The 57,671-nt window shown below is 71.3% G+C and carries 42 protein-coding genes and 4 pseudogenes (2 of these 46 cut by a window edge); 21 read left to right on the forward strand and 25 right to left on the reverse strand.

Features of this window, described 5'->3' with window-relative positions; translation table 11 throughout:
* Together E4N62_RS01780 and E4N62_RS01785 are read right to left on the reverse strand one after the other, a co-directional pair.
* Window positions 1–1,191 carry the 5' portion of a sugar ABC transporter ATP-binding protein gene (locus E4N62_RS01780; protein ID WP_230211628.1) on the reverse strand. 339 nt of this gene lie to the left of the window's left edge, so the window shows 1,191 of its 1,530 coding nt (coding positions 1–1,191); it begins with the start codon at window positions 1,189–1,191; its stop codon lies beyond the left edge, outside the window.
* Window positions 1,188–2,204 (reverse strand): LacI family DNA-binding transcriptional regulator, encoded by a 1,017-nt coding sequence (locus E4N62_RS01785; protein ID WP_230211629.1) that lies wholly within the window; start codon window positions 2,202–2,204, stop codon window positions 1,188–1,190. Before E4N62_RS01785 ends, E4N62_RS01780 begins: the two co-directional genes overlap by 4 nt.
* A 216-nt stretch (window positions 2,205–2,420) precedes the next feature.
* Here E4N62_RS01785 and E4N62_RS01790 point away from each other — a divergent pair, with 216 nt between their 5' ends.
* The 4 genes and pseudogenes from E4N62_RS01790 (at window position 2,421) to E4N62_RS01805 (ending at window position 4,061) form a co-directional block, all read left to right on the forward strand.
* Complete coding sequence (locus E4N62_RS01790; protein ID WP_230211630.1) at window positions 2,421–2,699, forward strand: hypothetical protein; 279 nt, start codon at window positions 2,421–2,423, stop codon at window positions 2,697–2,699.
* Window positions 2,696–3,088: a type II toxin-antitoxin system VapC family toxin gene (locus E4N62_RS01795; RefSeq protein WP_230211631.1), complete on the forward strand. Its 393-nt coding sequence runs from the start codon at window positions 2,696–2,698 to the stop codon at window positions 3,086–3,088. The genes E4N62_RS01790 and E4N62_RS01795 overlap by 4 nt, the downstream gene beginning before the upstream one ends.
* 398 nt (window positions 3,089–3,486) lie before the next feature.
* Window positions 3,487–3,807, forward strand: a pseudogene (locus E4N62_RS01800) (Scr1 family TA system antitoxin-like transcriptional regulator); the annotation flags it as partial.
* Between the two features lie 8 nt (window positions 3,808–3,815).
* Window positions 3,816–4,061 carry a DUF397 domain-containing protein gene (locus E4N62_RS01805; protein ID WP_230212370.1) on the forward strand — a complete coding sequence of 82 codons (246 nt, stop codon included), beginning with the start codon at window positions 3,816–3,818 and terminating at the stop codon, window positions 4,059–4,061.
* Between the two features lie 152 nt (window positions 4,062–4,213).
* On the opposite strand, the gene E4N62_RS01810 is transcribed toward E4N62_RS01805, so the two are convergent.
* From E4N62_RS01810 to E4N62_RS01825, 4 genes and pseudogenes are all read right to left on the reverse strand, one after another.
* Entirely contained in the window at window positions 4,214–4,849 is a 636-nt protein-coding gene (locus E4N62_RS01810; RefSeq protein ID WP_230212487.1) for a hypothetical protein, read from the reverse strand.
* Between the two features lie 150 nt (window positions 4,850–4,999).
* A pseudogene (locus E4N62_RS01815) lies at window positions 5,000–5,110 on the reverse strand (LacI family transcriptional regulator); the annotation flags it as partial.
* A gap of 205 nt (window positions 5,111–5,315) precedes the next feature.
* A complete protein-coding gene (locus E4N62_RS01820; protein ID WP_230211632.1) occupies window positions 5,316–11,630 on the reverse strand; it encodes a DNRLRE domain-containing protein in 6,315 nt (2,104 codons plus the stop codon).
* 178 nt (window positions 11,631–11,808) lie between these two features.
* The gene (locus E4N62_RS01825; RefSeq protein WP_230211633.1) at window positions 11,809–12,369 is read right to left on the reverse strand and encodes a hypothetical protein; all 561 of its coding nucleotides are present in this window, start codon (window positions 12,367–12,369) and stop codon (window positions 11,809–11,811) included.
* A gap of 128 nt (window positions 12,370–12,497) precedes the next feature.
* Here E4N62_RS01825 and E4N62_RS01830 point away from each other — a divergent pair, with 128 nt between their 5' ends.
* A complete protein-coding gene (locus tag E4N62_RS01830) occupies window positions 12,498–14,756 on the forward strand; it encodes an ATP-dependent RecD-like DNA helicase (RefSeq protein ID WP_184893907.1) in 2,259 nt (752 codons plus the stop codon).
* A 259-nt stretch (window positions 14,757–15,015) separates the two neighbouring features.
* Complete coding sequence (locus E4N62_RS01835; RefSeq protein ID WP_184893910.1) at window positions 15,016–16,305, forward strand: citrate synthase; 1,290 nt, start codon at window positions 15,016–15,018, stop codon at window positions 16,303–16,305.
* Between the two features lie 748 nt (window positions 16,306–17,053).
* Here the strand turns inward: E4N62_RS01835 and E4N62_RS01840 are convergent.
* From E4N62_RS01840 to E4N62_RS01850, 3 genes are all read right to left on the reverse strand, one after another.
* On the reverse strand, window positions 17,054–19,327 hold the full coding sequence (locus E4N62_RS01840; RefSeq protein WP_230211634.1) for a cation-translocating P-type ATPase: 2,274 nt from the start codon (window positions 19,325–19,327) through the stop codon (window positions 17,054–17,056).
* Window positions 19,328–19,361: 34 nt separating this feature from the next.
* On the reverse strand, window positions 19,362–19,601 hold the full coding sequence (locus E4N62_RS01845; RefSeq protein WP_184893914.1) for a heavy-metal-associated domain-containing protein: 240 nt from the start codon (window positions 19,599–19,601) through the stop codon (window positions 19,362–19,364).
* A gap of 75 nt (window positions 19,602–19,676) precedes the next feature.
* Window positions 19,677–20,309: a TetR/AcrR family transcriptional regulator gene (locus E4N62_RS01850; protein WP_230212373.1), complete on the reverse strand. Its 633-nt coding sequence runs from the start codon at window positions 20,307–20,309 to the stop codon at window positions 19,677–19,679.
* A 302-nt stretch (window positions 20,310–20,611) separates the two neighbouring features.
* On the opposite strand from E4N62_RS01850, the gene E4N62_RS01855 reads away from it, so the two are divergent.
* Both E4N62_RS01855 and E4N62_RS01860 read left to right on the forward strand, forming a co-directional pair.
* A complete protein-coding gene (locus E4N62_RS01855; protein ID WP_230211635.1) occupies window positions 20,612–22,900 on the forward strand; it encodes an MMPL family transporter in 2,289 nt (762 codons plus the stop codon).
* 62 nt (window positions 22,901–22,962) lie between these two features.
* Window positions 22,963–24,005, forward strand: a pseudogene (locus E4N62_RS01860) (zinc-dependent alcohol dehydrogenase family protein).
* On the opposite strand, the gene E4N62_RS01865 reads toward E4N62_RS01860, so the two are convergent.
* The 3 genes from E4N62_RS01865 to E4N62_RS01875 all read right to left on the reverse strand — a co-directional run bounded on the left by E4N62_RS01865 (window position 23,986) and on the right by E4N62_RS01875 (window position 26,114).
* Entirely contained in the window at window positions 23,986–24,576 is a 591-nt protein-coding gene (locus tag E4N62_RS01865) for a GNAT family N-acetyltransferase (RefSeq protein WP_230211636.1), read from the reverse strand. The pseudogene E4N62_RS01860 and the gene E4N62_RS01865 overlap by 20 nt on opposite strands.
* A 61-nt stretch (window positions 24,577–24,637) precedes the next feature.
* Complete coding sequence (locus E4N62_RS01870) at window positions 24,638–24,841, reverse strand: AlpA family transcriptional regulator (RefSeq protein WP_215455564.1); 204 nt, start codon at window positions 24,839–24,841, stop codon at window positions 24,638–24,640.
* Window positions 24,842–25,187: 346 nt separating this feature from the next.
* Window positions 25,188–26,114 carry a sugar phosphate isomerase/epimerase gene (locus E4N62_RS01875; protein WP_230211637.1) on the reverse strand — a complete coding sequence of 309 codons (927 nt, stop codon included), beginning with the start codon at window positions 26,112–26,114 and terminating at the stop codon, window positions 25,188–25,190.
* Between the two features lie 125 nt (window positions 26,115–26,239).
* On the opposite strand from E4N62_RS01875, the gene iolC reads away from it, so the two are divergent.
* The 9 genes from iolC (at window position 26,240) to E4N62_RS01920 (ending at window position 40,168) form a co-directional block, all read left to right on the forward strand.
* A complete protein-coding gene (iolC, locus tag E4N62_RS01880; protein WP_230211638.1) occupies window positions 26,240–27,190 on the forward strand; it encodes a 5-dehydro-2-deoxygluconokinase in 951 nt (316 codons plus the stop codon).
* 31 nt (window positions 27,191–27,221) lie between these two features.
* Window positions 27,222–28,100: a deoxyribose-phosphate aldolase gene (locus E4N62_RS01885; protein ID WP_230212375.1), complete on the forward strand. Its 879-nt coding sequence runs from the start codon at window positions 27,222–27,224 to the stop codon at window positions 28,098–28,100.
* Window positions 28,101–28,107: 7 nt separating this feature from the next.
* Complete coding sequence (iolB, locus tag E4N62_RS01890) at window positions 28,108–28,965, forward strand: 5-deoxy-glucuronate isomerase (protein ID WP_230211639.1); 858 nt, start codon at window positions 28,108–28,110, stop codon at window positions 28,963–28,965.
* Window positions 28,962–30,923 carry a 3D-(3,5/4)-trihydroxycyclohexane-1,2-dione acylhydrolase (decyclizing) gene (gene iolD, locus E4N62_RS01895; RefSeq protein ID WP_230211640.1) on the forward strand — a complete coding sequence of 654 codons (1,962 nt, stop codon included), beginning with the start codon at window positions 28,962–28,964 and terminating at the stop codon, window positions 30,921–30,923. The genes iolB and iolD overlap by 4 nt, the downstream gene beginning before the upstream one ends.
* A 16-nt stretch (window positions 30,924–30,939) precedes the next feature.
* On the forward strand, window positions 30,940–32,442 hold the full coding sequence (gene mmsA, locus E4N62_RS01900) for a CoA-acylating methylmalonate-semialdehyde dehydrogenase (RefSeq protein ID WP_230211641.1): 1,503 nt from the start codon (window positions 30,940–30,942) through the stop codon (window positions 32,440–32,442).
* 336 nt (window positions 32,443–32,778) lie between these two features.
* Window positions 32,779–35,436 carry an alpha/beta fold hydrolase gene (locus E4N62_RS01905; protein WP_230211642.1) on the forward strand — a complete coding sequence of 886 codons (2,658 nt, stop codon included), beginning with the start codon at window positions 32,779–32,781 and terminating at the stop codon, window positions 35,434–35,436.
* Window positions 35,433–36,329: an ABC transporter permease gene (locus E4N62_RS01910; RefSeq protein ID WP_230211643.1), complete on the forward strand. Its 897-nt coding sequence runs from the start codon at window positions 35,433–35,435 to the stop codon at window positions 36,327–36,329. The genes E4N62_RS01905 and E4N62_RS01910 overlap by 4 nt, the downstream gene beginning before the upstream one ends.
* A gap of 159 nt (window positions 36,330–36,488) precedes the next feature.
* Entirely contained in the window at window positions 36,489–38,108 is a 1,620-nt protein-coding gene (locus E4N62_RS01915; protein ID WP_230211644.1) for a VWA domain-containing protein, read from the forward strand.
* Between the two features lie 134 nt (window positions 38,109–38,242).
* Window positions 38,243–40,168 carry a long-chain fatty acid--CoA ligase gene (locus tag E4N62_RS01920; protein ID WP_230211645.1) on the forward strand — a complete coding sequence of 642 codons (1,926 nt, stop codon included), beginning with the start codon at window positions 38,243–38,245 and terminating at the stop codon, window positions 40,166–40,168.
* A 90-nt stretch (window positions 40,169–40,258) separates the two neighbouring features.
* Here E4N62_RS01920 and E4N62_RS01925 read toward each other — a convergent pair whose 3' ends face one another.
* Together E4N62_RS01925 and E4N62_RS01930 are read right to left on the reverse strand one after the other, a co-directional pair.
* Entirely contained in the window at window positions 40,259–40,654 is a 396-nt protein-coding gene (locus E4N62_RS01925) for a rodlin (RefSeq protein WP_230211646.1), read from the reverse strand.
* Between the two features lie 134 nt (window positions 40,655–40,788).
* Window positions 40,789–41,190, reverse strand: a complete 402-nt coding sequence (locus tag E4N62_RS01930; protein WP_230211647.1) for a rodlin — start codon at window positions 41,188–41,190, stop codon at window positions 40,789–40,791.
* 251 nt (window positions 41,191–41,441) lie between these two features.
* Here E4N62_RS01930 and E4N62_RS01935 point away from each other — a divergent pair, with 251 nt between their 5' ends.
* The 3 genes from E4N62_RS01935 (at window position 41,442) to E4N62_RS48485 (ending at window position 43,406) form a co-directional block, all read left to right on the forward strand.
* The gene (locus E4N62_RS01935; protein WP_230211648.1) at window positions 41,442–41,849 is read left to right on the forward strand and encodes a rodlin; all 408 of its coding nucleotides are present in this window, start codon (window positions 41,442–41,444) and stop codon (window positions 41,847–41,849) included.
* A gap of 247 nt (window positions 41,850–42,096) precedes the next feature.
* A complete protein-coding gene (locus tag E4N62_RS01940) occupies window positions 42,097–42,354 on the forward strand; it encodes a chaplin (RefSeq protein ID WP_230211649.1) in 258 nt (85 codons plus the stop codon).
* Between the two features lie 110 nt (window positions 42,355–42,464).
* Complete coding sequence (locus E4N62_RS48485) at window positions 42,465–43,406, forward strand: chaplin (protein WP_230211650.1); 942 nt, start codon at window positions 42,465–42,467, stop codon at window positions 43,404–43,406.
* Between the two features lie 60 nt (window positions 43,407–43,466).
* On the opposite strand, the gene E4N62_RS01950 is transcribed toward E4N62_RS48485, so the two are convergent.
* Together E4N62_RS01950 and E4N62_RS01955 are read right to left on the reverse strand one after the other, a co-directional pair.
* Complete coding sequence (locus tag E4N62_RS01950) at window positions 43,467–44,723, reverse strand: NAD(P)-binding domain-containing protein (protein ID WP_230212378.1); 1,257 nt, start codon at window positions 44,721–44,723, stop codon at window positions 43,467–43,469.
* A gap of 75 nt (window positions 44,724–44,798) precedes the next feature.
* Window positions 44,799–46,022 (reverse strand): annotated as a pseudogene (locus E4N62_RS01955) (ATP-grasp domain-containing protein); the annotation flags it as partial.
* Window positions 46,023–46,201: 179 nt separating this feature from the next.
* On the opposite strand from E4N62_RS01955, the gene E4N62_RS01960 reads away from it, so the two are divergent.
* Window positions 46,202–47,560, forward strand: a complete 1,359-nt coding sequence (locus tag E4N62_RS01960; protein WP_230211651.1) for a glycoside hydrolase family 26 protein — start codon at window positions 46,202–46,204, stop codon at window positions 47,558–47,560.
* A 22-nt stretch (window positions 47,561–47,582) separates the two neighbouring features.
* Here the strand turns inward: E4N62_RS01960 and E4N62_RS01965 are convergent, their stop codons facing one another.
* The 9 genes from E4N62_RS01965 to E4N62_RS02005 form a co-directional block, all read right to left on the reverse strand.
* The gene (locus E4N62_RS01965) at window positions 47,583–48,743 is read right to left on the reverse strand and encodes a GNAT family N-acetyltransferase (protein ID WP_230212380.1); all 1,161 of its coding nucleotides are present in this window, start codon (window positions 48,741–48,743) and stop codon (window positions 47,583–47,585) included.
* 14 nt (window positions 48,744–48,757) lie between these two features.
* Window positions 48,758–49,426: a lipopolysaccharide biosynthesis protein gene (locus E4N62_RS01970; RefSeq protein WP_230211652.1), complete on the reverse strand. Its 669-nt coding sequence runs from the start codon at window positions 49,424–49,426 to the stop codon at window positions 48,758–48,760.
* Window positions 49,423–50,571: a glycosyltransferase gene (locus tag E4N62_RS01975; protein WP_230211653.1), complete on the reverse strand. Its 1,149-nt coding sequence runs from the start codon at window positions 50,569–50,571 to the stop codon at window positions 49,423–49,425. The genes E4N62_RS01970 and E4N62_RS01975 overlap by 4 nt, the downstream gene beginning before the upstream one ends.
* Window positions 50,572–50,578: 7 nt before the next feature.
* A complete protein-coding gene (locus tag E4N62_RS01980; RefSeq protein ID WP_230212383.1) occupies window positions 50,579–51,271 on the reverse strand; it encodes a polysaccharide deacetylase family protein in 693 nt (230 codons plus the stop codon).
* Window positions 51,272–51,437: 166 nt separating this feature from the next.
* Entirely contained in the window at window positions 51,438–53,144 is a 1,707-nt protein-coding gene (locus E4N62_RS01985) for a lipid II flippase MurJ (protein WP_374116906.1), read from the reverse strand.
* Between the two features lie 349 nt (window positions 53,145–53,493).
* Window positions 53,494–54,873, reverse strand: a complete 1,380-nt coding sequence (locus tag E4N62_RS01990) for an O-antigen ligase (protein ID WP_230211654.1) — start codon at window positions 54,871–54,873, stop codon at window positions 53,494–53,496.
* Window positions 54,874–54,875: 2 nt separating this feature from the next.
* The gene (locus E4N62_RS01995; protein ID WP_230211655.1) at window positions 54,876–56,330 is read right to left on the reverse strand and encodes an exopolysaccharide biosynthesis polyprenyl glycosylphosphotransferase; all 1,455 of its coding nucleotides are present in this window, start codon (window positions 56,328–56,330) and stop codon (window positions 54,876–54,878) included.
* Window positions 56,327–57,499: a glycosyltransferase gene (locus E4N62_RS02000; protein ID WP_230211656.1), complete on the reverse strand. Its 1,173-nt coding sequence runs from the start codon at window positions 57,497–57,499 to the stop codon at window positions 56,327–56,329. The genes E4N62_RS01995 and E4N62_RS02000 overlap by 4 nt, the downstream gene beginning before the upstream one ends.
* 39 nt (window positions 57,500–57,538) lie before the next feature.
* Window positions 57,539–57,671 carry the final stretch of a DUF3344 domain-containing protein gene (locus E4N62_RS02005; RefSeq protein WP_230211657.1) on the reverse strand. The gene runs 1,031 nt beyond the window's last position, so only the last 133 of its 1,164 coding nucleotides appear in the window; its start codon lies off the right edge, out of view; the stop codon is at window positions 57,539–57,541.

A 57,671-nucleotide genomic window follows, 5' to 3' on the forward strand; every position in this document is an offset into this window, starting at 1 on the left:
GAGGGTGCGGACGTGCTGGTGCAGCCCGGCCATCCGCACCCCGAGCCGCTCGGCGACCCCGGCCGCGTTCGCCCGCTGCCCCTTGAGGTCGACGAACCCGCCCCGGGTCGCGCCCCGCAGCGTCACCAGGCCGAGGTTCTCCTCCACGGACGCGTCCAGCACCAGCCCCTGGCCCTTGCGGTCCTCGGGCACGAGCCCGATCCCGGCGGCCATGGCGGCGACCACGTCGTCCTTGGGCACCGCGGAGCCACCGACCCGCACGGCCCCGTCGTCGTACGGATCGGCGCCGAACACGGCCCGCACGACCTCCGTACGCCCGGCCCCGACGAGCCCCGCGATGCCGACGACCTCACCGGCCCGCACCTCGAAGCTGACGTCGTGGAAGACGCCGTCCCGCGTGAGTCCCTCGACGACGAGCAACGCCTCGCCGGAGTCCGCCCGCTCCCTCGGGTACTGCTGCTCGATCGACCGCCCGACCATGAGGCGTACGAGCTCGTCCTGCGGGGTGGTGGCGGACACCTGCCCGACGCTCTTCCCGTCCCGGATGACGGTCACGCGATCCCCCAGGGCGGCGATCTCCTCCAGGTGATGGGTGATGAAGACGATCCCGACCCCGTCCTCGCGGAGCCGTCGCACGATGGCGAAGAGCCTCTCGACCTCCTCGGTCGTCAGCACGGCGGTCGGCTCGTCCATGATCAGCACACGTGCGTCGAGGCTCAACGCCTTGGCGATCTCGACCATCTGCAGCCGGGCGATCCCGAGTTCACGCACGCGCGCGCGTGGCGAGACGTTGACCCCCACCCGCTCCAGCAGCTCGGCGGCGTCGGCCTCCATCCGCTTCCGGTCGATCATCCCGAAGCGGCGCGGCTGCCGTCCCAGGAAGATGTTCTCGGCGACGGTCAGATCGGGCACCAGGTTGAACTCCTGGTAGATGGTGGCGATCCCGAGCCGCTCGGAGTCCTGCGCACCATGGATGCGCACCTCCTCGCCGGCTGCCAGGATCCGCCCCGCGTCGGGCGTGTGGGCGCCGGAGAGCATCTTGATGAGCGTGCTCTTGCCCGCGCCGTTCTCACCGAGCAGAACGTGCACCTCGCCCCGGCGCAGATCGAAGTCGACGCCGTCCAGCGCGACGACACCGGGGAAGGTCTTGCGGATGCCTTCGATGCGCAGCAACTCGTCCGGGTCGCTCACGACGTGCTCCTGTTCTGTGCGTGTTCCTCGCCGCACGAGAGGCGTACGACGAGATGGGCGGGGAGGGTGACGGACTGCGGGAGCCGCCCCTCGATACGGTCGACCAGCGCGCGCACGGCGGCCCGCCCCAGCTCGCCCGTCGGCTGGGCCACCGCCGTGATCGGCGGATCGGTGTGCACGAACCACGGGATGTCGTCGAAGGCGGCCAGCCCGACGTCCTCCGGAACCCGCATCCCGCGCGCGCGGACGGCGTCCAGCGCACCGAGCGCCATCAGGTTGTCGGCGGCGAAGACGACCTGCGGCGGCTCGGCCAGATCGAGGAACCCCTCCATCACCCGCCGCCCGCTCTCGGCCTGGAAGTCGCCCTGCCCTATGTAGGCGTCCGGCAGTGGCAGCCCGTGCTCGGCGAGCGCCTCCCGGAAGACCTCGACCCGCTCCCGGCCGGTCGTGGTCGCGGCCGGCCCGGCGATGATCGCGAGCCGCCGGTGCCCGAGCCCGTACAGATGAGCGACGAGATCCCGTACGGCCGCGCGCCCGTCCGCCCGCACCACCGGCACGTCCACGCCCGGGATCCACCGGTCCACGAACACCATCGGCGTCCCGGCCCGCACGGCGTCCAGCATCAACGGCGAACCACCGTCGGTCGGCGACACGAGCAGCCCGTCGATCCGCCGGTCGAGCAGATTCCGCACATGGTGATCCTGAAGCTCGGGCCGCTCGTCGGCGTTCCCGATGATCACGCTGTACCCGAGCGCCCGCGCCTCTTCCTCGACGGACCGCGCCAGCTCGGTGAAGTACGGATTCATCACGTCACTGATGACCAGCCCGAGGGTGTGGGTCTGATCCGTACGCAACGACCGCGCGACGGCGTTCGGCCGGTACCCCAGCGTCTCGACGGCGGCCAGCACCCGCGCCCGCGCCTCCGCACTGACCGACGGATGGTCGTTGAGCACCCGGGACACGGTGGCGACGGACACCCCCGCCTCGGCCGCGACATCCTTGATGCTCGCCATCGCCGGCCCACCTCCTCGTGGAATCGATTACATCGATGTGTACGGGAGGATTGGAATCGATTACACGAGGGTGGGGCAAGAGTCCGACAGTGGCCGAAATTCAATCGTGACCGAGAGGTGTGACCAGGGTGCGGGCGCCGCGACCAACTGGGCTCGGTGGCGGAGGGGGCGTCGAATGCCTCCCGTCAATAACAAGACTTTTGTTAATGTAGTCCCATGGCTGCCACTCTCGACCCCGTTCCCGGAGAGGGCCCGGTCCGTCCGATCTCCGTCTCCCTTCATGAAGGCACGATCGCCGCTCTCAAGGCGCGCACCGGCAGGCGAGGCATGTCCGCCTACGTCGAAGCCCTCATCCAACGCCAACTCGAACGGGAGCGGCTGCGCGAACTCATCGAAGACGCGGAGGCCGAGCACGGGCCGGTGGACCAGGCGGCGGTCGAGGCCAAGAGGGCGCTCCTGCGCGGTGACGCGGCCGACTCGGCGGACGCCGCGTGAGTGGCACGCTCGTTCTGGACGGCGAAGGTCTGTCCAAGCTCGTACGCCGCACACCCGAGCTCACCGAATGGCTCGCCGCCGCGGAGGCCGAGGACATCCGGGTCGTCGCCAGCTCAGTCACCCTCGTCGAAGCCCGCGACCCCAGAACCAACCAGGCCCGCTTCGACCACGCGGCCTCCCGCGTGAACATCGCCCCGCCCACCGAAGCGATCGCCCGCCACGCGAGCAAGCTGCTGGCCGCCGCCGGACTCCATGGCCACAAGTACGCCCTGGATGCCATCGTCGCCGCCACCGCACTCGCCTCACCCGCCCCGGTCACCATCCTGACCCCGGATCCCGAGGACCTCCGCATGCTGTGCGGCCCCGACGTACGCGTGATCAAGGTGTGACACCGCGAAGCCCGGCCTTCACCCGGCTCCGACTCGGTCCCCCGGCACAGATCCACCTGGGTCGGCTCCGGTTTCATCGCCCACGTGGCTTCGCGGGCTGATCGGCCGACCCAGCCATGCGGCCGTCTCGCGTTCGACCAGGGAGGCACCGGTGATCGCTCGCCGACGCCCCTGGGCGGACGCGATCAGCTCATCGCCTGCGTCGTGGGCTGGCGCCGCTCCGTGGGGCGCGGTTTCTGATCAAGCGGACGGGGACAGCTGTTCCCGCACCCATCCGGGATCGGGGTTGGTGTGCGGTCGGCCCGCCACGACGACGGTCGGCACGGTCTCGTTGCCGTCATTGGCCGCCCTCACCACGGCGGCCCCTGCCGGGTCATGCCAGATGTTGACCCAGTGCGCAGATCGGAGTCGGCGACCGCGGCACATCGCGGGCCCAGCCGGCCCGGCGCGTCGAGCTCTCCGAAGCGGATCACGTCACCATGCGCGTCATCCCCTTCGATCTGGACGGCTTTGCCAGTGCCGCGGGCACGATGACGTACGTGGGCGGACCCCTGCCCAAGCTGGACACGGTGGTCCGCGATGCGCTTCACGGCTCGGCCTTCATCGATTCCGACGCCCAGCTCAACATCTACCGAACGAGTTTTCGTAAGGTGGAGGACGCGTCACTCGACCCTGGACGGTCGCGTGAGTTCATTCACAGACTGGCGAAGGAGCTGTGAAGAACCCCATGGACAACTGGCGGAAGTCGTCCTACTCGGGCCCCGGAGACGGCAACGAGTGCGTGGAGATCGCGACGAGCCCCACCCACATAGCCGTCCGCGATTCAAAGACCCCCACCACCCGCACCCTCACCTTCCTCGCCCCCTCCTTCACCGCGTTCATCAGTGCCCTCAAGTCCTCGCGGACGGCAGCTTCGCCGCCGACACCTTCGGGGATCCACCGGTGCGGTCCGCCACCACGCGGGCCGTCGTAGCGCGGCGCGGCGCCCCGCAGGCGCCCAGGCGAGATGGGCCGCCAGCCGGAGCGGACGGCCCATCGGGCAGGGCATGAGGCCTGACGGCGGGCTCAGCGAATGCCGTCAGGCGCTGTCACATGCGCGGGCTCGGACCGGCCGAAGGCCCCAGGTCAGGACTCGCAGCCGATCTCCTGGTCTCCGGAGTCCGACGTGCAGCTGTCGCTGCCGTCCCCTCCCTGGGCGGAGTCGCCCGGAGCCTGATCGACGTTGTCCAGGATGTCGTTGCCCGCCCCGCCGCTCAGAAGGTCGACGCCCGGTCCCCCGACGAGGACATCGGCGCCGCTGCCGCTCAACAGGGTGTCCCGTCCTTCTCCGCCCGCGATGGACTGACGGCCGGTGGCGTCCTGGGCGTACACCGTGTCGTTGCCCGGTCCGGCGTCGATCGAGGCACGCAGGCCGGTTCTCTGGGCGATGGTGTCCTGCTGGTCGCCGGCCACGACGAGGATCGTCCGGGTGCCGGCCGGGCAGGAGACGGAACCGTCACTGTTGGGCGTGCACCCCACCCCCGCGGAAGTGGACGCCCCGGTGTCGATGACGGTGACGGTGCTGCCGGACGGGTTGATGAAGATCCTGTTCCTCTCCCCGGCCGCCGCGTTGACGAAGATGAACGCGTCGTTGGCCTGCACCACCGTCGCGCTTGCCTGCACCGCCCCCGTCGCGGCAGACGCCGGGCCGGTGGACACCAGCAGCGCGGCACCCGCTGCCGCCGCTGCCGCCTGTAATCCCCTGCGGGTTGACATAGCCATGCTGCTCCTGTCGTTGGAACGCTCGTGCCGACCGCTGGTCGAAGCGGCGGCGCATGGGTTCAGCGTCCGCGCCGGGCGGTGAAGGGACATGGGGGACGAGCCCCCAGTTATGCGCGTCCCCCGACGCTGCCCGCTTCGCGTCGTCGCACCGTCCTGCGGAGCCCGCATCCCTCTCGCGCGGATGGCGTCGAGCGCGCCCAGCGCCATCAGGTTGTCCGCCGCGAAGACGACCTCGGGCGGCTCGGCCAGGTCGAGGAACCTCGGTGGCGACGGACGCTCCCGCCTCGGCCGCGACATCCTTGATGCTCGCCATCGCCGCCCGGGCAAGGAGGCGGCAGTGGCCGAAATTCAATCGTGACCGAGGGGCCGACCCGAGACGCGCCGAGCGGGGTGGTGCGCGACCTCCGCACCACCCCGCTCGACCCCGGTCCGCCCGGGCAGGGGTCCAAGAGCCGTCAGAGACGGCCTAGACCCAGGTCTTGCCCGCCGCGTTGGACTTCAGCTTGTGCTTCTTGACCTTGTCCTTGCAGAAGCGACAGGCGGTCTCCTTCGCCTTCTTGTACGTCCAGGCCGTGATCTTCCCTCCCAGGCTTCTTCCGATCTTGTTGTTGTACTGGTCGGCCTTGGAGTCACGCTTCGCCGCCTTGGAGCTCCCCGCGTTCTTCTCGTGGGCGTTGCCGAGCGCCTTGGCCAGGCTGGAACCGACGGCCCAGGTCAGCATCGCCTGCCAGATGCAGTGGCGGTAGGCGTTCTGCTTCGCCCCGTGCGAGTACCGCTTCTTCGCCTCTCCCAGGGCCCAGTAGGTGATGTAGGCCATGTCCGCGCACCACAGCAGGAACAGGGCGCAGATCGCGGCCTCCGGGACGAGGCCGTTGATGCTGTAGTTCCCGCTGATGTCGTAGCAGTTCACCGGGTCGGCGAAGCAGTAGTCGTACGAACTGGCGTTGCCTCCGACGATCCGGTCGACGGAGAGGAACCGCCCCGTGTCCGAGTCGTAGAGGCGGACCCCCATGAGCGTGACGCTGCTGGGCGTCTCGGACGAGCGCTGCTCCCCGCCGAGCCAGCCGTAGCGGGACGCGTCCGTTCCCGGCAGGAGCTTGCCGTACTCGTCGTAGGCGTTGACCACGGGAGTGGTGGCGTCCGTCAGGGGGATCTGTGTGGCTATGTCACCGTGGAGATTGGTGAGTTGGAGAACCACGTCACCTGCGGCGCCGGTGGTGGCGATCAGGCTCCCCGTCAGGTCCGACAGGTTGCGGGTGATCTTGTTGTTGCTCTCGCCGGACCACGTGGGATTGTCCCCGTCGGCCCCGTAGTGGTTGCGGACGGTCGCCGTGGTGGCCCAGGTCCCGCCCTCGTCCTGACTCTCGGTCGTGGACGAGGCGAGCCTCCCGGCCGCGTCGAGGCTCCAGGTGGTGCGCTCGCCACGCGCCGTGATCTGGCGGACCAGATCGTTGGCGTAGTAGGAGTACTGGGCGCCGCTCGACTGGGTGGTCGTGCGGCCGAAGGCGTCGTAGGCGGTGCCGGTCCCGATCAGCCGGTCGGCGCTGTCGTAGGTGGAGTTGACCGTCTTGGTGGTCGGGGCACCCCCGTCCACGTCGTCGACGGTGGTCACCAGGGACGTGCGGTTGGTGTTGTCGTCGAACCCGTACCCGCGGTGGGTCGTGACACCCGTCTGGGTGTCGTCGGCCTTGGTCAGGCGACCGGCCGCGTCGTAGGAGTACTCCTGGTACGCCCCACCGCCCGTGTACGTGGTGCGGGAGACGACCTGACCGTGGATGTTCTCACTGATCGACTCGCCCTGGACCGTCCAGCCGGACTCCCAGTGCCAGTAGCGCGAGGTCTCACTGCCCGTCGGGTCCAGGTTGAACTCGACGTCCATGTTCCAGGGCAGCTTCTGCTTGTAGAGGCGCCCGTCGGAGTCGTAGGAACCGGTGACGTCGCCGATGCCGCCCATGACGGAGTCGTGCATCCGGGTCGGCAGGCCCGTCAGACCGTCGTAGTCGTACGTGGTCTCCGAGGGAGCCGAGTCGGATCGCCTGGTGACACGGTCGCGGGCGTCGTACTCGGTGCGCGTGACGTTGCCCGCGCCGTCGTCGTACGAGATCTCGCGGCCGAGCTTGTCGGTGCCGTGGCGGATCGTGGTGGCGCCGTCGGACATGGTGGCCACTTGGCCGTTGGCGGGATCGAAGGTGATCGTCTGCGTGGGTACGGCCGTACCGACGCCCCCGCTGATCTGGATCTGCTTGCCCCGGCCGGCCGCGTCGTACGTGGTGACGGTGGTGCGTGTCACCCCGTTGGCGGTCTCGGTGACCTTGGTGGCGTTGCCCCAGCGGTCGTACTCGAGGGTCTTGGTGGGCAGCTCGTCGGGGTTCGAGCCGCCCCCGGTGATCTTTCCTGCCGGGCCACTGGAGCACAGCAGGTCGGCCCATTCGGGGCGCCCCGCGCACGCGCCGGTCCCGTCGGCGGACCAGTACTGGGACACCACCGTTCCGGCGTCGGACCCGTTGGACTTGGGCTGGCTGTTCTTGGTGATGCGCCCCTGGGCGTCGTAGACGGAGGCCCGGGTCAGCTTGAGCCCGGTCGGGTCCGTGACGCTGCTGACCGGCAGGCCCTTGGCCCAGTCGTAGGCGGTCGTGCTGGTACGCACGTCGCCGTCGGCCGGGTAGTCCTCGACGAAAGCACCCGTCGACGTCGTGGTCGGCTGGTCCATGACCAGAGCGGACCCGTCGGTGGGGCGGCCCTCGTCGTACCGCGTGACGGTGTGTTCCCGCGCGGGCACCAGGGTGCGGGCCGGGATGTCGGGGCTGTCGGCGTCGCCCTGGAGCTGCTTGGTCAGGGTGACCAGGTGCAGCGGTCCGAGCTGGTCCACCATCCGCCTGCCGTCGCTGGAGTACTTCGCGACGGTGGCCAGCTTCTGGGCACGCTCGGCCGTCGAATCGGAGCGGATGCCGAGTTCGCTCTGGGTGTTGACCTGGTATTCCTCGCTGCCGAGAGCGAGTTCGCGGTTGGTGGCCCCCAGTTCGAAGACGATGTTGCCGAACGCGTCGTACTGCGTGGTGGTCAGGTGCCGACCGGGCAGACCGGTGTTGACCTGGAGCCCCGAGGCGTTGGTGTAGGTGGTGGTCGCCTTGTCGTAGTCCCCCGCGGCGAGATCGTTCCCGCTGTGCGAGGCGGGCACCTGATCGGCGGGGAAGATGGCGGTGGCGTCCGTGGGCGCGTCCGTCTGCGCCCAGGTCCTGGTGTCCACCGGGGCCACCTGGTTCGGCGCCTTGGTGCCGGAGAGCGGAACGTCGTAGACGAGGGAGAGCGCCGCCCTGCCGCCGTCCGGCTCGTCCTTGCTGCCCGGCTTCAGCGTGGGCCGCGACACGGACAGCACCATGCCGTCACCGGCCACCGAACTGGCGCCCGCCTTGCCGTACTCGAACGTCCACGGCAACTCGCCCGGCGGGGTCTGGGTGACCACCCGGCCCGCACTGTCGTAGGTGTAGGTCGTCTTCAGCGCCGGGGAGATCCGGGGATCCCACTGCTCACGCAGGCGGCCCGAGGCGTCGTACGCGTAACTGGACACCACGGTGGCGGTGGCGTTCGCCGCGCCCGGGTTGGTGGACCACTGGCGGATGCGGTAGACCTGCCCGGCGTAGTCGCCCAGCGTGCTGCCGGTCGCCGTGGTCGTGGTGGCGTACTGGTACTCCAGGATCCGGCAGCCCTTGGTGGAAGGGGCGTTCGCGCAGGTCTCGTTGCTCACGGCGGACGAGGGGGCGATCGCGTACTTCGGCCGGGCCAGCACGGCTCCGCCCACGGTGACCTTCTCCGAGATCAGCGAGGTGGTGGAGTTCTCCGTCGACAGCGAGCTCTTGGAGAGCTGCCAGGTCGTCGCGGCCGTGTCGATCTTGGTGAACTGCGAGGTGGTCCCCTCGGTGTCCTTCAGGGTGAAGGAGCCCGTCAGGCTGCCGGTGAGGGTCAGGGACTCGGCCCCCTCCTCGGGCTTCCACCCGCCGCCGCTCGTCGCGGTGAACCCGGTTTCCTCCCCTTCGACGTCCACCAACGCGACCGAGGTGCTCGACGTCTTGCGGATGTACAGCATTTGGGAGTCGGTGAGTTCCGCGGCGGTACCCGCGGTCCACTGCGGACCGAAGATGGCGACCTGCCCCTCCTGCTGCCCACCGGCAGTGGGACGGCGTGAGGAGGCGGTGCGGCTCGCGGTCAGCCCGAAGGACGAACTGTCCGTCGCGGACACCGTGTAGTCACCGGTGAGCATGTTCACGTCGCCCGGGCCGGCGGCCTGGGTCGGCGCGGCGCCCGCGTCGCGGTCGACGGTGATGGAGGTGGCCGGGGAGGAGTCGGTGCTGGAGCCGTCGGTGAAGACCGCGCGGAGGTCCAGCGGACCGTCCTCGCCGAGGGTGTCGGCGATGTTCCAGACGAGTTCGTCCGGCACGCCACCGGTCACCTTCACCGGCCAGGCGGCGACGGCCGTGTTGTCCGACTTGCGTCGCACATCGGCGACGGGAACGTCCTTCCAGGTGTCGGTCTCACCGCGCCGGTACTGGTAACGGACCCCCGTGTCGGCGGTCTTGCCCTGGCCGGACAGGACGGTCCGCCGCGCGGGGCGGTCCCCCTGGGCCGGGGAGAGCAGCGCGGCGCCCGAGCCCGCGTAGAAGGTGAAGGTGGTCTGGGCGGAGGCGTTGCCGGCGGCGTCCTTCGTGCGGGCGGTCAGGATGTGCTTGCCCGCGCGGAACACCGGCTTGGCCGTCACCGCCGCGCCGGTGGTGGCGATCGTCTGCCAGGCTCCGCCGTCCAGTTGCCACTGGACCTCCTTCACGTCCGCCGACGGCGGGGTGAGGGTGAAGCTTCCGGTGAAGTCGCCGCTGCCGTTCGGAGCGCCGGACCACTGCCCGGCGGGGAAGTCGCCGGAGGCGATCGAGGTCGCGGCGGGGGACGTGGTGTCCACCGTCAGGGTGCGGAAAGCCGACCAGGCACTGGTGGCGGAGCCGTCTCCCGCGCGGACCCGCCACTTGTAGGAGCCCGCCGCGAGCGCGGCCGGGGTCCAGTTGGCCTGGGCTCCGGAGGCGACCGCCGCACTGGAACCGGTGCGCAGGGCGGAGGTCCCGGTGGACGTCCACACCTCGTAGTCGAGGGTGACCTGCGAGCCGTCACCGTCCAGGGCCTTCGCCGACAGGGTCGGCGTGGTGTCGTTGGTGGCCGCCGCGCTCAGCGGGGCCAGCAGAGTCGGCCGCTCGGGAACCGAGTTGTAGGTGACCGACAGATAGGGGGTGTTGGAGGCCGCGTTGCCGGAGTTGAAGCGCTTCCAGCCGTACGGGTCCGTCTCGTCCGTGGCCCGCAGGCCCAGGTGGTTGGTGCCGTTGCCGCCGCTTGCCCAGGCCTTCGCCAGGGAGGTCACGTCGGCGGACACCCACCCGTCGTTGCAGGCGCTGGAGAAGCCCTTGGTCTGGGTGCTGGTGGCGTGCTTCGTCTGCCAGGCCGGCTGCGAGGTCCAGCGCGAGGCGGTGCTCGCGGCTCCGGTGGACCACACCTCCCAGCTCTTCGGGGTGCAGGACCACGAGTGGTAGGCGAACAGATTGAGCTTCGCCGCGGAGACCTGCTTGCCCGTGATGTTCTTCATCGGGAACGACAGGAACGACCGCGCCACCTGGGAGGAACCGTTGTTGCCGATCTTGAGGTCGGTGGAGGCGGACTCGTCGGTGGTGTGCCCCTCCTGCACGAAGGCGTCGAAGCTGGCCCCCACGTTGATCGCGGGGTCGATCGTCACCGGGAACCGCGTCGCGTCGTCGGCCAGGAACTTCGCGTCCGGTGTCAGGGTCAGGGTGACCGTGTCGCCGTCCTGGGCCACCTTCACCGCGACGGGCGCGGTGCGCTTGTGCTCACCGGACCTGGCGTCCACCTGCGCGTCCCACATCACCGGCGCGGGCAGGACCCCCACGGCCTTGCCCTTGGCGTCGGAGAAGGAGACCGAGCCGTCCGCCTTCTCCTTCGCGGTCAGCCCCTTGGCGGTCAGGCTGTAGGCGATCGCCCCGCTCGCGTCGACGGCGGAACGATCCTTCAGCTCCAGGAACTGCTCGTAGCCGGTACGCGTCGACTCGATCAGGAGGTCCGTCGAGGGCAGAGCGCTCCGGTAGCGGGCGATGTTCTTCTCCGCGCCCTCGATCTCCGGCGTGGGCAGGGTCCCGTACCAGCCCAGCTCCATCCGCTGCCCGGTCCGGCCCTCCAGGGTCACGAGGGGGACACCGGCCGAACCGGTGCTCTCCCCGACGCTCTTCAGCCCCTTGGGGGCCTTGCTCTTTCCGGCCAGGCGCAGTCCGTGGGGATGCCGCCGGGCGCCGACCGAGCCGTCCGACAGCTTCCGCAGGGAGACGTCGACGTCCTGCCACCGGTCCTGGTCGTCCTGGAACCGGATCGGTCCCGCATACGCGGTCTGGGTGACCGAACCGTCCGGGTCGACGTAGGTCGTGGACGTCTCGGTTCGGGCGTCCAGCGCCTCGATCCGACGGTTCTGGATCTTCGCCTTCAGTCGGGCGGCGGCCACCGATCCGGCGGTCGCGGACCCGAGGTCCTTCGCCGGCTTGTTCCGGTCGGCAGCCGGGGCTTCGCGGCCCGAGGCCACTGCCACGTTGGTGGTTCCCACGATCACGGCGGTCTCGAACGCCATCGCCAGGACGACGGTCGCCGCCACCGAGCGCAGGCGTCTTCGCCGGGCCGGAGGGAGGAAGGGCTGGACGGACGGTCTGTCCGATCTCCACCCTTGTCTGAGGAACGTGGCTATCAAGCTCACTCCTTGCAACGGTGCGGGATCTTCCCGCAAGAACCTGAAGATCTTCATGAGGTCCTCACGGAAGTCAATCCGTTGCATGCAAAGCGCTTGTTTCCAGCCAAAGTTGACGGAAAGTAAGTGGGCTGACTACCAGCTACCAGCTACCAGCCATCGCCACTCGGTCCGGGCGGCCTCAGTCCGAGCAACTGGCCGCGGAGCCGTCGGCCGTCGAGTTGACAGCCACGCGGTAGCCGAACCCGGCGTCGAAGTCGGGCCCGGTCTTCGTCTCCTCCGCGTCCAGGATCTCCTTGGTCAGGAAGTAGACGTCCAGCGTCGTGGCGTCGTCCGTCTTGCCACGGGTGAAGCACAGGCTCGCGGAGCGGTTCTCCTTCAGCGCCTGTCGCGTGGCCTTGGACGGCTTCCACCCCTCGCGCTCCGCCGCGGCCTCGTAGTGCTGGATCACTTCGGCCTTGTCGCCGGGGAAGACGTAGGTCCGGTCGGCGTACAGCCAGGCTTCGCCGCTGTCCTCCCAGCAGCCGGCCTGGAGGTCCTCGAAGCCCTGGGGCACGATCGTCCCCGGGGGCCGGGAATCGAGAACGTCGTACGACTTCAGCGCGTCGACGCGGCTCCCGGTGTCCTCGCACGAGGCGGAGGCGGCATCCGCGAGAGACTGGCATCCGGTGAGCGCTCCGGTCACCAGCGCGGCCGTCAACACAAAGGTGGCGCACCGGCCGGTTCGCTTACGAGGCGTCAAGTCGGCTCCTGTCATCGACGTGCCGCGGCAGCCGACTTCACTGCCTGAGACCAGAGATATGCGATCAGTGACATTAGCATCTCTTCGGCAGGCGGTGGCCTGTCATACCTCCCCGGTACCGTCGGATCATGGCTCAACAGGCGGGCAGTCCCCCCGGTGAACGGCGACTCGCCGTACTCGAAGGCGTCCTGGAACGGATCACGTACGCCAACGAGGACAACGGCTACACGGTCGCGCGCGTGGACACCGGCCGGGGCGGCGGCGACCTCCTCACCGTCGTCGGCGCGCTCCTCGGCGCCCAGGTCGGCGAATCCCTCCGGATGGAGGGCCGTTGGGGCTCGCACCCCCAGTACGGCAAGCAGTTCACGGTGGAGAACTACACCACCGTCCTCCCGGCCACCGTCCAGGGCATCCGCCGTTACCTCGGCTCCGGCCTCGTCAAGGGCATCGGCCCGATCTTCGCCGACCGCATCACCCAGCACTTCGGCCTGGACACCCTCCAGATCATCGAGGAGGAGCCGAAGCGCCTCATCGAGGTCCCCGGCCTCGGCCCCAAGCGCACCAAGAAGATCGCCGACGCCTGGGAGGAGCAGAAGGCGATCAAGGAGGTCATGCTCTTCCTCCAGACGGTCGAGGTCTCCACGTCCATCGCCGTCCGCATCTACAAGAAGTACGGCGACGCCTCGATCGGCGTCGTGAAGAACCAGCCGTATCGGCTCGCCGCCGACGTCTGGGGCATCGGCTTCCTCACCGCCGACAAGATCGCCCAGTCCGTCGGCATCCCCCACGACAGCCCGGAGCGCGTCAAGGCGGGCCTGCAGTACGCCCTTTCGCAGGCCACCGACCAGGGCAACTGCTACCTCCCCGAGGAGCGCCTGATCGCCGACGCGGTCAAGCTCCTCCAGGTCGACACGGGCCTGGTCATCGAATGCCTGGCCGAACTCGCCCTGCCCGACGAGGACTCCGGCGAACCCGGCGTCGTGCGCGAGAAGGTGCCGGGCCAGGACGGGGGAGACCCGGTCACCGCCATCTACCTCGTCCCCTTCCACCGCGCCGAACTCTCCCTCTCCGCCCAGCTGTTGCGCCTCCTGCGCACCGACGGCGACCGCATGCCCGGCTTCCACGACGTGGCCTGGGACAAGGCGCTGGCATGGCTGCGAGGGCGCACGGGCGCGGAGTTGGCCCCGGAGCAGGAGGCGGCCGTACGCCTCGCGCTGACCGAGAAGGTGGCCGTGCTGACCGGTGGCCCGGGGTGCGGCAAGTCCTTCACGGTCCGCTCGATCGTGGAGCTGGCCCGCGCCAAGAAGGCGAAGGTCGTGCTCGCCGCCCCCACCGGCCGGGCCGCCAAGCGTCTCGCCGAGCTGACCGGCGCCGAGGCCTCCACCGTCCACCGCCTCCTGGAGCTGAAGCCCGGCGGCGACGCGGCCTACGACAAGGACCGCCCGCTGGACGCCGATCTGGTGGTCGTCGACGAGGCTTCCATGCTGGACCTCCTGCTCGCCAACAAACTGGTGAAGGCGGTGCCGCCGGGCGCGCACCTCCTCTTCGTCGGGGACGTCGACCAGCTCCCCAGTGTCGGCGCCGGCGAGGTCCTCCGCGATCTCCTGGCCGACGGCAGCCCGATCCCCGCCGTCCGTCTCACCAAGGTGTTCCGCCAGGCCCAGCAGTCCGGTGTGGTGACCAACGCGCACCGGATCAACTCCGGGCAACACCCGGTCACCGACGGCATGAAGGACTTCTTCCTCTTCGTCGAGGACGACACGGAGGAGGCGGGGCGGCTCACGGTCGACGTCGCGGCCCGTCGTATTCCGGCCAAGTTCGGGCTCGACCCGCGCCGGGACGTCCAGGTGCTGGCGCCCATGCACCGGGGCCCGGCCGGCGCGGGCACCCTCAACGGTCTGCTCCAGCAGGCCATCACCCCCGCCCGCCCCGACCTGGCCGAGAAGCGGTTCGGCGGCCGGGTCTTCCGCGTCGGCGACAAGGTCACCCAGATTCGCAACAACTACGAGAAGGGCGAGAACGGCGTCTTCAACGGCACCGTCGGCGTGGTCACCGCGCTCGACCCGGTCGACCAGCGGCTGACGGTCCTCACCGACGAGGACGAGGAGGTGCCGTACGAGTTCGACGAACTGGACGAGCTGGCGCACGCCTACGCGGTGACGATCCACCGGTCCCAGGGCAGCGAGTACCCGGCCGTGGTGATCCCGGTCACCACCGGCGCCTGGATGATGCTCCAGCGCAATCTCCTCTACACGGCCGTGACCAGGGCGAAGAAACTGGTGGTCCTGGTCGGCTCCCGCAAGGCGATCGGCCAGGCGGTCCGCACGGTCTCCGCCGGCCGCCGGTGCACGGCCCTCGACTTCCGGCTCGCACCACGGGTTTTGTAGGTCCAGAGCCCACTTCGGGGGAACCTCTCGTGCCGTTCCGGCGGCTCGTGAGTGAAATTTGATCGATCAAATGAGTCGTAAAGGTCACACAGCCCTTCCAGATGTCGGACGGAGGGGGCAGGATGAGCAAGTTGGCGGCACTGAGTGCCGCCGATGGGCCCGATGGTCGACCCCGAGTGCACTCTCCAGAGCCAATTGGGGGATGGTAGAGACAGTCAGGGCACCTCGAAGAAGAGGCACTACGTCGGTGAGGGATGACGTGAGCGACAACTCTGTAGTACTGCGGTACGGCGACGGCGAGTACACCTACCCGGTGATCGACAGCACCGTCGGCGACACGGGCTTCGACATCGGGAAGCTCCGGGCCCAGACCGGTCTGGTCACCCTGGACAGCGGCTACGGGAACACCGCTGCCTATAAATCCGCCATCACCTATCTCGATGGTGAGCAGGGCATCCTTCGGTACCGCGGCTACCCGATCGAGCAGCTGGCCGAGCGCTCCACCTTCCTCGAGGTGGCGTACCTGCTGATCAACGGTGAGCTTCCGACCGTCGACGAGCTCTCCACGTTCCAGAACGAGATCACGCAGCACACCCTGCTGCACGAGGACGTCAAGAACTTCTACCGGGGCTTCCCCCGGGACGCCCACCCGATGGCGATGCTCTCCTCCGTGGTCAGCGCCCTGTCGACGTTCTACCAGGACAGCCACAACCCGTTCGACGAGCGGCAGCGCAACCTCTCCACGATCCGCCTGCTCGCCAAGCTGCCGACCATCGCGGCGTACGCGTACAAGAAGTCGATCGGTCACCCGTTCGTCTACCCGCGCAACGACCTCGGTTACGTCGAGAACTTCCTGCGCATGACCTTCTCGGTCCCGGCCCAGGAGTACGACCTCGACCCGGTCGTCGTCTCGGCGCTCGACAAGCTCCTCATCCTGCACGCCGACCACGAGCAGAACTGTTCGACGTCGACGGTCCGCCTGGTCGGCTCGTCCCAGGCGAACATGTTCGCGTCGATCTCCGCCGGTATCTCCGCGCTCTGGGGCCCGCTGCACGGCGGCGCCAACCAGTCCGTGCTGGAGATGCTGGAGGGCATTCAGGCCAACGGCGGCGATGTCGACTCCTTCATCCGCAAGGTGAAGAACAAGGAGGACGGCGTCCGCCTGATGGGCTTCGGCCACCGGGTCTACAAGTCCTTCGACCCGCGTGCCAAGATCATCAAGGCCGCCGCGCACGACGTCCTCTCGGCCCTCGGCAAGTCCGACGAGCTGCTGGACATCGCGCTGAAGCTGGAGGAGCACGCGCTCTCCGACGACTACTTCGTCTCGCGCAACCTCTACCCGAACGTGGACTTCTACACGGGTCTGATCTACCGCGCCATGGGCTTCCCGACCGAGATGTTCACGGTCCTCTTCGCCCTCGGCCGCCTGCCGGGCTGGATCGCCCAGTGGCACGAGATGATCAAGGAGCCGGGCTCCCGCATCGGCCGCCCCCGCCAGATCTACACGGGCGTCGTCGAGCGCGACTTCGTCCCGGTCGAGGCACGCTGACCGAGTACGCGTAGCAAGGGCCCGTACGGAGAGCCGTCCGCACGGGCCCACTGCTTTTGCCCCTTGGCCCCCCTCACTGCTTCACGGCAGCAGAGGGCGCCCTACGGCGAGTGGGCCGAAGGGGCGCGCCTGTGTCGAGAGGCCGAACGCGCGGAGGCCCGAAGGGTCGAGCACGATCGGCCTCTCGACACAGGCACAAGCGCCCCGGAGGCGAACCGAGCCCCAAGAAAATAGCGAGAAGGCGCCCTGCGCCGCTGGTCCCCCCACGGGCCGGCGAGCAGGGCGCCTTCCCATGTCCCGGTGCGGATTCCCCCCACGGGATCCGGCCGGGCGTCTGGTGGGCACAGCGCCTGAATCGCTGAGCTCGACGAGCAGAACTCGTCGTCCTACCTGTATGCGGTTGAAGAGCGGCGGTGTGCGGTCTGCCGGGACGCGTACGTACGGGAGGGCCGCTCAAAGCTCCCCGGTGCACGTGCCCCGGCAACGCAATTCCGGGAACGTCCCCCAAGACATCCCCAGATGCCAGTCACGCCCCCCAAGACGCTTCTGACATCGCCAACTTAGACTCACGAACCCCTTCAGTGGTTACGTTCACATCACTGTGATCTGCGTCTCTCGCGACATGTCCTGAAGATGCGCAAGAGACCTGATTCAGCGATCGAGGCCCCAGCGTAAGGATGATGCGCGAGCCTTGTGAAGAGCTTATGTGAGGCTACTTCCGGACTCTAGAGGGACTTTTGCCCGGCGGTCACGAAAATGTCCTGAGTCGCAAGCTGTTCGTTACCACGAAAACGGACGAAAAGGCCATAGCAGCCCCCGCGATCATCGGGTTGAGCAATCCGGCGGCGGCCAGCGGCAGCGCGGCCACGTTGTATCCGAACGCCCAGGCCAGATTGCCCTTGATCGTGGACAGGGTCCGCCGCGACAGCCGGATGGCGTCGGCGGCCACCCGCAGGTCCCCGCGCACCAGCGTCAGGTCGCCCGCCTCGATCGCCGCGTCCGTCCCCGTGCCCAGGGCGAGCCCCAGGTCGGCCACGGCCAGCGCGGCGGCGTCGTTGACGCCGTCGCCGACCATCGCGACCGTACGGCCCTCGCCCTGGAGGCGGCGTACGACGTCGACCTTGTCCTCGGGCAGCACCTCGGCGATCACGTGCTCGGGGGCGACGCCGACCGCCGCGGCCACGGACCGGGCCACGCGCTCGTTGTCCCCGGTCAGCAGCATCGGGGTGAGCCCGAGCGCCCGCAGCCGCCGTACCGCCTCGGCGCTGGTCTCCTTGATCGCGTCGGCGACCGTGACGACACCGAGTGCCACACCGTCGCGGAGGACGACGACCGCCGTGTGCCCCTCGTTCTCGGCGGCCTCCTTGGCGTGCCGCAGGGCCTCGGGGAGCGGCTCGTCGTGGAATCGGCCCACCCGGACGTCGTAGCCCTTCACCAGGCCGCGTACGCCCCTCCCGGGCATGTTCTCGAAGTGCTCCACGGGCGGCAGGGCGCCCACGCGCTCCTCGGCGCCCGCGGCGATCGCCCGGCCCACCGGGTGTTCGGAGGCGTGTTCGACGGCGCCGGCGAGACGCAGGAGGTCGGCCTCGGTGTCGATGCCGAGGGCGGCCCCGGCGACGTGCACCCGCTGGAGTGTCATCCGGCCGGTGGTGACGGTGCCGGTCTTGTCGAGGACGACGGTGTCGACGCGGCGGGTGGACTCCAGGACCTCGGGGCCCTTGATGAGGATGCCGAGCTGGGCACCGCGACCGGTGCCGACCAGCAGGGCGGTCGGGGTGGCGAGGCCGAGCGCGCACGGGCAGGCGATGATCAGCACCGCGACGGCCGCCGTGAACGCGGCGGTGGCGTCGCCCGTGGCGCCGAGCCAGGTGCCGAAGGTGGCCACCGCGATCAGGATGACGACCGGCACGAACACCGCCGAGATGCGGTCGGCGAGCCGCTGCACCTCCGCCTTGCCGTTCTGCGCGTCCTCCACCAGCCGCGCCATCCGCGCCAGCTGGGTGTCCGCGCCGATCCGGGTCGCCTCGACGACCAGGCGTCCGCCGGCGTTCACGGTCGCGCCCGTGACGGCGTCGCCGACGGTCACGTCCACCGGTACCGACTCGCCGGTCAGCATCGACGCGTCGACGGCGGAGGCGCCCTCCACGACGGTGCCGTCGGTGGCGAACTTCTCACCGGGGCGTACGACGAAACGGTCGCCCACGGCCAGCCGCCCGACCGGGACGCGCACCTCCCGCCCCTGCCGGAGCACCGAGACGTCCTTGGCGCCCAGCCTCAGCAGCGCCTTGAGCGCGGCGCCCGCGCGGCGCTTGGAGCGGGCCTCCAGATAGCGGCCGAGCAGGATGAACGCGACCACCCCTGCGGCCACTTCGAGATAGATCGTCGACGAGCCCGCTGTGCGGGAGACGGTGAACTCGAAGCCGTGCCGCATGCCCGGCATGCCCGCGTGCCCGAAGAACAGAGCCCACAGGGACCAGCCGAAGGCGGCGAGCGTGCCGATGGAGACGAGGGTGTCCATCGTGGCCGCGCCGTGCCGGAGGTTGGTGAACGCGGCCCGGTGGAAGGGCAACCCGCCCCAGACGACGACCGGCGCGGCCAGCGTCAGCGAGAGCCACTGCCAGTTGTCGAACTGGAGGGCGGGGATCATGGCCATGAGGACGACGGGCACCGCGAGCAGCCCCGAGACGGTGAGCCGTTGCCGCAGCGAGGCGAGTTCGGCGTCCGCCTCCTCCGCGGCGACGGCTGCCGCCCGCTCGGACCGCGGCGGGGCCGGGGGCGGTGGCTCCTCGGCCGTGTAGCCGGTCCTCACCACGGTGGCGATGAGGTCGGCGACCTTCGTCCCCGAGGGGTAGGTGACCTTCGCCTTCTCCGTCGCGTAGTTCACCGAGGCGGTGACCCCGTCCATGCGGTTGAGCTTCTTCTCCACGCGGGCCGCGCAGGAGGCGCAGGTCATCCCGCCGATGGTCAGCTCGACCTCGTGGACGGTGTCGCTCGTGGCGGCTGCCGCGGTGGTGCTCGTCATGTCCGTGCCCGTACGTCCGTGGCCGTGCCCGGTCTCAGGCCTTGCCGACCAGCTCGAAGCCGGCCTCGTCGACGGCGGCGCGGACGGCCTCCTCGTCGAGCGGGGCGGCCGAGACCACGGTGACCTCGCCGGTGGAGGCGACGGCCTTCACCGAGGACACGCCGTCGAGCTGGTTGATCTCGCCCGAGACGGAGCCCTCGCAGTGCCCGCAGCTCATGCCGCTCACCTTGTAGACGGCGGTGACGGAGCCCTGGGTGTCGGTGTCGGTGGTCATGTCGTACTCCTCATCGGGGCGTGTGGGGACTGCGTCGGGGTCGGGTATCCCTTAACGGTATCCACCTTATACCCCCTAGGGGTATGAATCCAAGAGGGGTCCGCGCGGGGAGGTGGGGCACCGGGGCGCTAGGTCCACCGGCGGGCGTTCGCCCACCAAGGGTTCCAGGTAGCGGAACAGGACGTTCTTCAGCTCCTGGACGTAGGCCTCGCGCTCCTCGCCCTCGCGGCCGAGCACCAGCTCCAGGCCGGCCTTGTACATGGCCATGCAGACGTGCGCGGTGCGGGTGATGTCGGCGGCCGGTGTGCCGGGCAGGAGCAGGGTGAGCAGCTCCTCGATCCGGGTGACCAGCGCCGTGTGCAGGGCGTCGTGCTGCTCGGCGATCCGGCCGGGGGCGTCCGGGCCGTGCATCAGCGTGTAGACCACGGGGTGGCGGCAGTTGAAGTCGATGAAGCGGTCGACGGCGGTGGCCACGGCCGCCTCCAGCGGGGTCGCCGGGTCCACCGGGGCGAGCGCCTCGCCGTACGTCTCGCGCATCTCCAGCATGAGCCGCTCGCTCAGCTCGATCGCGATCGCTTCCTTGTTCGGGAAGAACTGGTAGAGCGTGCCCGGTGAGACCCCTGCCTCGCGGGCGATGGCGTTGGTGCTGGCCGCGGTGTACCCGGTCGAGCAGAACACGGAGGCCGCCGCTTCGAGAAGCTGGGTGATACGGCGCTCACCGCGGGCCTGGCGACGGCGCGGTTGCTCCTTGGTCTGGGGTCGCTCACCGGCCGGGGGCTGCTCTGTGGCCCGGGACTGCTCTGCGGCCTGGGGCTGTTCCTTCTCCTGGTGGGTGGGCACGCGGTTATCCCCAGCTCTCCGGACGTGATTGACAAACACGAGTGGTCGCTCGCATTCTGGAGAAACGCGAGCGATCTCTCGTGTTTGCCAGTGTATGGCTTGGCGCTTCCATGCTGCCCGGCTGCGCACAGCACGGACCACAGTGATCAGAGTGAAGGGGACACCGCACCATGACCGAAGTCAACCAGCCGCCCCGCCGGGGAGGCTGGACCCGGTTCGTGACCGCCCGCCCCCGGCTCACCCTGCTCGTCGCCCTGGTGCTCACCGCCCTGGCGGTCGTCGCGGGCAGCGATGTCGCCGACCGTCTCGGCAGCGGCGGCTGGGAGGATCCGGCCGCCCAGTCCACCTACGCGACCAAGGCCCTGGAGCGCGAGTTTGCCGACTCCCAGCCCAACTTCCTGCTGCTGGTCGACGCGGGCGAGGCCTCGGTCGACGACCCGGCCGTCGCCGCCGAGGCGAAGAAGCTGACCGAGCGGCTGGCCGCCGAGAAAGGCGTCACGGGCGTCGGCTCCTACTGGCGGACCGGAGCACCGACCCTGCGCTCGGAGGACGGGAGCGAGGCGCTGATAGCGGCCCGCCTCACCGGCGACGACACGGCCGTGAACAAGACCCTGGACCGCATCGCCCCCGAACTGCGCGGCACGCACGGTCCGGTCGAGGTCAAGGTCGGCGGCATCCTCGCCGTGCGCCACGAGATGCAGACGATCATCCAGGAGGACCTGCTGCGGGCCGAGATGATCGCCCTGCCGGTGACCCTCGTGCTGCTGGTCATGGTCTTCGGCAGCGCGGTCGCCGCCCTGCTGCCGCTCGGCGTGGGCGTCGTCGCGATCCTCGGCACCAACGCGATCCTGCGCGGCCTCACCGAGGTCACCGACGTCTCGGTCTTCGCCCTGAACCTCACCACGGCCATGGGTCTGGGTCTCGCGATCGACTACGCCCTGTTCATCGTCCGCCGCTTCCGCGAGGAGCTGTCCACCGGCGCCGACTCCCTGACGGCCGTCGCCACCACCCTGCGCACGGCCGGCCGCACGGTCCTTTTCTCCGCCCTCACGGTCGCCGTCTCCCTGGCCGCGATGATGGTCTTCCCGCAGTACTTCCTGAAGTCCTTCGCCTACGCGGGCATCGCCGTGGTCCTCCTGGCGGCGGCAGCCGCCCTGATCCTCCTCCCGGCCGCGCTCGTCCTCCTGGGCGACCGCGTCAACGCCCTGGACCTGCGCAGACTGTTCAAGCGTCGCAAGGCGAAGACCACGGGCGACGGCTCGCCGGCCGTGGAGGAGGGCGCGGCCTGGGGCCGTATGGCGGCCCTCGTCATGCGCCGAGCCCCCTTCTTCGCCGTCGCCACGACCGCCGGTCTGCTCCTGCTCGGGCTCCCCTTCCTGGGGGTGAAGTTCGGCACGGCCGACGACCGCCAACTCCCGGCCAGTGCCGAGTCCCACGTCGTGCAACAGCACCTGCGCGAGGGCTTCCCGGGCACTCCCGGAGGCGGCCTTGAGGTCCTGGCGGAGGGCGAGGCGACGAAGGCGGAGTACGCCGCCTACAAGGAGCGGCTGGCGGACCTCCCCGAGGTGCTCCGGGTGGAGGGGCCCCTGGTCGAGGGCGACTGGGCCTACTTCACGGTGCAGCCGAAGGGCGAGGCGGTCGACGAGGGCGCGCAACGCCTGGTGGAGGAGATCCGGGCGACGGACGCCCCCTTCGACACCTCGGTGACGGGCACGGCGGCGGTCCTGGTGGACACCAAGGCGGCGATAGGGGACGGCCTTCCCTGGGCCCTCGCGTTCATCGCGATCGTCACCCTGATCCTGGTCTTCCTCCTCACCGGCAGTGTGCTGATCCCGCTCCAGGCGGTCCTGCTGAACGCCCTCAGTCTGACGGCGATGTTCGGCGCGCTGGTCTGGGTCTTCCAGGACGGCCATCTCTCGGGCCTGCTCGCCTTCACCAGCCCCGGCTCCATCGAGACGACACTCCCGGTCCTGATGTTCTGCGTGGCCTTCGGGCTCTCCATGGACTACGGCGTGTTCCTGCTCTCCCGCATCAAGGAGGAGTACGACCACACCGGCGACCACATGGCCTCGGTCCGCTTCGGGCTCCAGCGCACGGGTGGCCTGATCACCGCCGCCGCCGTCATCCTCGCCGTCGTCATGATCGCCATAGGCACCTCCCGGGTCACCAACACGAAGATGCTCGGCCTCGGCATAGCCCTCGCCGTCCTCATGGACGCCATGGTGATCCGCAGTCTCCTGGTCCCGGCGGTCATGCGCCTGACGGGCCGCGCGACGTGGTGGGCCCCGGCTCCGCTGAGGAGGTTCCACGAGAGGTTCGGCCTGAGCGAGGGGGAGTCGGCGCCGGCGGCGAAGGCGACAGGGACGGGGACGGGGACGACGGACGTCGAGACCGCCACACCCGACGTTCCCGCCCCGGGCAAGCAGCGCGACGACGACAAGGTGGAGATCTCTGGCTAGCGTTCACTTCGAAGCAGACGGTCGGTAGGCCGTAGGCCGATGAGTGGAGCGGAGGGCGACACATGCGCGCGGTGGTGTTCGAGCGGTTCGGAGAGCCGGCCACGGTGAAGGAGCTTCCCTCACCCACGCCCGCCCCCCACGGTGTCGTCGTCCGCGTCGAGGCGACCGGCCTGTGCCGCAGCGACTGGCACGGCTGGCAGGGCCACGACCCGGACATCACGCTCCCGCACGTCCCCGGCCATGAACTGGCCGGGGTCGTGGAGGCCACCGGCGCGGCAGTGACGGGCTGGCGCCCCGGCGACCGGGTCACCGTCCCGTTCGTCTGTGCCTGCGGCACCTGTGCCGCCTGCGCGGCCGGCGACCAGCAGGTGTGCGAGCGGCAGACTCAGCCGGGCTTCACGCACTGGGGCTCGTTCGCCGAGTACGTCGCGCTGGACCACGCCGACGTGAACCTGGTGGCGCTGCCCGACGAGCTGTCGTACGGCACGGCGGCCTCGCTCGGCTGCCGCTTCGCCACGGCGTTCCGCGCGGTGGTCGCGCAGGGCCGGGTGGCGGCGGGGGAGTGGGTCGCCGTCCACGGCTGCGGGGTGTGGGCCTGTCCGCGGTGATGGTGGCGGCGGCCTCCGGGGCCCGGGTGATCGCTGTCGACGTGTCGGCCCGGGCCCTGGACCTGGCCCGGAAGTTCGGGGCGGTGGAGTGCGTGGACGCCTCGGCGGTCGAGGACACGGCCGAAGCGGTCCGCGACCTCACCGGCGGCGGTGCCCACCTCTCCCTGGACGCGCTCGGCTCACCGGCCACGTGCGCGGCCTCCGTCAACGGCCTCCGCCGCCGGGGCCGCCACATCCAGGTGGGCCTGCTCCCCTCCGAGGCGGGCACCACTCCCGTCCCCATGGCCCGGGCGATCGCCCTCGAACTGGAACTCCTGGGCAGCCACGGCATGGCGGCCCACGCCTACCCCACGATGCTGAAGCTGGTCGAGGTGGGCGTCCTCCGCCCCGACCTCCTGGTGACCTCGACGATCGGCCTGGACGCGGCCCCGTCAGCACTCACGGCGCTGGGCACGACCCCGGGCGGCGGGGTGACGGTCATCGAGCCGTGGAGCTGACCCGCTCCCCCTCGGGCCGTCCCCGATGGGCGGCCCACTCCGGGGCGAGAATCGACATCCGTAGGGCATCGATCCACTCCCCGCCCTGCCACAGCGTCTGTCGCTCGATCCCCTCGGCCACGAAACCGACCTTCTCGTAGGTGCGCCGCGCCCTGGGGTTGTGGGTGAAGACGTACAGCGAGACGCGGTGCAGTCCGATGTGCTCGAAGGCATGACCGACGGTCAGCCGCACGGCCTCCGTGCCCAGCCCCCGGCCCTGCCCGCCAGGGCCGATCAGGATCCGGAAGCAACAGCCACGGTTGGCCTCGTCGACCTCGTTGAGGACGGCCTCACCCACCAGGTCACCGCTTGCACGGTCCACGATGCCGAGGTCGAGGCGGTCGGTCTGGTCGTTGCGGCTGCCGTACCAGGACCGCAGCTGGTCCAGCGCGAAGCTCTCGGTCGGGCTGCCGGTGAGCCGGACGACTTCCGGGTCGGCCAGGATCCCCGCCATCACGGGCGCGTCGTTCTCGGTGAATGGCCGCAATGCAGCCCTCTCACCGGTGAGTACGGGGTTCTCGAAAAGGCTCATCCCCGGATCCTGGACAAGGCATGGCCCCGGGGACAAACGAATTAGCGCGATGAGCGGCGGATCACTCCACCTTGCGCCCCCGGTTGCCCGGTCTGGAGGCGACCCAGGTGCGGATGGTGTCGGCGTACCAGTAGGGCTTGCCGCTCTCGACGTGGTCGGGCGGCGGCAGCAGCCCGTGTTTGCGGTACGAGCGGACGGTGTCGGGCTGCACACGGATGTGCGCCGCGATGTCCTTGTACGACCAGAGAAGCCGGTCGGTCGTCATCTGTGGCACCTCCCTGCGCGCGCACCACGGCGGCGGCCGGGAAGACCGCAGGGGGAGCCGGGCACTGCGCTGGCGATCACAAAGCTGTGACCGGTCAACGACCCTCAGCGATCGCCGCGAGGCCCCGTGGATCACGTGTGACGGAAGGCCCGCGTACGCGTGACGCACGTGACAGAAAGGTGACTTTTGTGACACCGATGATGAATTGGAGCGCCTCGCGACCGGGGTCGGGCAGCCGCGCCCCGAAAGGGGCGCGGGGAACTGCGCGACCAGCCACGAACCACCTGTGGCCCGCCGACGACTCGCAGTTCCCCGACGCTTCCCGGTGCGGTTCTCGGCGGAGCGGCTACGCCCCGCAGGACCTGAGGAACGCCCGCGTCCGCCGAGCGATCGGCAGCGGAGCGTCCGGCTCGCAGGGATACATGTCCTGCTCGACGATCGCGAACAGATCCACGTCCAGCTTCGCGGCAGCGGCCAGCACCGGCCCCAGCTCGGGCACGCCCTTCGGCGGCTCGCACATGACGCCCTTGGCCACGGCCGGCCCGAACGGGATCTCGTTCGCGCGGACGTCGGCCAGGATCTCGGGGTCGACCTGCTTGAGGTGCAGATAGCCGATGCGCTCGCCGTAGGTCTCGATCAGCTTGACGCTGTCGCCGCCGCAGTAGGCGTAGTGCCCGGTGTCGAGGCAGAGCGAGACCACCGAGGAGTCGGTCCCGTCCAGGAAGCGGACGACGTTCTCCTCGCTGTCGATGTGGGTGTCGGCGTGCGGGTGGACGACGATCTGGAGGCCGTACTTCTCCCGCACCTCCCGCCCGAGCCGCTCGGTCAGCTGTGTGAGGTGACGCCACTGCTCGACGGTCAGTTCGCTGGGCTCCAGCACCTTGCCCGTCTTGTCGTCCCGCCAGAACGACGGGATGACGACGAGGTGCTTGGCGCCCATGGCCTGCGCGAGGACCGCGTTGTCGGCGACGTGCGCCCAGGTCTTCTCCCAGACGTCCGGACCGTGGTGCAAGCCGGTGAAGACGGTGCCGGCCGACACTTTCAGGCCACGTTTGGCCGTCTCCTCGGCGAGGACCGCCGGGTCGGTCGGCAGATAGCCGTACGGGCCCAGCTCGATCCACTCGTAGCCGGAAGCTGCGACCTCGTCGAGGAAGCGCTGCCAGGGGACCTGCTGGGGGTCGTCGGGGAACCAGACGCCCCAGGAGTCGGGCGCCGAGCCGACCCGGATGCGCGAGACCCCGGAAACTTGAGACTGAGGTGACAACGACGTCATGGGAGTCAGCTTCAGCCTCGAAGTGGAGGGTGTCAATAGGTAGTCCGAATGTCTGGACAAAGTATTGACAGGGTCGCTCCGACGGGGCTAGACCTTGACGGGAACCGGCGCGTGAAGGGAACTCGATGGCGTACGACCTGATCACCATGGGGCGGATCGGTGTGGACCTCTACCCGTTGCAGACGGGGGTCCCGCTGCCGCAGGTGACGTCCTTCGGCAAGTTCCTCGGCGGATCGGCGACGAACGTCGCGGTGGCCGCGTCCCGACTCGGCCGCTCCACCGCCGTCATCACCCGCACCGGCGAGGACCCCTTCGGCGACTACCTGCACCAGGCGCTGCGCGACTTCGGGGTGGACGACCGCTGGGTGACCCCGGTCCCGGGCCTCGCGACCCCGATCACGTTCTGCGAGGTCTTCCCGCCGGACGACTTCCCGCTGTACTTCTACCGCAGGCCCAAGGCGCCCGATCTGGAGATCGACGCCCATGAGCTGGACCTCGACGCCATCGCCGGGACCCGGATCTTCTGGGTGACCGGCACGGGCCTGAGCGAGGAGCCCAGCCGTACGGCGACGCTCGCGGCGCTCGCCCACCGGGCCAAGGCCGGCACGACGGTCTTCGACCTCGACTGGCGCCCCATGTTCTGGAACGACCCGGCCGAGGCCCGCCCGTTCTACGAGGAGGCCCTGCGGCACACCACCGTCGCCGTCGGCAACCTGGACGAGGTCGAGGTCGCCACCGGCGTCCGCGAACCGCAGGCCGCGGCCCGCGCGCTGCTCGACGCAGGCGTCGAACTGGCGGTCGTGAAGCAGGGCCCCAAGGGCGTCCTCGCGGTCAACGCCAAGGGTGAGTCCGCCGAGGTCCCGCCCCTGCCCGTCGACGTCCTCAACGGCCTCGGCGCCGGTGACGCCTTCGGCGGCTCCCTCTGCCACGGCCTGCTCGAAGGCTGGGACCTGGAGAAGATCATGCGGTACGCCAACGCGGCCGGCGCGATCGTCGCCTCCCGCCTGGAGTGCTCCTCCGCGATGCCGACCGTCGACGAGATCGAGACCGCGGTCGCGGCGGGAGCGGTCCTGTGACCCCCGCCCGCCCCGTGGGCCCCTCGGCCCCATCGACGTCTCCGCCCTCGTCCGCACCCGGGTCCACCACCCGGAGGCGATCGCCGAGGCCGCCGCCCGTCGTACCCGGCGCCCCCTGATCGGTGACTCCGGCCGGCTGATGATCGTCGCCGCCGACCACCCGGCCCGTGGCGCCCTCTCCGTCGGCGACCGCAAACTCGCCATGGCGAACCGCGTCGACCTCCTCGAACGGCTGTGCCTTGCGTTGTCCCGTCCCGGTGTGGACGGCGTCCTCGCGACCGCCGACATCCTGGACGACCTGCTGCTCCTCGGCGCGCTCGACGGCAAGGTCGTCATGGGCTCGATGAACCGGGGCGGCCTCGCGGGCGCCAGCTTCGAACTGGACGACCGCTTCACCGGCCACCGCCCCGAGGACATGGAGCGCCTCGGCTTCGACGCCGGCAAGCTCCTGCTCCGCGTCGACTACGACGACCCGGGCTCCCTCACCACCCTGGAGTCCACCGCCCGCGCCGTGGACGCCATGGCCGAGCGCCGACTCCCCGTGTTCGTCGAGCCGTTCATCAGCCGCCGCGACCCGGCCACCGGCAAGGTCAAGAACGACCTGAGCGCCGAGGCGGTCACCAAGTCGATCGCCATAGCCGCCGGGCTGGGCGGCAGTTCGGCGTACACCTGGCTGAAGGTGCCCGTCACCGACAACCCCGACGACATGGCACAGGTGATGGAGACCTCGACGCTGCCCGCCGTGCTGCTCGGCGGAGATGTCGGCGAGGACCAGGAGGGCGCGTACGAGAAGTGGCGCGGCGCGCTGCAACTGCCCACCGTGCAGGGCCTGGTGGTCGGCCGCTCGTTGCTCTACCCGGCGGACGACGACGTGACCGCCGCCGTGGACACCGCCGTAGGACTGCTGTGAGGGCCGCATGACACAGAAGACCGAGCTGTACGTACCCAAGGGCGCCACCGCGAACGCCCGTTACGCCGTGGACATCGACCCGAAGCGGGCCGGATGGACCCACAGCAGCCTCAGGATCGTGGAGTTGGAGCCGGGCGGCTCGCACACGTTCACGACCGGGGACAGTGAGTGGATCGTGCTGTCCCTGGGCGGCGGTTGTACGGTTCAGGTGTCGGAGGAACCGGGCAATTCGGACGGTGGCGGCATCACGGAGTTTCAGATCCTGGGCAGGGAGAGCGTGTTCGCCGGAGTCTCCGACTTCGTGTACGCGCCCCGCGACGCCCGGGTACAGATCGCCTCCGGCGCGGGAGGCCGCTTCGCTTTGGCAGGAGCGAAGTGCGAGCGACGACTCCCCGCTCGTTACGGCCCCGCGCCGGAGGTCCCCGTCGAGGACCGGGGCAGCGGCACCTGCGCCCGCCAGGTGCGCAACTTCGCCTCCGCCGACGCCTTCGAGTGCGACAAGCTGATCACCGTCGAGGTCATCACCCCCGGTGGCAACTGGTCCTCCTACCCGCCGCACAAGCACGACGAGAACCGGCCGGGGGAGGAGACCGAGTTGGAGGAGATCTACTACTTCGAGATCGACGGCCCGAACGGCTTCGGCTACCAGCGCGTGTCGCCCTCCCGCGAGGGCGGCTCCGAGGTGCTCGCCGAGGTCCGTTCCGGTGACACGGTGCTCGTACCGGACGGCTGGCACGGCCCGTCCATCGCGCAGCCCGGCCACAGCATGTACTACCTGAACGTGATGGCGGGCCCCGGCCCCGAGCGGAAGTGGCAGATCTGCTTCCACCCCGCCCACGTCGAAAGCACAGGGGGGTACCGATGAGCCCGACCTCGAACACGACCCCGGCCACGAACAAGGCCCCGGCCACGAACAAGGCCCCGGCCTCGAACAGGACCCCGGCCACGACCCGGCTCACGGTCGCCCAGGCGCTGGTCCGCTTCCTCTCCGCCCAGTACACAGAGCGCGACGGCGAGCGGCGGCGGCTGATCGGCGCCACCTGGGGCATCTTCGGCCACGGCAACGTCGCGGGCCTCGGTCAGGCGCTGGTCGAGTACGCCGACGACATGCCCTACCTCCAGGGCCGCAACGAGCAGTCGATGGTGCACGCGGCCGTCGGCTACGCCCGGCAGTCGAACCGGCTCTCCACGCACGCCGTGACGACGTCCATCGGCCCCGGCGCGACCAACCTGGTCACGGGCGCCGCCCTCGCCACCATCAACCACCTGCCGGTGCTGCTCCTGCCCGGCGACATCTTCGCCACCCGGCCGGCCGACCCGGTCCTGCAGCAGCTCGAAGTGCCGTACGCGGGCGACATCAGCGTCAACGACACCCTGCGGCCGGTGTCGAGGTACTTCGACCGGATCACCCGCCCCGAGGCGCTGATCCCGGCCGCGCTCCAGGCGATGCGCGTGCTCACCGACCCTGTCGAGACGGGTGCCGTGACCCTCGCTCTCCCGCAGGACGTGCAGGCGGAGGCGTACGACTGGCCGGAGGAGTTCTTCGCCGAGCGGACCTGGAACGTTCGCCGCCCGGCGGCCGACGTCGCCGAACTGGCCGGCGCGCTCGACGCGATCCGCGCGGCCCGCCGCCCGCTGATCGTCGCCGGCGGCGGAGTCCACCACGCCCGCGCGGAGGAGGCGCTCGCCGAACTGGCCGACGCCACCGGCATTCCCGTCGCCTCCACCCAGGCCGGCAAGGGCTCGCTGCGCTTCGACCACCCGCAGGACGTGGGCGGCATCGGCCACACCGGCACGGCGACCGCCAACGAACTGGCCCGCACCGCCGACCTGGTGATCGGCGTCGGCACCCGCTACACGGACTTCACCACGGCCTCGAACACCCTCTTCGCCGCCGACGGTGTCCGCTTCCTCAACCTCAACATCGCGCCCTACGACGGCCACAAGCTCTCCGGTCTGCCGCTGATCGCGGACGCGCGGTCGGGTCTGGAGGCGCTCGCCGAGGCGCTGGAGGTGCACGGCCACCGGGTCGCGGACGCGTACGTCGCCGAGTACGCGGAGGACAAGCAGCGCTGGGAGCACCGCGTCGACGCCTGCTACGAGGCCGACGAGCCGGACACCCGGCCCACCCAGGCGCAGGTCCTCGGCCTCCTCGACGAGATCGCCGACGAGTCCGACATTCTCATCAACGCGGCCGGTTCCCTCCCCGGTGACCTGCACAAACTGTGGCGGACCCGGTCGCGGGACCAGTACCACCTGGAGTACGGCTACTCCTGCATGGGGTACGAGATCCCGGCCGCCATCGGTGTCCGGCTGGCCGCCCCGGGACGCCCGGTGTGGGCGCTGGTCGGCGACGGCACGTATCTGATGATGCCGACCGAGATCGTCACGGCGGTCCAGGAGAACGTCCCGATCAAGGTGCTGCTGGTGCAGAACCACGGGTACGCCTCCATCGGCGGCCTCTCGGAGTCGGTCGGCGGCGAGCGCTTCGGCACCGCCTACCGGCACCGCAACCCCGCCGACGGCACGTTCACGGGCACCCCGCTGCCCGTGGACCTCGCCGCCAACGCGGCCAGTCTCGGCATGCGCGTCCTGCGCGCCAAGACCGTCCGTGACCTGCGCGCCGCCCTCGCCGAGGCACGGGCGGCCGACACTCCCACTTGTGTCTACGTGGAGACCGAAACGGCAGACACAGTGTCGGGCCCGCCTCCCGCGCAGGCCTGGTGGGATGTACCTGTGGCCGAGACCGCGACCCGCGCGTCGGCGGTCAAGGCACGCGAGGAGTACGACCGGCACGTCTCAACCCGACGCCGCCATCTGTAAGCAAGGAGTTTCTGGAATGACGAAGATCGTCAACCACTGGATCGGCGGCAAGACCGTCGAGGGCGCGTCGGGTACGTTCGGGCCGGTCACGGACCCGGCGACCGGCGCGGTCACCACCAAGGTCGCCTTCGCGACCGTCGACGAGGTCGACGCGGCGGTCCGCACCGCCAAGGAGGCCTTCGTGACCTGGGGCCAGTCCTCGCTGGCCCAGCGCACCTCGATCCTCTTCAAGTTCCGCGCGCTGCTCGACGCCAACCGGGACGCGATCGCGGAGCTGATCACCGCCGAGCACGGCAAGGTGCACTCGGACGCACTCGGCGAGGTCGCGCGCGGCCTGGAGATCGTCGAGCTGGCCTGCGGCATCAACGTGCAGCTGAAGGGCGAGCTGTCCACGCAGGTCGCGAGCCGCGTGGACGTCTCCTCCATCCGCCAGCCGCTGGGCGTCGTCGCCGGCATCACGCCGTTCAACTTCCCGGCGATGGTCCCCATGTGGATGTTCCCGATGGCCATCGCGACCGGCAACACCTTCGTCCTCAAGCCGTCCGAGAAGGACCCGTCGGCCTCCATCAAGATCGCCGAGCTGCTCGCGGAAGCGGGTCTGCCGGACGGTGTCTTCAACGTCGTCCACGGCGACAAGGTGGCCGTCGACCGCCTCCTGGAGCACCCGGACGTCAAGGCGGTCTCCTTCGTCGGCTCGACGCCGATCGCCCGCTACATCCACACCACGGCCTCGGCGAACGGCAAGCGCGTCCAGGCCCTCGGCGGCGCCAAGAACCACATGCTGGTCCTCCCGGACGCCGACCTCGACGCGGCGGCGGACGCCGCGGTCTCGGCGGCGTACGGCTCGGCGGGCGAGCGCTGCATGGCGATCTCCGCCGTGGTCGCCGTCGGCGCGATCGGCGACGAACTCGTCGAGAAGATCCGCGAGCGCGCCGAGAAGATCAAGATCGGCCCCGGCAACGACCCGACCTCCGAGATGGGCCCGCTGATCACGGCCGTCCACCGCGACAAGGTGGCGTCGTACGTCACGGGCGCGGCGGCCGAGGGCTGCGAGGTCGTCCTCGACGGCACCGGCTTCACGGTCGACGGCTACGAGGACGGCCACTGGATCGGCATCTCGCTGCTGGACAAGGTCCCGACGACGGCGAAGGCGTACCAGGACGAGATCTTCGGCCCGGTGCTGACCGTCCTGCGCGTCGACACCTACGACGAGGGCATCGCCCTCATCAACGCCTCCCCGTTCGGCAACGGCACCGCGATCTTCACCCGCGACGGCGGCGCCGCCCGGCGCTTCCAGCTGGAGGTCGAGGCGGGCATGGTCGGCGTCAACGTCCCGATCCCGGTCCCCGTCGGCTACCACTCCTTCGGCGGCTGGAAGGACTCCCTCTTCGGGGACCACCACATCTACGGCAACGACGGCACCCACTTCTACACCCGCGGCAAGGTCGTCACCACCCGCTGGCCCGACCCGGCCGACGGCCCGTCGGCCGTGGACCTGGGCTTCCCGCGCAACCACTGAGCCGCACACCGGTCCTTGAAAAGCGAGGGGCGCAGCCCCCGCTTTTCAGGGGCGCGGGGCTGTTGTCGACGTGCGGCTCCGCCGCGTGGGCGCGACAGGCCCCCACCGAACCCGCACGTCCCCACCCACCCCGCGCGGAGCGCAAAGGGGTCGAAGGGGCGCAGCCCCTGGGGAAGGGACGGGTAGGGGCGGCAGGGGCGACTTATCAGGTTGCTGTCAGCCAACGACGTACCGCACCCGCTGTATGCCGAATTCCTCCCGTACGACCGTGGGATGCCCCGCTCTTCCCCCCTGAGAGGGCCTCGGGGCACCGGCAGGGCCCCGTACCGTTGACGCATGGATCTTCGACTGACCGGCCCGCGCCTGCGCGGAGCGCTGCGGCGGAGGCCGCGGCGGACCGTCGCGGCCGCGGCCGCCGTCGTCGTGCTCGCCGGGGCCGGCACCTGGACGGCCACCGCCTCGGACGAAGCGGCGCCGGTGAAACGCACCGACCGGGCCATAGGGACGGCCGAGGGAGTGCGCATCGACACCTCGTACTTCACCTCCGGCGGTGACGGCCGTCGCCCGGCCGTCCTGCTCGGTCACGGGTTCGGCGGCAGCAAGAACGACGTCCGCGCACAGGCCGAGGACCTCGCCCGCGACGGCTACGCGGTGCTGACCTGGTCCGCCCGCGGCTTCGGCAGGTCGACAGGCAAGATCGGTCTGAACGACCCCCGGGGCGAGGTCGCCGACGTCTCGAAGCTGATCGACTGGCTCGCGACCCGCCCCGAGGTACAGCTCGACAAGAAGGGCGACCCCCGCCTGGGCATGGCCGGCGCCTCCTACGGCGGGGCGATCGCGCTGCTGACCGCCGGGTACGACGACCGCGTCGACGCCATCGCGCCCGCGATCACGTACTGGAACCTGGCGGACGCCCTCTTCCCGAACGGCGTCTTCAAGAAGCTGTGGGCCGGGCTCTTCGTCAACACCGGCGGCGGCTGCGAGAAGTTCGAGACCCAGCTGTGCGAGATGTACCAGCGGGTCGCCGAGTCCGGTGAGCCCGACGCGGAGGCCGTGAAGCTGCTGGACGCCCGCAGCCCCGAGGCCGTCGGCGACCGCATCAAGGTGCCCACCCTGCTGAGCCAGGGCCAGACCGACTCCCTCTTCCCGCTCGGCCAGGCCGACGCCGCCGCGAAGGCGATCAAGGCCAACGGCGCGCCCGTGGACGTCGACTGGATCGCCGGCGGCCACGACGGCGGCGACATGGAGACGAGCCGGGTCCAGGCCCGGACGGAGGCCTGGTTCGACCGCTACCTCAAGGACGACAAGGGCGCCGACACCGGCTCCGCGTTCCGCGTCACCCGCACCCTCGGCACCGGCTCCGGCGACGGCGAACCCCGTCTCGCCGGCACCACCGGCGACACCTACCCGGGCCTGGAGGACGACCCCACGAAGATCGCCCTCGCCGGCCGTGAGCAGAGCTTCGAGAACCCGGCCGGCGCCAACCCGCCCGGCATCTCGGCCCTGCCGGGCCTCGGTGCGGCCGGCGGCCTCGCCCAGCTCTCCTCCCTCGGCGTCAGCATCTCCCTGGACTTCCCCGGCCAGTTCGCCGCGTTCCAGTCGAAGCCCGTCACCGACGACCTCCAGATCACCGGCTCGCCCACGGCGACGGTCCATGTGAAGTCGACCAGCGAGGACGCCGTCCTCTTCGCCAAGGTGTACGACGTCGGTCCGGACGGCAGGTCCCAGGTCCTCCCGTCCCAGCTGGTCGAGCCGCTGCGCGTCGAGGGCGCCGCGTCCGGCAAGGACGTGACGCTCACCCTCCCCGCCATCGACCACGAACTCGACGACGGTCACAGCCTCCGGCTGGTCCTCGCCTCCACCGACCTCGGCTACGCCTCCCCGACCACCCCGGCGACGTACACCGTCTCCCTCAAGAGCGACCTGGCGGTGCCCACGCCGCTCGGCCGGGCCGACCGCGGCGACGTGCTGCCCGCCTGGGTCTGGTACCTGCCGATCGCCGGTGCCGCGATCGCGGCGACCCTGCTGGTCACCGGCCGACGCCGGATCGTCACCCCGGCCCCCGACCCGGCGCTCGCCGAGGTCCCCCTCCAGATCACCGACCTGAGCAAGAAGTACAAGAACGGCGACCGCTACAGCGTCCGCGACCTCTCCTTCCAGGTGGAGAAGGGCCAGGTTCTCGGTCTGCTCGGACCGAACGGCGCGGGCAAGACGACGACCCTGCGCATGCTGATGGGCCTCATCCAGCCGGACGGCGGCCGGATCCGGGTCTTCGGCCACGCGATCGTGCCGGGCGCCCCGGTCCTCTCCCGGGTCGGCGCCTTCGTCGAGGGCGCGGGCTTCCTCCCGCACCTGTCCGGCCGCGAGAACCTGGAGCTGTACTGGGCCGCCACCGGCCGTCCCGCCGAGGACGCGCACCTCGACGAGGCCCTGGAGATCGCCGGTCTCGGCGACGCGCTGGCCCGCGCGGTCCGCACCTACTCCCAGGGCATGCGCCAGCGCCTGGCCATCGCCCAGGCCATGCTGGGCCTGCCCGACCTGCTGATCCTCGACGAGCCGACGAACGGACTCGACCCGCCACAGATCCGCGAGATGCGCGAGGTCATGATCCGGTACGCGGCCGCCGGCCGCACGGTCATCGTCTCCAGCCACCTGCTGGCGGAGGTCGAGCAGACCTGTACGCATCTGGTCGTCATGGACCACGGACAGCTCGTCCAGGCGGGCCCCGTGAGCGAGATCGTCGGCTCCGGCGACACGCTGCTGGTCGGCACGGACGAGCCGGTGGACGAGCCGGTCGTCGAGAAGATCGCCGCCCTGCCGGGCGTCGACTCGGCCGTCCGCACCGACGACGGCCTGGTGGTCCGCCTCGACGCCGACGGCAGTGCCCAGCGCCTGGTCGCCGAACTCGTACGGCTGGAGGTCCCCGTGTCGTCGGTCGGCCCCCACCGCCGTCTCGAAGACGCCTTCCTCACCCTGATCGGAGAGCACGCATGAGCACGCTGACCGAGCGTGCCGAGCACGCGGAACCCGGGACCACGCGGCCCGTCGAGGTCGCCGAGGGATACCGCGCCGGCCGCACCCTCCCCGTGAGGGTCGAGCTGGTCCGCCAGCTGAAGCGCCGCCGCACGATGGTCATGTTCGGCATCCTGTTCGCCCTGCCGCTGGTGCTGCTGATCGCCTTCCAGGTCGGCGGCACACCGGGCGAGGGCAACACTCGGGTCAACCTGATGGACACGGCGACGGCGTCCGGCGCGAACTTCGCCGCGGTGAACCTCTTCGCCGCGGCGGGCTTCCTCCTGGTCATCCCCATCGCGCTGTTCTGCGGCGACACGGTCGCCTCGGAGGCCAGCTGGTCCTCCCTGCGCTATCTCCTCGCCGCGCCCGTGCCCCGCGCCCGGCTGCTGTGGTCCAAGCTCGTCGTCGGCCTCACCCTCAGCCTCGCCGCGCTGGTGCTGCTGCCGGTCGTCGCCCTCGCCGTCGGCACGGCCGCCTACGGCTGGGGCCCGCTGAAGCTGCCGACCGGCGGCGAACTCGCCGCCGGTGCCGCCGCGCAGGCCCTGGTGATCACCGTGGCGTACATCTTCGTGTCCCAACTGGTCACCGCCGGCATGGCGTTCTGGCTGTCCACGAGGACCGACGCGCCGCTCGGCGCGGTCGGCGGCGCCGTCGGCCTCACCATCGTCGGCAGCGTCCTCGACGAGGTGACCGCCCTCGGCGACTGGCGCCACTTCCTGCCCACGCACTGGCAGTACGCCTGGCTGGACGTCGTCCGCCCGCAGCCCGAGTACACCGACATGATCCAGGGCGTCTCGATTTCCATAACGTACGCCCTCATCCTGTTCGCGCTGGCCTTCCGGGGTTTCGGCCGCAAGGACGTCGTCTCCTAGGTCAACGGAAGATCACCCACCGGTCTCGACGGGCCCCCGCCGTGGCCGCTTCGAGACGGATCCGCAACACCCCGTGACGCACATCCGGGCCCCCATCGCCGTCACAGTCACAACAGTCGCCCACGGAAAGGCGACAGATGACGTGGCTAGGGGGCCCGGATGCACACGTATCGCAGGACCAGTCCGACGACGAGGCCGCGGCCGACGACACCACGACACCGGCGGCGACTCGGCACCGCACTCCTCGCCCTGGGCACGGCCGGCGCACTCCTCCTCACCGGATGCAGCGGCGGCGCCGACGGGCAGGGCGACTCCTCCTCCTCGTACGACCGGGGCAAGGGCGAGAGCCGCCCCGAGGACGGCTTCCCGGCTCCCGCACCCGAGGGCACCGGCCCCCGCGAGCAGCGCGAGGGGCGGACGGACGAGGAGTCCCGGGACATCGCCCCGACGCCCGAGGACTTCCTGTCGACCTTCGCCCTCGACGTCGACACCGCCTCCTACGGCTACGCCCGCCGCACCCTGGACGACGGCAGCCTGCCCGACCCGTCGACCGTCCGCCCTGAGGAATTCGTCAACAGCTTCCGCCAGGACTACGAACGCCCGGACGGCGACGGCTTCTCGGTGTCCGTCGACGGCGCCCGCACCGGCGACGACGCCTGGTCCCTGGTCCGCGTCGGACTCGCCACCCGGGCCGCGGGCGGCGACAGCGAACGCCCGCCCGCCGCCCTCACCTTCGTCATCGACGTCTCCGGCTCCATGGCCGAACCGGGCCGCCTCGACCTCGCCCAGGACGCCCTGCGCACGATGACGAACCGGCTGCGCGACGACGACTCGGTCGCCATCGTCACCTTCAGCGACGAGGCCGAGACCGTCCTGCCGATGACCCGCCTCGACGACGACCGGGACGAGGTCCTGGACGCCGTCGACCGTCTGGAGCCCACCGACTCCACCAACCTCGCGGCGGGCGTCGAGACCGGCTACGAGACCGCCGTCGACGGACTGCGCGAGGGCGCCACCAACCGGGTCGTACTGCTGTCCGACGCCCTCGCCAACACCGGCGCCACCGACGCCGACACCATCCTCGAACGCATCGCCGGCGAACGCCGCGAACACGGCATCACCCTCTTCGGCGTCGGTGTCGGCAGCGACTACGGCGACGAGCTCATGGAACAGCTCGCCGACCGGGGCGACGGCCACACCACCTACGTCTCCACCGAGGAGGAGGCCGAGAAGGTCTTCTGCGAGGAACTCCCGCGCCACGTCGACCTCACCGCCCGCGACGCCAAGGTCCAGGTCTCCTTCGACCCGGCGACGGTGGAGGAGTTCCGCCTGATCGGCTACGACAACCGGCAGGTCGCCGACGAGGACTTCCGCGACGACCGTGTCGACGGCGGCGAGGTCGGCCCCGGCCACACCGTCACCGCCCTCTACGCCGTCCGCACCGAGGAAGGCTCCGGTGGCGGGCACCTCGCCACCGCCACCGTCCGCTGGCTCGACCCCGACACCCGCACCCCGCACGAGGAATCCGCCGAGCTGGAGGCCACGGACCTCCACGGCGACCTGTGGGCATCTTCACCGTACGGACTGCGGGTCGCCGCCGTGGCCGCCTACTTCGCCGACGCTCTCCGCCGCGAGGGCACCAGCCGACCCGACCTCCCCGCCCGCCCCACCCTCCGTCAACTGGGCCGCCACGCCGACGACTTGGCCCGGGATCGCGAGGACAGGGACCTGTACGACCTGGCCGGGTCGATCAGGACGGCCGACACCCTGCTCGGCTAGGGGGTGTTTCGAAAGTCCCGCAGGCCGCCGCCCGCCCGGTCGCCCGGAGTCGTCCGAAACCATTGAAAATTTCTTACGCACTAGTAAGTTGACTCGTCGGTAATGAAGCGGTCGTGGGGCCCCGGGGAGTCGTGATGGGCGTACGCAAGGACTTGAACCAGGCGAAAGCGCGCGGCGGCCTCACCGACCGCGTCAAGGTCGAGGTCGTCAGGGACGCGCATGGCGTCGTGCGTGAGGCACGCACCCCCGCCCTCGCGCCCCCGCTGGGCGGCGGCAGCATCGCCGACCTCCCGTACGTCAACGCGACCGAGGCCCCCGACACGGTGGTCCTGCGCCGCGCCGACCGCCACGGCACCTTCCACCCGGTCACCGCCTCCGCCTTCGCCCGCGAAGTCACCGCCACCGCCAAGGGGTTGATCGCCGCCGGGCTCGAACCCGGCGGCCGCGTCGCGGTGATGTCCCGCACCCGCTACGAGTGGACGGTCCTCGACTTCGCCGTCTGGGCCGCCGGCGGCCAGTCCGTCCCCGTCTACGCCACCTCCTCGCCCGACCAGATCGAGTGGATCGTCCGCGACTCCGGCTGCCGTTTCGTCGTGGTGGAGACCCCCGACAACGCGGAGGCCGTCGCCACCGCCACCGCCGGGCACTCCCAGCCCCCGCACGTCTGGCAGATCGACCGGGAGGCCCTCGCCCACCTCGCCGACCTGGGGCGGGGCGTCCCCGACGAGGAGGTCACCAAGCGCCGCGCCGCCCTCACCGCCGACACGGCCGCGACCATCTGCTACACCTCCGGCACCACCGGCCGCCCCAAGGGCTGCGTCCTCACCCACGCCAACCTCCACGCGGAGGCCGCCAACACGGTCCAACTGCTCCACCCGGTCTTCGAGGCGGTCACCGGCCAGGCCGCCTCCACCCTCCTCTTCCTCCCGCTCGCCCACATCCTCGGCCGCACGATCCAGATCGCCTGCCTGACGGCTCGTATCGAGATCGGCCACTGCCCGAGCATCAAGCCCGACGAGCTCCGTCCCGCCCTGAAGAAGTTCCGCCCCACCTTCCTGGTCGGCGTCCCGTACCTCTTCGAGCGGATCCACGCCACCGGCCGCGCCACCGCCGAACGCCTCGGCCGGGGCGCCTCCTTCGACCGCGCCCACCGCCTCGGCGTCCGCTTCGCCCGCGCCTACCTGGACAAGTTCCTGGACCGGGGCCCCGGCCCGACGCCCGGTCTGTACGCGGCCTGGGCCCTGTACGACCTGCTGGTCTACCGCCGCGTGCGCAAGGAGCTCGGCGGCCGGATGCGCTACGCCATCAGCGGCGGCTCCCCCCTCGACCGCGACCTCAACCTCTTCTTCTACGCCGCCGGGATCATCGTCTACGAGGGCTACGGCCTCACCGAGACCACCGCCGCCGCCACCATCGTCCCGCCGCTGAAGCCCCGCCCGGGCACGGTCGGCCAGCCCGTCCCCGGCACCGCGATCCGCATCGCCGACGACGGGGAGGTCCTCATCAAGGGACCCATCGTCTTCGGCACCTACTGGAACAACCCGGTCGCCACCGACGCCGCCCTCACCGACGACTGGTTCGCCACGGGGGACCTCGGCGCGCTCGACGAGGACGGCTACCTCACCATCACCGGCCGCAAGAAGGACATCCTCGTCACCTCCGGCGGCAAGAACGTCTCCCCGGCCGTCCTGGAGGACCGGCTGCGCAGCCGCCCCCCGGTCGGGCAGTGCATCGTCGTCGGCGACAACCGCCCCTTCGTCGCCGCCCTCATCACCCTCGACCCCGAGGATGTCACCCACTGGCTGCACGTCCGCGGCATGTCCCCGGACACCCCGCTCTCCGAGGTCGTCGCCGACCCCCGGATGCGCGCCGATGTCCAGCAGGCCGTCGACTACGCCAACCAGGCCGTCTCCCGCGCCGAGTCCATCCGCGAGTTCAAGCTGGTGGAAGGCGAGTTCACTGAGGAGAACGGCCTGCTCACCCCGTCCATGAAGGTCAAACGCCACGCGGTCACGGCGGCGTACGCGGCGGCGATCGAGTCGCTGTACGCGAAGAGGTGAGCGACGGGCTGGACGCGTGACCGCACACGGGAAAGCGGGCCGCCGACGACTCGGCGACCCGCTTCCTGCTGTCCGGTGGTGGCGTCGGTGCTACTTGCCGCCGACGTTGCCGTTGTCCGAGAGGATCGGGATGTCGGACAGGATGTGCGACAGCGGCTCGTCACCCTTGGCCTGGGTGGAGTTCTCGGTGCACTGCTGGTTCTGCGGGGCCGACAGGATCGGGACGTCCTGCAGGACGGCAGTCCCCGCCGTGGCGGTGTTGAGCTTGAGGGGCAGGCCGATGCAGGGCTTGTTGAGCGAGCCCTGGACCAGCGAGAGCTGCGGGCTCATGTCGCCCTTGGTCACCGAGTTGCCGAACGCCTGGTGGGCACCGTTACCGCTGAACGACGTGGTCCCGGCGTCGTCGGCGAGCGCCTGGGGCGCGGTCGCGGCACCGAGGCTGGCGATGGAGGCGGCAACAGCCGCGGTGGCCCACAGCTTCTTCATGTTGGATCCCTTCGGAAAGCGGACTCCGTTGCGGAGTTGCGCCCTGATCAACAGGACATCCGGCCAACGGTTGCGATGATTGCACCTTTTGGCGCAATAGGCGGCTTATCGTGACGACAGGCTGTCGTGGTGGGTCAGTTCTTGCGGTTGCTGTTGCCGTTGTCCGAGAGGATCGGAATGTCGGACAGGATGTGCGACAGCGGCTCGTCACCCTTGGCCTGGGTGGAGTTCTCGGTGCACTGCTGGTTCTGCGGGGCCGACAGGATCGGGACGTCCTGCAGGGCGGCAGTCAACGCCGTAGCGGTGTTGATCTTGGCGGGCAGAGCGATGCAGGGCTTGTTGAACGAGCCCTGAATCAGTGCCATCTGCGGGCTCATGTTGCCGTAGGTGGCCGAGTTTCCGTACACCTGCTGGGCGCCGTTTCCGCTGAAGCTTGTGGTGCCGCCGTCGTCGGCGAGCGCCTGGGGCGCGACTGCGGCCGAGGCTCCAACGACGGAGGCGGCGATCGATGCTACGGCCATGATCTTCTTGAGCACTTGCATTCCCTTCTGGAAAACCCCGTTCCAACCGGAGTGCCATGGACAACTCCTCCGGGACCTCCCGGTTGCTTCGATTCACTCCGTCGGCCCATGAGGGGGAGTGAAAGTGGGGCGTGCGAAGTTTTGCCGATGCTCCGGAATTCTCCGATGCGAGCGGGCTGAACGGGTGATGCGTCGAAACCGGTGCGAGTGCGTCGTCGTCGCTGCCAGGGCAGGGACCTGCGGGTCCGCCAGGAAAGGAACGCGAAATGCTCAAGAAGGCAATGGCCGTGGTCGCGGTCGCGGCTTCCATCACCGGCCTCGGTGCCGCGACCGCGCCCCAGGCGCTCGCCGACGACGCCGGGACCACGTCGTTCAGCGGTAACGGTGCCCACCAGGCGTTCGGCAACTCGGTGACCAAGGGCGACATGAGCCCGCAGCTCTCGCTGGTCCAGGGCTCGCTCAACAAGCCCTGCATCGGCCTGCCCCTCAAGCTCAACACCGCCACGGCGGGGACTGCCGTCCTGCAGGACGTCCCGATCCTGTCGGCCCCGCAGAACCAGCAGTGCACCGAGAACTCCACCCAGGCCAAGGGTGACGAGCCGCTGTCGCACATCCTGTCCGACATCCCGATCCTCTCGGACAACGGCAACAGCGGCCCCAACGGAAAGAACTGATCGGAAAATCATCAAACGACTCGGGTCGCGCACGGCGCGTTCGACCTGAGTCGGTCGTCCGTTCCCGGGTGTGCCATTCGGGTGGCGCCGATATGTCTTTCCGACGATCTCGCGGGGCGATCGGGTGAATTACTCCGCGCTCCGCGTTCGGAAGTTTCTTCCGATGTCTATTCCTCGTTTGCAGGCTGCAGGTCATGATGCGAGCCGTCCATGCTGTGCTCGCTCGGTTTCGACCGTCAATCAGGGCATGACCGCAGAGAAGGGAAATGACGTGAAGCTCAAGAAGAGCGCTGCCGTCGTCGCCGGCGCGATCATGGCCGCGAGCATGGCCACTCCGGCCTTCGCCGACGCCGAGGCCAAGGGTGCCGCCATCGGGTCCCCGGGTGTCCTCTCGGGGAACGTGCTGCAGGCCCCCACCCACATTCCGGTCAACGTGTGCGGTAACACCGCCAACGCCATCGGGCTGCTCAGCCCGGCATTCGGCAACGTGTGCGTCAACGGCTGACGTCGTAACGCCTCGCACCAGCCGCTCGGCTGTGCCTCAGCCGGTCTTGGAGTGTCCTCAACGGCACCAAGGCCGGCTTTTCCCACTTCTTCGAGCAGGAAGAACACAAGATGCGCCACACCCTGCGCAAGAGAATGGTCGTGGCCGCGGCGACGACGGGCCTGCTGTCCCTCTACGGCACGCCGGTCCTCGCGGACACGGGCGCGCACGGGGCCGCCGGGAACTCGCCCGGCCTAGCCTCGGGCAACGCGGTCGAGGTGCCGGTCACGGTTCCGGTGAACGTCTGCGGCAACACCGTCGATCCCGCGGCCCTCGGCAACCCGTCCGTCGGCAACGCGTGCGGCAACGCCGGCGACCACGCCCCGCAGAGCCCCAAGAGCGCCCCGGAGCGGCACACCGCCCCGGTCGCGGAGCCCGTGTACACACCGGCCCCCGCGTCCGGGCCCGAGGAGTCGGTCTCCCCGGCGGCGGAACCCGAGGACTCCTGGGCACCGGCGTCGCCCGAGGAGTACACGGAGCCCAACGCGTACCAGGGGCCCGCCGATCACGGGATGTACGACCAGGGCACGGCCTACGACCAGGGCACGGCGTACGAGGAGTACACGCAGGACTGGGACGACGGCGGTTACGGACACCACGACGACTCCCCGAGCGGCTACGGCGACGTGCCGGACGACGAGGAGAGCGAGGGCGGTTACGGCGACCATCCGCCGACCAACCCGCCCACCAAGCCCCGCACCCGACCAAGCCGCCGACGAGCCCGCCGACGAAGCCTCCGCAGCCCACGAAGCCGCCGACGAATCCGCCGACGAAGCCCCGCACTCGACGCACCCGCCGACCAAGCCGCCGATGAGCCCGCCCGCACAGTCGCCGCATCCCACGAAGCCCCGCACTCGACGCACCCGCCGACGACGCCGCCCACCAAGCCGCCCACGCTCCCCGAGACCGGCAGCGACCGTGAGGCGCTGCTCGCCGCCGGGGCCGCCAGCGTCGCGCTGATCGCGGGTGGGGCCATCGTCTACCGGCGGGGCCGGGCCGCATCCGGCCGATGACCTGACGGTGAGTCGCTCCGGGTGCCGGAGGCGCGCCGCGCCGCCCGGCACCCGAGCCCGTCACGACCCGGCGGTGGAGGCCAGGTCGGCCCAGGCCCCCGGCACCGGGATCCGGCCGCCGGGCACCCCTGAGCGCAGCCGCCGCCGTACCCCTCGTACGAGGGTGGGCGCCGTGAACGACGCGCCGTGCACGAAGCGCATCGCGGGGCCGAAACCGGCGGCGGTGGTCAGGCCCGCGAGGAACAGACCGGGGACCGTCGACTCGAAGTCCCGCCCGACGGCGGGCGAGCCGTCGGACAGGGGCACGAGGTCCGCGCGCACCTCCGGCGCCAGCAGGTCCAGCCGGTCGCAGCCGGCCCGGAATCCCGTGGCCGCGATGACGTGTTCGGTGTCCAGCGAGGTCAGCTCACCGCCCCGGCCCACCGTCTCCAGCCGTACGACGTCGCCCGTCTCGTGCGCCACCGCGACCTCCTGCCCGAGCAGTACCTCGACAGTGCGCTCGACGCGGTCGCGTACCCACCAGGCACCCGCGGGTCCCAGCGCCTCGGAGGCGACCCGCACGCGTCTCGCCTCCGGCAGGCGGCGGTACCAGCCGGGCCGCTCCGCGTAGAACCAGTTGCGCCAGCCGCAGCCGAGGCCGCTGTGCGGGGAGCGGACCGAGTGCCGCAAGGGGCGCACCAGCGGGGTGGGACGTCGTTCCAGCGGAGGTGGGGAGCGGGCCAACACCCGTGCCCGGGTGCCTTGTTCGGCGAGCAGCGCGGCCGTTTCCAGGGCCGCCTGACCGCCGCCGATCACCGTGACGTCCATGCCCCGGAAACGGCCGAGGTCGTGGTGGTGGCTGCTGTGGGAGACCCGGTAGTCGGGCAACTGCCGCAGCACGGGCGGGACTTCGACGAAGGGCAGCACACCGACGGCGAGGACCACCGTGCGGGCGCGGACCACCTCGCCGTCGGCCAGGACCGCCTCGAAGCCGCCACAGCGGCGCTGCACGCGCGCCACCACTCTCTCGTCGACGGGCGGAACGGCGTTCCGGGCGAACCACAGGCCGTACGAGGCGAAGGTGCCGACCGGGATCGGCAGTCCGTGGCGGGCCTCGACGCCCCGCTGCGCGCAGTACACGTCCAGGCGCCAACGCCCCTCGGGGTCGGAGAGGTTGGAGGCCCACGGCTCGGACTTGAGGAACATGCCGGGCGGCATGTGGTCCCGCCAGGACGCCATGGGACGGCCGTGGACACGCAGGCTCAGCCCGGCTGCCGCGGCGTGGGACGCGATGGACAGGCCGTACGGGCCGGCGCCCACCACCAGCAGGTCGTACATCAGGCGGTGCTCGCTTTCTCGTTCTCGACGCGGTTCTCGCCCCGGTTCTCGGGGCGGTTGTCTGCTCGGTGGTCGGGGACGCGCTCGTCGGGGGCGGGCTCGTGCCGGAGGAGCGGATGGACGGGGCGCCAGCAGTCGGCCGAGCGCGTGGCGGGGCCACAGCGACCACAGCGCGAGGCCGGGGGCGCGGTCGTCCCGCGCGTACCAGGCCAGCTCCCGCGCCCCCGGCCGGGACGGCTGGCGGGGGCGCAGCGCGGTCAGCGGCGCGTAGTTCTCCACGACGAACGTCCGGCCCGGCACCGGCGCCCCGTCCGGCACCCGGCGCCCGGTCAGGTCCAGATGCAGGGCCCGTACGACGTCGACTCCGGCGGTGTCCGTGAAGAGCCGGAACTGCGCGCCGGGACGAGGGTTGAAGTCGAGCAGGTGGTAGGTGTCGGTCCGGCCTTCGCGGCGGAAGTCGAGGTCGAACACGCCCCGGTAGCCGAGCGTGCCGGTCACCCGCTCGGCCAGGGCCTGGACCTGCGGGTTCGGGGTCCAGCGGCCGACGGTGGTCAGGCCCGCGCCGGGCGGCCAGGCGCCCAGCTTCCGGCCGGGCCCGCCGCAGCGCACGACACCCGCCCGGTCCACGTAGCCGTGGAAGAACCAGTCGCGGTCCAGCCCCGGCGGCAGGAATGCCTGGAGCAGCAGCCGGCTGCCCGCCCGCTCCGAACGCCGGTACAGGGCCGCCGCCTCCCCGGCCGAGCGCACCACCACCGTGCTGCGCAGTCCCGTGCCGGCGGGCAACAGCCACGGACGGCTCCACTTGGCCACCACCGGCAGGCCCAGCTCGCGGGCGGCGGCCTCCGCCTCCGCCGCGCTGTCGGGGACCGCGGTCGCGGGGTGGGGGAGGCCCAGACGCCCGCACAGCGCGGCGAGTTCGGCCTTGTCGGCCACCTGCTCGGCGAGAGCGGGAGGCGAGGCCGGCATCAGGAAGCGGTCCGTCAGCTCCGCGTGCAGCCCGGCGGTGGCCACCGCGCTCGCGTCGTCCAGGGCGACCAGGACGGCCGGGCGGCCCACCCGGTCCGCCACCCGGCGCAGGACGTCCGCGAACGCGTCGAGACGGGCCCCCGGACGGGGCGGGGCGTGGATCGCGCGGAGGAACCGTGAGCTGCGCACGGGGCTCGCCGCGCAGTCGGCGACCAGATGCACATCCACCCCGGCCCGGCCCAAGGACCGTACGGCTCCCAGGGTTCCGTGGTGGAAGGGATTGCGGTCCGTCCGCAGCAGTACGGCCGGAACGCGGGTGTCGAACGGCGACACATTCATTTCGTCGGGGTCCTCGCACATTTCTTTGACGTCGGGTCACCCGTGCGGGCGATTCGGGCACCCGAAGGCCGGAGCCTCAGTTGGCGGAATTCATATTTGTATGACTGATTGTCAGTAGGTGGAAATCGGCGGCGGAAAGCAGTGAAGTGAAGAAAGCGGAGAGGGGAGCGGACATGGCTCCACAACAGCGGCGGCGTCGGCACAGGAGTCCGCGCGGCAGACGGCTGGCGCTCGTCGCGGCCGGCGTGGTCGCGTCGTTCGCCCTCGCGTCGGTCCCGGTGTACGCCGGAGGCACGCAGACGGTGGTCCGGGTGACCGACCCACCGGCACCGGAGGCTTCGGCCACCCCAGCGGCTCCGACCACGCCCACGGCTCCGGCCGCACCGACGACGCCACCCCTCGTCCCGAGCGCGTCCGTCGCGCCGCCGGGCACCTCGCCCCTGCCGGCCACTCCCTCCGAGACCCCGAAGCCTCCCGAGCAGCTGCCGGCCATCGGCGCCTATCTGCACTACGGGCCCCGCGGCGTGACCCGGATCGCCGAGCTGAGCGACTGGCTGGGCGGCTCCGACCTGCGGGTGGCGCACACCTACCTGCCGGGCGACCGCTGGTCCAACATCGAGGGACTGCCCGGCTTCCTGGACTCCTGGGCCCAGTGGCGGCGCGACGAGGAGGACCGGATGTTCGTCCTCAACGTGCCCATGATGGAGCGCAACGAGGAGGGCGTCCCCGACTGGGAGGTCCGCGCGCTGCTGCGCCGCGCCGCCGCCGGTGCGTTCGACCACCACTACCGCCGACTCGCGGAGCGGCTGGTCGAGTTGAAGATCCCGGACACGGTGATCGTGCTCGGCTGGGAGATGAACGGCATCACGTACACCCATCGCTGCGGGCCCGACCCGGAGAGCTGGAAGAAGTACTGGAACAGGATCGTCACCACGATGCGCGCGGTGCCGGGCCAGAAATTCACATTCGACTGGACCCCGAACCGCGGCCGGGACGCCATTCCCTGGACGCAGTGCTATCCGGGTGACGACACGGTCGACATCATCGGCATGGACTCCTACGACCAGCCGCGCGGCATCACCTTCGACGAACAGATCAGCGAACCGTACGGTCTGCAGGCTCACGTCGATTTCGCGAAGGCGCACAAGAAGCCCATCTCCTACGCGGAATGGGGACTCTTCCGCAACGGCGACAACCCGGAGTACATGCGGCGCATGCTCGCCTGGATGGACGAGCACAAGCCGCTCTACAACACGCTCACGGACTACTGCCCGCACGGTGTCTGGCAGTGCGCGAGCAACCCGAAGGCGGCCCAGGTGTACCGGTCGATGCTCTTCGGCCGTGACACGCCCGCGACCGCCACCCCGAAGCCGACTCCACGCCCACCCCGACGCCGACCCCACGCCGAAGCGGCTCCCACCACGCCCGTACGCCCGCCGAACTGCTCGCCGCTGGAGCTGGGCGACTGGGTGGAGTACTGGATCGGCGGGAAGCTCTGCATCCGCACGGACTGGTGGGCGCGCTACCGGTGACCCGCGGCCGGCGGCGGGCGGCTCACCGCCCGCCACCACCACGATCCTTCCGGCCCGGTTCCTTGGCACCCTCCGGCCCCTTCGCCTCCTTCCGCGCGCGCCAGCGGCGGACCAGTTCCCTGCCCTGGTCGCGGGCCGCCGCGTCGCAGGCCGCCGCGGACAGCAGCGGTGCGGTGCGGCGGCGGGCGAGCAGCAGCCGCTGGTTGACGACGGTCTCCGGGCACCAGCGCAGCTTGTACGGCTCGGCGCCCCGCAGCAGGCTCAGCACCTGCTGGGCGCCGGAGCCGACATGCCCGGCGCAGGCGTCGAGCAGTATCGTGGCGACGTCCGCCTTGCGTTCGCGCAGCCGCGGGTGGGCGCCGTAGAGGTAGCCGCCCGCCAGCCGTCGCGACAGCAGGGTGACGTCGACGGCCAGGACGTCGCCGCCCAGCCGGAACTCGGTCACCACCGCGTCCCCCGAGCGCACCATCGGCCCGACCGAGCGGATGAGATGCTCGGAGAAACGGGGCCGCATGTGCTCTGTCGTCACCTTGCGGTCCTGCCACTGGAGCCGGTGCAGGTCCAGCATCGTCCGCAGCGCCGTGTCCACCTCGTCGGGGCGCACGGCACGCGGCTGGATGCCGAGGTCTCCGAGCTTGCGGAGCTTGGCGCGCACCCGCTGGGCCCGGGAGTTGGGCAGCCGCTTGAGCAGCTCGGCCATGGGCTGGGCGGGCAGCTCCAGGCAGACCGAGTCGGCCACCTTGCGGCGCGGACCCCGCCAGTGGTCGTAGACCCGTTCGACGGCGGCGCCCGGTCGTACCTCGCGGAAGTCGATCAACGCCGTCCGGGCCGCGGCCGACAACCCCTCGGCGAGCGCGGCCGATGCCTGCTCGGCGTACTCGTCGTCGAGGAGCACGTCCGCGAAGTCGGAGATGGGGCAGCCGAGAGGGACGAGGGTCGGCAGCGGACGCCGCATGAGCATCAGCGGGGCGACCGCGCGCAGCTCGGCCCCGTCGCGGACCAGCACCAGCCGGAGTCGGCCGGGGGTGCCGTACGACAGCCACCAGGAGTGCAGCCAGGCGTGGTTCTGGAACGGTGTGGCCGCGCCGCAGCGCCGGTACAGCCGATCCCAGGCCTCGGTCAGCTCGCCGAACTCGCCCTCGTCGGTGCAGAGTTCGGCGCGCAGGGTGGTGCGCGCCCCCATGTGCAGGGTGCTGGTCACAGCTGACCGTGGGTGTCGGCGGCGAGAGCGGGGCCCGGTACGGACGCGGCGGGTGGGGTCCCTGGGATGCGCCGGGGCCTGACCAGCAGGGCGAGCCCGCCGAGCAGCCCGCCGGCGGCGGTCCCCACCAGACCGGTCACCGTCGACGACGCGGAGGACGCCTCGGTCGGCCTGGTCGCGCGGGCGAACTCCTGCAGTTCGACGCGCGTCGACCGCTCGGAGTCGTTCGCGTGCCGGGTCAGTGCCCGGGAGACGGCGTTGGCCATGTCGGCGGCGAGGTCCGGCCGTGCGGAGGTGGCCGACACGGCGACCATCGGCGCGTCCGGGGACGTCGCCGTCCGCACGTTCTTCCGCAGCGTCCCGACCGGCACCCCCGCCCACACCTGGGCGTCCCCGAGCACCGCGACCTGGGTGGCGACCCGTCCGTACGCCTGCGCGAAACCGAGCGCCGACTGGGGGTCCGACCCCTCGGCGGGCACGGCGACGACATAGCTGGTGGCGGTGTACACGGGAGCCTTCACCACGCCGTACGCGCCCCCGGCCAGGCCCCCGAGCAGCGCGCCGGTGGCGAGCAGGGACCAAGGGGGCAGGGACCTGACGCGGGAGAGGGGTGCCGACCCACGGGCCGGGCTGTCGGACGGGCGTTCGGGCGTACGGTCGGTCATACGGAACTCACTCCCAGGGGCGGGGTAGGCGAGGGCGTGGTGGAGACGGCGGCCGCGTACACGTCCATGAGCTGGGCGGCGCTGCGGGTGATGCAGTAGTGCTGGGCGGCGGCGGGGACGGCACGGGAGCGCGCGCCCTGCGCGCGGACGTCCAGCAGGGCGCGCACGAACGACTCCGCGCCCCCCTGGACACGTCGGGCGCCGGCGGTCGCGTCCGGTGGCAGGTCCTCGATCGCCGGGCAGGAGACATAGAGCACGGGCAGCCCGGACGCCATCGCCTCCACCACCGCGAGCCCGAAGGCCTCCTCGGCGCTGGGGGAGGCGAGCACGTCCATGGCGTTCATCAGGGAGGGCAGATCGGCTCCGGGTGCCCCGGCGGCCGGGCGCTCCCCGGTGAGCAGCACCCGGTCGGCGACCCCGGCCCGCTGGGCGGCCCGCCGCAGCACGCTCTCCTCGGCGCCGCCGCCGACCACCAGCAGCCAGCAGTCGTCCGGCAGCCCGCCGAGAGCACGGATCAGCACGTCGAACCGTTTGCTCGCCGCGAGCCGTCCGACGCCCCCGACGACGTAGGCGTCCTCCGGCAGCCCGAGCCGCCGCCGGGTCAGCTCCCGCAGGTCCGCGTCGAAGCGGAAGCCCGCGAGGTCGATGCCGTTGGGCACGACCTCGATCCGGGGCGCCGGCACGCCCCAGCGCTTCAGCCGGTCGGCGACGCTCGGCGAGACGGCGACCGTGGACCGGCCGAGCCGCTCACTGGCGAGGTACAGGGCGCGGACCCCCGCGGAGAGCCTTCTGCCCTCCATCTGCGAGTCGCCGAGGGAGTGCTCGGTGGCGACGACCGCGCGGACCCCCGCCAGCCGGGCGGCGATCCGGCCGTAGACGCAGGCCCGGTAGAGATGGGTGTGGACGAGGTCGTAGCCGCCCGCGCGGATCACCCGCACCAGCCGGGGGAGCGCGGCGAGATCGCGGTTGCCGGCCATGCCGAGGTGGGTGACGCGGACGCCGTCGGCGGTGAGACCGTCGGCGACCGGGCCCGGGTTCGTCAGCGTCACCACGTCGCAGTCGACCGGGAGGTGACGCAGCAGCAGCCGCAGCTGCTGTTCCGCGCCGCCGACGCCGAGACCGGTGATGATGTGCAGCGCCTTCACGTCGGCCTCAGACCCCCTCGACGGGACGCCGGCGCAGCCGGTGCAGCTTCCGCTTCAGCAGCAGCCGCAGGGCCGTGTCCTCCTCGCCGATGTGCACCCGTGGCAGCGCGTACGGGCCGTTCAGCGGGCCGGGGTCGATGGCGCAGGCGTAGGCGTACCCGGCGTCCCGTACGGCGTCGGCGGCGCGCCGGTCGAGGGTGCCGTACGGATAGCAGAACCCCTGGACCGGAGCACCGATCAACTCCGCAAGCTGGGTTCTGCTGTCGGCGGTCTCGGCGCGCAGGGTCTCGTCGTCCGCCCGCGTGAGGTCGACATGGGTCAGGCCGTGCGAGCCGATCTCGATGCCCTCGGTGGCGGCGGCCACCCGGATGCCCTGTGCGTCGAGGAGCGGCTTGCGCGGGCCCAGCGGATCCCAGGCGTTCTCACCGCCGAGCCGTCCTGGCAGCACGAAGAGGGTGGCCCCGCAGCCGTGCGCCCGCAGGCGCGGCAGCGCGCTGTCGACGAAGTCGGCGTACCCGTCGTCGAAGGTGAGCCCCACCAGATCCCGGCCCTCGCCCCGGGCCCGGGCGGCGAGCAGCTCGGCCATGCCGACCCCGCGCAGCCCTCGCCGCCGCAGCCAGCCGAGCTGCGCGTCGAGGCGGTCGGGCGAGACCGTGATGCGGTACGGGTCGTCGGAGCAGTCGCCCACGGAGTGGTACATGGCCACCCAGAGGGGCGCGGCGGCGGCCCCCGCCTGTCCACGGCCGACGGAGACGCGCGGACGGACGGCGGGGACGGCCGGGTGATCGGACGCGGACGGGCGACCGGCGGACGTGGACGAGCGTCCCGCGGGGACGGGCGCGCGATCGGCGGGCACGGACGGACGATCAGCGGATACGGACATGGGCGAGCCTTCGTGTGACGGAACGGAGTGCGGGCGTGACGCCGGAGGCGCCCATGGCCCAGGCCAGCAGGACGAAGACGAAGGCGACGACGGCGCCGCCGGCGGCGAGGCCGAGGACGGGCGAGTCGATCCGGTCGGCGCAGTACATCCCCACCGCGCCCGCGGCCACCGCCGCCCGTACCGGCCGGCTCATCTCGGTCACCACCTGCCGGGTGCGGATCGGCACCGCCCGGCCGCCCATCCCGTACAGCAGGAGCAGGGCGGTCAGGGTGATGCCGACGGCGTTGGCGGCGGCGATGCCGAGGACGCCCCAGGAACCGACGGTGGCCGCGCCGATCCAGGAGGTCGCGACGATCCCGGCGGCCATGGCGACCAGGGGGTACCAGGTCGGCCGACCGGCCGAGAAGTAGGAGCGGACCAGCGCGCTCACCAGGGCGTGCCCGAGCAGCCCGAGGGCGTACACGCGCATCACCGAGGCGGTGGCCGCCGTGTCCTGGGCGGTGAACGCACCTCGCTGGAAGAGCAGCTCGATGATCTGCGGGCCGCACGCGAAGATCGCCGCCGCGCCGAGCAGCACGATGTACGACACCAGCGCGAGGTCCTTCTCCACCCGGCTGCGGGCCCGCTCGGTGTCGCCCTCCGCCATCGCCTGCGCCACCACCGGGAGGGTGACGGTGCAGAGCATCAGCGAGAACGTCATCGGGATCTGGGCCACTTTCTGCGCGTAGTTCAGGTGCGAGATGGCTCCGGAGGGCAGCGTCGAACCGAGGAAGCGCTCGATGAGGACCTGGGACTGACGGCAGAGCGCGAAGAGCAGGACGGTGCTGATGAGGGCGAACTCGACGGGCCGGGCGCCGTCGCCGTCGGCCTCCGCCAGGGCGCCCGGCTCCTGCGGCGCCCACTCCTTGCGCCGCACCTGGCGCAACAGTGAGGGCAGCTGGGTGAGGATCATCAGTACGCCGCCCACCGCGACGCCGACGGCCGCCGCCCGCACCCCCCAGCGGCCGCCGAGCACGAACATCGCCGTGATGATCCCGACGTTGTAGGCCACGTAGATCGCCGCGGGGGCCACGAACCGGCGGTGGGCGCGCAGCGCCGCGCTGCAGTAGCCGGCGAGGCCGAAGGAGAGGGCGCAGGTGCCGGTCAGCCGGGTGCAGTCGACGGCTAGTCGGGGGTTGGGGAGACCGGGGGCGAGCGCCTCGACCAGGTAGGGCGCGCCGACGATCAGAAGCAGGGCCGCGGCGACGAAGGCCAGCGTCAGCCGGGGCAGCGTCGAGGCGACCAGGGCGCGGACGGGGTCGCCCACGCCGCCCCGGGCACGGCGGGCCACGGCCACGCTGAACGCCGGCACCAGCACGAACGCCATGCCGTCCTCGATCAGCAGCGTCGCCGCGAACTCCGGCACCGTCCAGGCGACCAGGAAGGCGTCCGTCTCGCTGCCGGCCCCGAACAGATACGACAGCGCCTGGTCACGGCCCAGCCCCAGCAGGGCCGCCGCCGCGGTGAGCGCAGCCGTGACGAGCGTGGCCTTGGCGAGGAACCGGCCGGTGGGGGGCGCGACCTCCGAGAGATCGGCAGCACGGGCCCCTGGCACCGAGGAACCGACGGACGAGGAGACCGACGACACGGGTGTGACGGGGCCGGAGACCGACGGCACGGCGGTGCGGGCGGGGTCGGAGACGGACGGCACGGTGGCGCGGGCGGGTCGGAGACGGACGGCACGGTGGTGCGAGCGGGGTCGGAGACGGACGGCACGGTGGTGCGAGCGGGGTCGGAAGCGACGGAAGCCGTCGACACGAGGTCGGAGGGGCCGGCCGCCGGTGACACGAGGCCGGAGGCACCGGCAGGCGACGGCCCGGGGGCGGTGGAGCCCGCAGTCGGCGGCACAGGCCCGGCTGGGCCCGAAGTCGTCGGCGCAGGGTCGGTAGGGGCGGAAGTCGTCGACCCCTGGCCCGTGGAGGCGTGCGCCCCGGGCGCCCGGTGCGGCGGCTGCGGTGGCTGCGGCGGTGTCCCGCGCGGTGCGCGAGGAGGCGTCGAGGTCATCGTGCGCCGGCCTCCTCCGGGACGCGGACCGAGGCGGCCCCGACCGGAGCGGCGTCCGTGGCCGTCCGGTCCACCAGGGCCCACCACGCCACCAGTCCGAAGCACACGGAGGTCAGCACGGTCGTCGGCCCGCCGATGTCCGCGTACACGAAGTCGACCAGCACCCAGGCGACCAGCCCACAGGCGACGAGCCCGCAGTCGACACCACCGAGGCCGCGTTCGCGCCCGCCGGCACCCTGCGCGTGTCGGCCCGGCCCCGGTTCGCGGCGGGCCCGGGCCAGACCCCGGGCCCCGCACACCCCGAGGGCCAGCCAGCTCCCCCCGAGCGTGAGCAGGCCGATGAGCCCCTGCTCGCTCAGGACCAGGAGGTACATGTTGTGCGGGGAGAGCAGCGGCTGCTTCTGGTAGGCGGTGCCGGCGCCGGCGATGTCGCTGCCGGAGGAGAGCGCCAGCGAGGCGTGGCTGTCGCGGTGCTCGGGGAAGCCCTTCAACCCGACACCGGTCAGCGGCTGTTCGCGCCACATGTCGATGGCCGCGGCCCACATGGTGTACCGGTCGGTGACGGACTGGTCCGGCGCGTCGGCGACCCGGGTGATGCTGCTGATCCGCTCCTGCAGCATCGCCGACCCGATGCCGAGCCCGCCGACGAGGACGACACCCACGGCGGCCACGGCGGCGAAGACCACCACCGCCCGCCGCAGCCCGGCCAGCACCACCTGGAGCCCGCACGCCACGGCCGTGGCGATCCACGCGCCCCGGCTGAACGACACCGCGAGCGGCAGCACCAGCAGCGCCGAGCAGACCAGCGCCCAGGCCCGCTGCTTCGCCGTGGCGGGCGCCAGCGCGAGCCCCACCGCGCACACCAGCCCGAACGACACCACGGTCGCCATCCCCATGACGTCGCCGGCCCCGAAGGTCCCCACGGCCCGGATGTCCTCACCGGCGTAACTGGCCCCGGTCCCGGTGGCGAACTGGTGCAGCCCGACCGCGCCCTGCCACAGCGCGAGCCCCACGAACGACCAGGCCAGCACCCGGAAGTCGGACCGGCTCCGGACACAGAGCAGGACCGCCGTCGGGACCAGCACGAACACCTGGAGGTACCGGCCCAGCCCGGCGAGCCCGGCCCCCGGGTCGCCCGCCCCGGCCGCGGCCAGCGCGAGACCGGCCACCGGCAGGCCGAGGACCACCGCGGCCGTACGGGTCAGGGGGCGCCGCCGGTCCCGCAGCAGCCGTACGGCGCACCACAGCACGAGGAGGCCGGAGACGGCGTCGGCCGGGGTCGCGCCGCCCTCGGCGTCCGGCGTGATCGGCAGCGCGAGCGCGGCGACCACGGCGACGACGGGCAGGACGGGCGCCGCAGCGCGCGCAGAGGTCACGGTCAGCTCCCCGTCGGACGGACGAGCGCGGCGGCCGTGCGGACCAGGATGCAGACGTCCTGCCACAGCGACCAGTTGTCGATGTACGCGTTGTCGAAGCGGGCCCGGTCCTCGATGGAGGTGTCCCCGCGCAGGCCGGTGACCTGGGCCAGTCCGGTGATGCCGGTCCGCATCCGGTGCCGGGCCGCGTAGCCCGGGTAGGTCTGCCCGAACTTGGCCACGAAGTAGGGCCGTTCGGGGCGCGGGCCGACCAGGCTCATGTCGCCGCGCAGCACGTTCCACAGCTGGAGCAGCTCGTCCAGCGAGGTGCGGCGCAGGAAGCGGCAGAACCAGCCCATCTCCTGCTCGTTCGCCACGCTCCACCGGGTCGCCGCCTCATGCGCGTCGGCCGGCCGGTGGGTGCGGAACTTCAGCAGCGTGAACGGCAGTCCGTCCCGCCCGATCCGCTCCTGCCGGAACACCACGCCGGGTCCGTCGCTCAACCGCAGTACCACCGCGCACACCAGCAGCACGGGACTCACCAGCAGCAACAACATCCCGGACACCAGCACGTCCACCAGTCGCTTGCCGACCGGCTCATGACCGCCCGTCAGCTCCAACCGGCGGCAGGCGAACCCGGCGAGCAGTTCGGTCGAGCCGTCCCGGTCGTACGAGGGGGACTCGGCGTCCACCTCCCACAGCGCGCAGCCGCCGTCCTGCAAGGTCCGCAGCAACGGGGCGCGATCGGTGCGCGAGCCGACGACGAGCACGGTCTGCACACCGTTCTGCAGGGCGGCCCGCCGCACCTCCTCGGCGGTGGTCAGCACGGGCAGGCCCTCGGTCCCGTCGGCCTGGTCGGCGACGACTCCGACGGGCCGGATGCCGCACCCCGGGTGGCGCAGGAACGCGGCGGCCACGCGCTGCGCGGTCGCCGCCGGGCCCACCACCAGGGCCGTCCCGGGACGCCGCACCAGCGTTCGGCGGCGGTACAGGTGCACCGTGCCCCGGCCGAGACAGGCCGCCGCCGACTGCAGCGCGCAGCCGAGGGCCAGCTCATGGGCGGTGAACGCGTGATCGGGGGAGTGCGCGGCCGCACCGGCGCCGAGCACGCACCAGCCCAGCACGATCCGCCCGCACACGGCGGGCAGTTCGTCGAGCACGGTGGGCACGGCGGGCGGCCGGTAGAGGCGGGCCCGGGTGTTCAGCCACGCCACGGCGAGAGCCAGGGCGGCCGCCATCAGGGGGCGCCCGGGAGTCGTGTCGCCGGTGAGCGCCAGCACCGCGAGCAGGGCCGCGCCGCCGTCCACGGCGAGCAGCGGCAGCCCTGAGGGAGGCCGCGCGACGGGCCGCCGGCCGGCCGGGAAGGTCAGGCCGCCGACGGTCTCGCGCGGCGGGGCCACCGAGACGGACGCGCCGCCGAATTCGCGTTGCCGCCCACCGGAGGAGGGGACGGTGCTTTCCGTACGTTCCGCAGTCACGTGTGGATGGACTCCCTGCACTCGGTGGCTTTTCCGCGCCGACCGTCCGCACCGCCGAGCAGTTCGCGGTACACGCCCGCGACGGCCTCGTTGGTGTGCCCTACGTCGTGCGTGGTCAGTACGTGATGGCGCCCCTGGTGGCCGAGCGACTCCCGCAGCAGCGGGTCGAGCAGCAGACCGGCGACTGCTCCGGCGAGCGCCGCGGGGTCCTCGACGGGCACCGGCTCCTGGCCGGGCGGCAGACTCTCGCGGGCCCCGTCCACCTCGGTGAGCACGACCGGCCGTCCACAGGCCATGGCCTCCAGCGGCGCCAGCGCCATGCCCTCCCACCGCGACGGCAGGACGACCAGATCGGCCGCCTGGTACCAGGGCACCGCGTTCGCGACCGCCCCGGCGAACAGCACGCCTCCGGTCGCAAGGGCCCGCAGCCGCTCGTCGTCCGGTCCGTCCCCGACCAGCACCAGACGCGCCCCCGGCACCCGCCGCAGCACCTCGTCCCACGCCGCGAGGAGCACGTCCTGCCCCTTCTGCCGGCACAGCCGCCCCACGCACACCACCAGGGGCGCGGCCGGATCGATCCCGGAGAGCAGCGGCAGCTGGGCGCGCACCGCGTCGACGGCGGCGGGGTGGAAGCGTCCGGCGTCGACCCCGTTCGGGATCACCGTCCAGCGCGCCCGCACCCCGGCCCGCTCCCCGGTGGCCCGCTCCGCCTCGCTGACGCACACCACCCGCGAGGCCCAACGCGCCCCCGTTCGCTCCCATCCGAGCGCCAGCGCCGCCATCGCGCCGTCGACCGCCTCGAACGACCAGGCGTGCGGCTGGAACACCGTCGGCACGCGCCCCCGTACGGCGAGCCGGCCCGCCAGCCCGGCCTTCGCGCTGTGCGCGTGCACCAGGTCGGGCCGTACGTCGTCGAGGATCCGCCGCACCCCGCGCACCTCGGACAGGAGCGCGGGCCCCGGCGACCGGGTGGCCGCCCAGTGCCGTACGTCGGCGCCGAGCGCGCGCAGCTCGGGGGCGAGTGGTCCGTCGGGGCAGGCCACCGTGACGCACAGGCCTTCGGCGAGCTGGGCGCGCACCAGGTCCGTCACGACACGTGCCACGCCGCCGTCGACCGGCTGGGTGAGGTGCAGGACCCGCGACGGAGGGTCGGATGGTGACAGTTGCATGCGGGTTCCTCGCTCAAGGGCGGCGCCGGGCGGCGCGCGTCACGGCTTGGCGTCGACGGCGACGAAGAGCGCCCCGACCCAAGCCGCGTCCCGCTGCGAAACGAGCCGGAAGGTCAACTGGTCACCGCCGCGCCTGATTTCGTCGTCCAGTTCGAGAACGTCCGAGTCGTAT

This window comes from Streptomyces sp. MNU76 (assembly GCF_020982545.1).
Lineage (GTDB): Bacteria > Actinomycetota > Actinomycetes > Streptomycetales > Streptomycetaceae > Streptomyces.

Coding starts and splice junctions, on each gene's coding strand:
- E4N62_RS01785 (WP_230211629.1), bottom strand. CDS start 2,204: ATGGCGAGCATCAAGGATGTCGCGGCCGAGGCGGGGGTGTCCGTCGCC.
- E4N62_RS01790 (WP_230211630.1), top strand. CDS start 2,421: ATGGCTGCCACTCTCGACCCCGTTCCCGGAGAGGGCCCGGTCCGTCCG.
- E4N62_RS01805 (WP_230212370.1), top strand. CDS start 3,816: ATGGACAACTGGCGGAAGTCGTCCTACTCGGGCCCCGGAGACGGCAAC.
- E4N62_RS01810 (WP_230212487.1), bottom strand. CDS start 4,849: ATGGCTATGTCAACCCGCAGGGGATTACAGGCGGCAGCGGCGGCAGCG.
- E4N62_RS01830 (WP_184893907.1), top strand. CDS start 12,498: ATGGCTCAACAGGCGGGCAGTCCCCCCGGTGAACGGCGACTCGCCGTA.
- E4N62_RS01840 (WP_230211634.1), bottom strand. CDS start 19,327: ATGACGAGCACCACCGCGGCAGCCGCCACGAGCGACACCGTCCACGAG.
- E4N62_RS01845 (WP_184893914.1), bottom strand. CDS start 19,601: ATGACCACCGACACCGACACCCAGGGCTCCGTCACCGCCGTCTACAAG.
- E4N62_RS01855 (WP_230211635.1), top strand. CDS start 20,612: ATGACCGAAGTCAACCAGCCGCCCCGCCGGGGAGGCTGGACCCGGTTC.
- E4N62_RS01865 (WP_230211636.1), bottom strand. CDS start 24,576: ATGAGCCTTTTCGAGAACCCCGTACTCACCGGTGAGAGGGCTGCATTG.
- E4N62_RS01870 (WP_215455564.1), bottom strand. CDS start 24,841: ATGACGACCGACCGGCTTCTCTGGTCGTACAAGGACATCGCGGCGCAC.
- E4N62_RS01875 (WP_230211637.1), bottom strand. CDS start 26,114: ATGACGTCGTTGTCACCTCAGTCTCAAGTTTCCGGGGTCTCGCGCATC.
- iolC (WP_230211638.1), top strand. CDS start 26,240: ATGGCGTACGACCTGATCACCATGGGGCGGATCGGTGTGGACCTCTAC.
- iolB (WP_230211639.1), top strand. CDS start 28,108: ATGACACAGAAGACCGAGCTGTACGTACCCAAGGGCGCCACCGCGAAC.
- iolD (WP_230211640.1), top strand. CDS start 28,962: ATGAGCCCGACCTCGAACACGACCCCGGCCACGAACAAGGCCCCGGCC.
- mmsA (WP_230211641.1), top strand. CDS start 30,940: ATGACGAAGATCGTCAACCACTGGATCGGCGGCAAGACCGTCGAGGGC.
- E4N62_RS01905 (WP_230211642.1), top strand. CDS start 32,779: ATGGATCTTCGACTGACCGGCCCGCGCCTGCGCGGAGCGCTGCGGCGG.
- E4N62_RS01910 (WP_230211643.1), top strand. CDS start 35,433: ATGAGCACGCTGACCGAGCGTGCCGAGCACGCGGAACCCGGGACCACG.
- E4N62_RS01915 (WP_230211644.1), top strand. CDS start 36,489: ATGCACACGTATCGCAGGACCAGTCCGACGACGAGGCCGCGGCCGACG.
- E4N62_RS01920 (WP_230211645.1), top strand. CDS start 38,243: ATGGGCGTACGCAAGGACTTGAACCAGGCGAAAGCGCGCGGCGGCCTC.
- E4N62_RS01925 (WP_230211646.1), bottom strand. CDS start 40,654: ATGAAGAAGCTGTGGGCCACCGCGGCTGTTGCCGCCTCCATCGCCAGC.
- E4N62_RS01935 (WP_230211648.1), top strand. CDS start 41,442: ATGCTCAAGAAGGCAATGGCCGTGGTCGCGGTCGCGGCTTCCATCACC.
- E4N62_RS01940 (WP_230211649.1), top strand. CDS start 42,097: ATGACCGCAGAGAAGGGAAATGACGTGAAGCTCAAGAAGAGCGCTGCC.
- E4N62_RS48485 (WP_230211650.1), top strand. CDS start 42,465: ATGCGCCACACCCTGCGCAAGAGAATGGTCGTGGCCGCGGCGACGACG.
- E4N62_RS01950 (WP_230212378.1), bottom strand. CDS start 44,723: ATGTACGACCTGCTGGTGGTGGGCGCCGGCCCGTACGGCCTGTCCATC.
- E4N62_RS01960 (WP_230211651.1), top strand. CDS start 46,202: ATGGCTCCACAACAGCGGCGGCGTCGGCACAGGAGTCCGCGCGGCAGA.
- E4N62_RS01965 (WP_230212380.1), bottom strand. CDS start 48,743: ATGGGGGCGCGCACCACCCTGCGCGCCGAACTCTGCACCGACGAGGGC.
- E4N62_RS01970 (WP_230211652.1), bottom strand. CDS start 49,426: ATGACCGACCGTACGCCCGAACGCCCGTCCGACAGCCCGGCCCGTGGG.
- E4N62_RS01980 (WP_230212383.1), bottom strand. CDS start 51,271: ATGTACCACTCCGTGGGCGACTGCTCCGACGACCCGTACCGCATCACG.
- E4N62_RS02000 (WP_230211656.1), bottom strand. CDS start 57,499: ATGCAACTGTCACCATCCGACCCTCCGTCGCGGGTCCTGCACCTCACC.